Here is a 56,286-nt window from a genome sequence, read left to right as displayed (position 1 = left end):
GGACCGGACAAGGGCAGGGCGGCGACCAGGGCCAAGGCCAGGGCAACGGCGCCGGCCAGAACGGAAACGGCGGCCAGGGCGGAAACGGCGCCCAGGGCGGAAACGGTCCGGTGGCCGCCGACTTCGTGGACATCACCACCGTCCAGCCGAACGCGCGGAGCCCCCGTCCGTCGCGCGGCGCCTCCAAGGGCACCTTCACCACGCGGTGCGGCGTCAACGCCAACAAGCTGTACAACTCCGACAACATCATCGTCGCCCCCGGCGTGGACAACGGCGCGCACCATACGCACGACTACGTCGGCAACCAGGACAACGACGCGTTCACCACCAACGAGGAGTTCGCCGCCGCCGCGACCAGTTGCCGCAACCAGGGCGACAAGTCCACGTACTACTGGCCGGTGCTCCGACTGCAGGACGGCACCCAGGAGTTCGACGCCCAGCAGCCCGGCGGCGGCGCCGAGGGCAACACCGGCCGGATCCTGACCGCCTCGAAGGTCACCCTGGACTTCGTCGGCAGCCCGCGCGGCAAGGTCGTGGCCATGCCCAAGTTCCTGCGGATCATCACCGGCGACGCCAAGGCGTTCACCAACGGCACCGCGAACGCCAACGCGGCCTGGAGCTGTACCGGCTTCGAGGACCGGCAGCTGACGGACAAGTACCCGGTCTGCCCCGAGGGCAGCAGCCTGGTCCGCACGTCCAAGTTCCAGAGCTGCTGGGACGGTCGGAGCACGGACAGTGCCAACCACCGCACGCACGTGGCGTTCGCCGACCCGAGGACCGGTACCTGCCCGGCCGGGTTCAAGGCCATCCCGCAGCTGGTCCAGCGTCTCGTCTACGACGTGGACGCCCCCAGCCTCGACGACAACGGCAAGGCGAGCCCGTTCTACGCGGTGGACGGCTTCCCGGAGCAGATGCACAAGCCGATCACGGACCACGGCGACTTCATCAACGTCTTCGACGAGAGCCTGATGAACCGGATGGTGCAGTGCATCAACACCGGCCGCAAGTGCCAGTGATCTCTTCTCCCGGAACCTGAGACTCTCCACGCACACCTCGGCCGGCCCGCGCACGCACGCACAGCGCGGGCCGGCCTCGGGCGCCGCGCACGAGCAAGGGCTAACTCAGTTGCTCATCGGAGGAGCGCTGGTGGATGTCGGGCACGCCGTCGGCGTCCTCGTCGAGGTTCTCCTCCTCGTACAGGCGCCGGTAGACGCCGTTCCTGCGACGGAGGAGCACGGTGGCCAGCAGGGCGGCGGTGAGCGAGGCGATCAGGACGGCGGCCTTGACGTGTTCGCCGACGGCCATGCCGGGAAAGGCGAGTTCGCCGATCAGGAGGGCGACCGTGAAGCCGATTCCGGCCAGAGTCGCCAGGGCGATGACGTCGGCCCAGGCCAGGTCCGGGTTGAGCCGAGCGCGGGTGCCCACACCAGCGCCACCAGTGCGGCGGCCAGCAGGACGAGGCCGCCGACGGTCTCCGTGCGCAGGGCCCGGGCCACGGCCTGCCGTTCGGGCCAGGAGGGAAGACCGAGAAACGGGGCACGGGGCGGTGCGGCCAAGGCGGCGGACCTCCGGGTGTCGGGAAAAGGGCACACGGCCCCACGGACGCCGACCAGACTTCCCGGCACACCCCGCGCCTTGTTGACGCGTTCTTTACACCCTAACCGGAGCCAGCCGGTCGGCCTACCCCGCCTCGTCGCCCGCACGCCGACAGCCTGCGAGAACACTCTCGGTCGTGCGGCCGCTGACCGGGTGGTCGGCCCAGGTGAAGACCGCGACGTGGCGGACATGGTGGGGGGCGGGCGGACGTTGGGTGACACCTCGACCGGACGCCCGGTGACGGCCGTATCGACGCCTCCCCCCTCACCACCAGACCGCCTCAACTCCCAATACACGCAGCACTTCTGGACACGTGCTGAGCGCGCACCCTACTCAGGACGACTGCCGTTCGGGCGACTCGACTCAAGACTCTGGAGATACTCGATTCGCCTCCGCACTTGTTCGGGTGTCTCGTCCTGAGTCCGGGTTTCGCGCTCCTGGGCGATGCGAGGGTTGGGCGAAGGAGTGCGGCCCCGGCTGTCTGTCACCTCGAACCGACCGCCTTGCCCATCTCCGTCATGAGCGTCGTCGCTCCCGGTCGCCGAAAGGAGCGGCAGGAAAGCGATCCCAACTCCGACAACGACGCTGGAGAGTACGGCTCTTCGGCGCACGGCCACCTCGGTCCCCCTGCGGCTTGGGGGACAACAGCCTAGCGACGGCAAGCATCTCTTGGCGACGATAGTTACCAGCAGCGTTCGAGACGTCGGACGATGCCCGTGTCCTCCCAAGTGCGGGCCAGCGCCGCTCGTTTGACAGTCCCGAGCTTGGCCGACTCGTGGAACAGGGAGCCGTCCGAGAGGAGTCCCTCGGAGTGGGCGGCCTCGGCGAGGAGTCGCTCGGTGTGGCGGTGGACGACGAACTGGATCAGCTCGGGCTCGGTGGTCTGTTCCAGGGGCTTGGGCCGGCTGCCGGCGGGGTCTTGCATCGGGGTGCCGTGGGCGGCGGGCGGCCGATGCGGGCCGTGGCGGCGGTGATCAGGGGGTCTTGCCGGCTCCGTAGGCGCCGACGACGGCGATCCGCACGGCATCGCTCCTGGTGGGGTGGGGTTCGGTGCGGGCAGGGGAACGGCGGGAGGAGCGGGGGCCTTGGACAGCCGGTCCCAGCGGTGGTGGGCGGCCAGACGCCGCAGGTCCTGGTCGCCGACGGTGACGGCGCGGCCGGTCAGGGAGAGCAGCGGGGCATCGGAGACGTGGTCGCCGTAGGCGATGGAGGAGTCCAGGTCGATCCGGTGGGCGGCGGCCATCGGCCCACCCGCATGACCCGCCGGGGCGGGTTCGACCGGTCGCAGCCGCCCCGAATCCGCCCGGCATCGATTCGCCGACGGGTCGCCGGCCCTCTGAGCAGGCCACGCGTGACAATCCGGATCGGCTGGGCGTCGAAGGCATAGCGGTCTGGCTGGATGATCCGAGCCGGAAGCCGCTCGGCGGTGGCCGGCCGGCCGACCTCGTGGATGAACAGCGGGTGCTGGGCGGGGCATCACCGGGCAACCCGACGATCTTCGCCAAGGCGATCCGTCCGGGCGTTCTTTCCTGGCGCTGAGAATGCCGACGAAGGCTGCGCTCACGGTACCTACGTGTGCCCACGTGATTTTCGTCGGCGAGGTGTCGGTGTCGGTGTCGGTGACAGCGAACCCTGAGTGCGCGCCATCAAAGGACCTACTGGGCGGCCGGTGGCATCCGGACGACCGCGATCCCTCCGTCCAGATCCACCGTGGACCTGTGCGGCGGAGCCCCGTCGTCCTCGTTGTCCGGCATGACCAGTGCCGACTGCCGCTCCTTCAGCTCGTTCTGCTTGCCCGGCGAAAGGCTCGCGTGCAGTTGCTCGAACCCGGTCGCCGATATCTGGCCCTGACGTACTCCGTTCCGCCATGGAAGGACGCCGGCCCTGCCCGCACGCAACAGAAGCTGATCGACGAAGGCCAGCGCAGTCAGCAGGATGACCAGCCCGGGCAAGGTCATGAAGACGAGGAATGACATGTCCCCAGTATCCAGGCCGGGTTGATCCGCGCCCGGTGCTTCAGTCCCCGACCGCCTCGCTGACGGCGGCGCGGGCGGCGGCGTGCACAAGCCCGGCCGCCGTCGCCCGAAGGCTCACCCTCGCCCCAGCGCTGCGAACGGACCTGCGCGGCACGTATGCCGCCGGCGCCGAGCGCCCGGCGGCATGGACCCCGTGTCTGTGACACATCGCGAGCGTTAGGCCATTCGGTCAAGGCCGGTCCAGCAATGCGGCGGGGGGGAGAGAGACGGGCGTGGAGATCAGGGATGTGCATCACGCCTACCGTCGACGTGTGGTTCTGCGGGGCGTCGACCTGCGGCTTCGGGCCGGAACCCTGTGCGGGATCGTCGGGGAGAACGGCGCCGGCAAGTCCACGCTGCTGAGAATTCTGTCCGGCGAGCTGCGGCCCACACGTGGATCGGTCCGCCATGGGGGCCGGTTCGGCTACTGCCCACAGCACGTGGTCCTCAATGACGCGCTGACCGTCCGGCAGCACCTGACGTACTTCCGGACCGCCTACCGCCTCACCGACGTGCGCCATGCCGAAGAGATCATGGACGTGCTGGGCTTCACCGGATACGCCGATGAGCGGGCCGGGGTTCTCAGCGGTGGCACGCGGCAGAAGCTGAACGTGACGCTGGCGCTCATGCACGATCCGCAGGTCCTGTTGCTGGACGAGCCGTATCAGGGCTTCGACTGGGACACCTACCAGCGGTTCTGGGATCTGGCCGTGCGGCTGCGGGACGCGGGACGCTCGATCCTGGTCGTCTCCCACCTCGCGTACGACACCGAGCGCCTGGACGAACTGTGGCGCCTGGACAGCGGAATACTGCGCGCGGACAAGGCGGGGGCCGCCGCGTGAGGTTTCATCTGACCCGCCTCGCTGTCGCCACCCGGTTCACGCTGGTCGAACACGGGCGCAACCGGTTCGCGATGATTCTGGTGATCCTGTTCGTCCCGGTGTGGACCTCCCTGGCGTACCTGGCGATGCCCGACACCCCGGCCCGGATGCGGCTTCGCGCCACCGGGGAGGCATTGGCCCCGCACGGCAATGAACTGACCGCGATCAGCGGAGCGCTCAACGCCGTCACCCTGATCACCGGCTTCATGATGTTCGCCGCCAGCTTCTCCGGCGGCGGCTTCGACCGCCGCCTGGCGATGGCCGGCTACCCTCGCGCCCACCTCGTCCTGGCGAAGGTCGCCGCTCTGGCTCTGGTCTCGGCGGCGGTGGCCGCTTATGCCACCGCGGTCATCTGCCTGGCCTGGACCCCCCGCCAGCCACTCCTGCTCGCCGCCTCCCTGTGCTGCGCCGGACTCACCTACGGCGCTCTGGGAGTCGGCTTCGGGTCCCTGCTGCGCCGGGAAGTCGAGGGGATGTTCGCCATCGTGATGACCAGCATCATCGATCTCGCGCTGCAGAACCCCATCACGAGTTCCGGGGCCGACAACCCGGTCATGCGCTACCTGCCCTCGTACGGCGCCATGCAGGCCAGTACGGCGGCCGGATTCTCCACCAGCCCGGTCCCCGGGCATCTGGCTCTCCAACTCGCCTGGTTCGGCCTGGCCGCCCTCGTCGCCCTGCTGGGCTTCCGCAGGAGCACCCGCGACTGCCTGCCGACCGCCTCCACCACGCCTCCCGGGCCGGGAAGCGGCACGGCCGACATTCCCGCACCGCGCCACACCGCCGGCCCATCGGTCACGGCGTCCGACACGACAGCACACTGAGGTCCCCACTCCCGACATGCGCACCACCACGCACTCCCCTACGGCAGACCTCGACGCCGCTCATCCGGCACGCCCAGGGCGACCCATCCACCGCCCGCCCACCGGCGAAGACCCCTCTCTGCGGGCGGCGTACCGACTGTGCCGACGCACCGTACGACAGCACGACCCCGGCATCCACGCCCTCATCCAGCTGATGCCGACCGCGCTGCGCCCGGCCGGGTGGGCCCTGTGGGCGACGGCGACCGTCCTGGACGACCTGGCCGACCAGCAGGACGCGGAACCGGCCGACCGTGCGGCCCGCGTCGAAGCGTGGACCCGAGCCCTGCAACGCGACCTTGCGGCCGGCACGAGCGGGGCTCCGCTCCGGCACGCCCTGGTGGACACCGCCCTGCGATGGCGCCTGGACCTGTCCAGCCTGCAAGGCGCCATGAACAGCACGCGCGATGACACCCGCGGCCGCCATTTCGCCGACTGGGCCGCGTGGCGGTCCTGGTGCAGCGAGCAGATCGTGCCCTGGGTCGAGCAGGTACAGCACCTGTTCGAACGGGCCGGAGCGCCGATGACGCTCCGGCTGGACCGGCAGCAGGACTACCAGCGGTTCATCGACGGCGCCCGGCTCACCGACATCCTCACCGACCTCGGCGCCGACCTCGCCCAGGGCGACCTGCTGCTGCCGCAGGAGGCCCTGGACGCCTTCCCCGACGCCGAGGGCGACCTGCGGCAAGGGAGGTGGAGCCCGGCCACAGCGGCTCTGATCCGAGAGCTGACGGCTCTGGCCCGTCGATGGGTGACCAGGCCCGCGATGACCACAGGCATGCACCCGGGCGCCGCCACCGTACTCGACACGGCCGCCGGCCTGATGCGTGCCCAACTCGATGCCGTCGACGCGGCCGGCCACTCCCTGCTCCGGCGCGCCCCACGCCCCTCGCTCGCGGCCCGCATCCGCATCCTCGCCCCCGCCCGCGTCCGCGCGAAACTGGCCTGGAGCCTGACGCCGCTGACCGCGCCCGGACCCCGAGGCCCCGCGGTGACCGAGAGCAGTCCGAGCCCTGCCCCCGAAAGCGCCGCCCTTCGGCCCCCGCCACCGCACCCCGACGGCGTCCGGCCCCCGCGGATCGCGGCCGACCGGATGCCCGCCCACGTGGCGGTCATCATGGACGGCAACGGCCGCTGGGCCGAGCAGCGCGGCCTGCCCCGCCCGGAAGGCCACCGCGCCGGCACCGCCGCCGCCCGCGAGATGGTCTACGGCGCCCTGGAGATCGGCCTGCGCCACCTGACCCTCTACGCGTTCTCCACCGAGAACTGGAAACGCGACACCGAGGAGATCACCACGATCCTGGAAGCGATCCGACACGACCTGGACGAGGGACCCGTCCGCGACCTCGACGTACGCCAGCGCTGGTTGGGCCGGCCCGACAAACTGCCCGAGGATCTCGTCCAGGCCCTCCTGCGTGAGGAGCGCCGCACCCGCAACCGCACCGGTCTGACCCTCACCGTCTGCATCAACTACGGCGGCCGCGACGAGATCACACGCACAGCCGCGGCCCTCGCCCAGGCGGCCCACGCAGGCGACATCGACCCCCACCTCATCGGTGAAGCCGACTTCGCCCGCCACCTGCCCCACCCCGACATGCCGGACGTCGACCTGCTGTGGCGTACCGGCAACGAACAGCGCACCTCCAACTTCCTCCCCTGGTACATCACATATGCCGAGCTGCACTTCACCCCTGCCTACTGGCCCGACGCCGACCGACGCGACCTGTGGCAGGCCATCACCGAATACGGCCGACGCCAACGACGCCACGGCGGCGCCACGCCGTAGGTGTGCGCGGGTTCGGGGTTCCTGGACGTCAGGGGCGTACGCCGCGCGCCGGCAGGCGTCTGCGGATGGAAGAGGTCGTGGGCCGTGGGCGGGCGGTCACAGCGATCCACAGTTCGGCGATGTCATGTCAACCGGGGTTGGCGCGGCCCATCCCGTCAACCTACGTTGACAGGATGGGGAATCACGTGCTGCTCACCTGCGGGATGGCCGCTGGGTCTCCTTTCACCGTCGCGTATCTGCTGCAAGGCACCAGCCGTGTGGGCTACAGACCGTTCCGCCATCCCGTCAGTTCGCTTGTCTTGGCCGTGCCGGGTGGGCGCAGACCGTCAACTTCTTCCTGGCGGGCTTGCTGTCACTGGGCTTCGCCGTGGGCCTGTGGCAGGTTGGGCCTTCCCGCTGGGGTGCCCTGCTGATCGGCACATGGGCGGTCGGTCTGCTGGGCGCAGGTGCCTTCCGGACGGATCCGGTGAGCGGTTACCCTCCCGGCACGCCTGATCAGCTGCAGCGGCACACCCGCGCAGGGGCTCTGCATGACCTGCTGTCCCTCATCGGATTCCTCGCCCCTGCTGTGGCCTGCTTCGTATTCGCCCTGTCCAACTCCCTTTGGTGGGCCATCTACTCGATCGCCAGCGGTGTGCTCTTCGCGGCGACCATGGCACTGGCCAGTGCCGGGTTCGACCAGAGTCAACGCTGGGTCGACCTCGGCGGACTGGTCCAGCGCATCTCGCTCACCATCGGCTGGACCTGGCAGACGGTGCTCGCCGTGCGCATCCTGCACACCTGACGGTTGGCCAGTAACGCCTGGTCGAGGAGCGCCTCCTGCTCACGGCCTCATGGCGGCCTTACGACGTCGCCGCACCGCGGCACCGCATCGAGTGCTTCCAGGGGACGGTCAGCGCTCACCCGATCGCCGGCATGCAGGTGGCCACGGTCGAGGCCGATCCGCACACCGTGTTCAGGACGCCGTCATTGATACGGCTGTCGCCACAGGACCGGATCACCGGCCCCGACCGGTTCGGACTGGTGTCGCTGAGGATCTCCCCGGGCACTGCTCACCGCATGCTTCCGGCTGCCGCAGGGCGTGACGGCGACCGTCGTTCGAGGCGACCATGGCGCAGGCGCCCTGTTCTCGCTCTACCTCCGCTCGCCGGCCAGGCACGCGACCGAACTGGCACCTGATGTCGTCCAACAGGCCGGCGTCAACGTTCTGGAACTCCTGGACGCCACTCCGCCCAAGCCCGAGAGGCCCGCCTCCGGTGACGGCTCGGCGCTCCCTCGCTCGGCACAGTGGTTGCGGGCTCGTCAGTACATCGCGGAGCACCTCGCGGACCCGCAGCTCTCGCCCACCACGGTCGCCGACGCCCTCGGTGTGTCCATCCGGTATCTGCAGGTGCTCTTCCGTGCCGAGGGCACGTCACCTTTGTGACTGATACCCAGCCCGCCCTCATGAAGGCCCTGTTTCGGCCCGTCGCCGACGGAGTCGGGGCCAGGTGTCGCAGAAGGTCACTCGTCGTGGCACATGAGGTCACCTCGGGGGATGTGTCGGCCGGAATGCTGGTCACCAGGCCGCACGGTAGTGGCGCAGAGAACGGAGATTGTCCATGAGTAACGCGGAAGAACTGCCCAGCAACTGGGGCCGCTGGGGCGATGAGGACGACAAGGGTACGCTCAACCTCATCACCGACGAGGTCCGTGCTCGCGCCGCCGCTGAAGTGCGTACAGGTCACTGGGCGTCACTCGCCATGCCGATCGAGCCCGCGGCGATCATGAGCGGTCCTTTCGTCCCCTCCACCATCAAAGAGTCGCCGGTGCAGCAGCTGGTGGTTCATCAAGTCGGTGATCCGGGCGACACGAGCTGCGCACATGTTGATGTCCTCATCGTGACCAATCACCATCCGCGCTCCACGCACCTCGACTCGGTCTCCCACATCTCCAACAACGGCATGGTCTATCCGGGGAAGCCGGTTGCCGAGGCCATCACCCCGGCAGGGGTCCGGTTCGGCTCCAGCACAGGGTTCAGGGCGGGAATCGTCACCCGCGGAGTCCTGCTGGACCTGGCAGTCGACGGGCCGCTCCCCGCGGGCTACGCGGTGACGAGCGAGGACCTGGAGAGCGCCGAGAAGCGTCAAGGCGTTCACGTCGAGTCCGGCGACGCCCTTGTCGTGCGAATGGGCTGGGAGTTCGGCCCCAGCCTGGAGGTGTCGCAGCCGGGCATCACCGTCGACGCCATTCGCTGGATGCACAGGAGGGAGGTTTCGCTGTACGCGGGGGATGTGGGTGACGGGTATCCGTCGGTCGACCCCGTGCATCCCACTCCGTTGCACTCCATAGGCATCGGGCGCATGGGAATGCCGCTGGTCGACGCCCCGAACGTCGAAGAACTGGTCGTCCTGTGCAAGGAGTTGGACCGCTACAGCTTCATGCTGACCGCGGCGCCTCCGCGCGTGTCGAACGCGACCGGGCTGCCCGTGAACCCCATCGCGCTGTTCTGAGCGGCGAGACGTCGAACGTCTTGTCCCATGGAAGGGCCCCGTTCCCCCGAACTCCCCGCCCCACAGTCCCCGCTGATGAAGAAGATGGAGCACGGTCCGGCCAGCGGCATCGAATCCGTGCCATCCCTACTGGCCAGGACGCCCGGTCGGTCCGCCCGGCCGGGCGCGCGGCGACCGATCGATGTCGCCGAGGAAGTGCGCGGGCATCGGCCCGGGGTCGCCCTGACAGATGAACGCGCCCCAGTAGTACGGATCGGGCTTGCGGGCGCGCATCGCCAACCGGGCCGCGCGGAACGCGGATCCACGCGGTTCTCCACGCGTGAGCCGACCGTAGAAGTCCTCCATCAGTTCCTGCGTCTCCCGGTCAGGGACCTGCCACAGGCTCATCACCAGGGTCCGCGCGCCTGCGACTCCCACCGACCGGCGGAGTCCGTACACGCCCTGCCCGACGGAGACCAGGCCGCGACCGGTGTCACAGGCTGACAGCACGACGAGTTCGGTGCCTGACAGGTCCATGGTGGCGAGGTCGGCCGCGGTCAGTAGTCCGTCCTCCGCCCGGTCGGGCAGGTGGCCTCGGCGCAGCCAGGTGTTGGCGCCGGCAAGGGCAAGGCCGGAGTTGAGGAGGGGAGCGGGGAAGGTGCTGAATGCGCGTCGGTCGGTCTGCGGGGGATCGCTCTCTGTCGGCTGGTCGTCGTCGAGGAAGTAGCCGTGCGAGGCGATGTGGAGAACGACGGGCGACCGTTGCTGCTTGAGCGGCCCCTCTACGGCGTCGGCGCCGAGCCACGCCGTGACACCGAGCAGGTCGGCGATGTGCCGGCCCTCGGTGTGCGTTCCCGGCAGCCGGGCGAAGTGGAGGTCGGCGGCGCGTCGCGCGTCCTGGGCCTCTTCCGGTGCAGCGGGGTCGGTGATCGTGTCGAGGGCGAGATCGTAGTCGGGGTCGGCGATGACGACCGGGGGGCCGGGCGGCTCGGGGGTGGTGGCCCGGGGGACGGGGATCAGATCGCGACCGGTGGTGAGATAGGCGATCTCGTGTGCGTCGATGACGAGGCGGCCGTCGTCAAGGGGCAGAATCTCGAAGGGCAGCGTGTACAGCTGGGCGTCGGGAGCCATGAACAGCCGCGCCCGGTCGGCGATCCCCAGCGGGTCCAGAAGGGTCCTGCGCAGTTCGTGGGCGGCCGAGTCGGCGGCCCGTGCGCAGTCGTCCGGAGCGGTCTTCACCAAGTCGATGTCGCGTGCCCGGCCGTCGCGGGTGATGCCTCGCTTCAGCAGAGCGAGGTTCGTGTCGACGCTGTCGGCCGCCCCCAGGTCGATCAGGCGGACGTCGGAGTCGGGATCGGGCGTGACGACGAACGCGTAGTACCGGTCGGATCCCCACCGCGACCCGCCTTCGGCCAGAACAGCTGACGCGTCGAGCGTGGGAACGCGCAGGAACTCGACGAGCGCCGACTCCTCGGGAAGCCGTGAGCGGACGGCCTCCAGGGTGACCCGCGGCAGAACCTCGCCCAACCATCCGTCGCCGTGGAAGAGGATCCTGAGGTCGGACTCGAGGCTGTCACGCTTTCCCATGAGGGACCCGGCCCTGCCGGAGTACTCGGTGAGCTGCTCCAGCCACTCCTCACGACTCAGATCGCCTCGCTCGGGCCACCCCTCCATGAGGTGGGCGTGCAGATCCCGATGGGCCGTCTGAAGGTCCGGATACATACCGTGCCGCGCGTGGCGCAGGGAGCCGTCGATCACCTCCTCGACATCGGCCTTGGTCGGCATCTCGCCACGCTGGAGGGCTTGCTGGAACCTGTCGAGCTTCTCCAGCACGTCTCTCCGGTCGTGCTGCCTGCTGTGAATCTCCTCGCGCCTGCGTACGTAGTCGGCCTCGGCCACGATTCCCTTGCGCCGCCAGACGACCTCCAGCAGCTGCGACACCAGACCGGGCGGCTGGACGGGTTGCCGGCCGAGAATGTTGAGCAGTTCGACCGGCTGGGTGACGGATCGGGGCGAGATTCCGGTCACCTTGGCCTTCTGCTGGATGACACTGTCCTGGTAGCCCTCTGCCGTCAGCAGGACGTCGATCGCCTCGCGTTCGCGCCCCATCCCGGTGAGAGCCAGACCGAGTTCCCGCAACAGCTCGATGGACTGCGTGGTCCGCTCTTTTCCGTTGTTCTGGTGCAGCACCTCCAGCGCACGCCGGAAGAGTGCCTCCGCACTGTCCCACCTGCCCTTCGCGAGCTGGACCGTTCCCCGCTGGCTGACGTTGTCAACGGCCCGAGAGGGGTCGTTCGTCAGCTTCTCCCTCAGCCGCAGGCTGGTCCGGAGAAGTTCGTCGGCCGCGTCGTAACGCTGCTGCCAGATGAGGCACTGCGCGAGCCTGTCGCAGGCGTTCGCGTAGTGCTCGGTGTCGCGACCGGCATGTCGTCGGATGAGGTCCATCGCCCGGCGGAGCGTGTTCTCCGCGTCGTCGTACCGGCCGTCGTAGCTGTCGACCGAGGCTTGGCCATGGAGCAGCAACGCGTGGTCGAGGGAGTCCTCAAGGCCGGCCGTGCGGTGCCGTTCGATCGCGTCCTTGGCGTAGCGGCGGGCCAAGTACCGGTCCCCGGCGCCGAGGTGGAGCATGGCGAGATTATGTGTGGTGAGCGCGAGGTCCACGCCCGACTGATGGGCCATGACCACCTGGTAGTTGATCATCGCCTCCCCGAGCTGACCGGTGAGCTTCTGGCCGAGCGCCACCTTGGCCTGCGTGTCGATGGTGGTGGGGTGGTCGGAACCCAGGCGCCTTCGCTCGTTCTCGTAAGCCCTTCTGTACGAGTCGACGCTGTCGGGATACCGGCCCATCTGGTAGTATAGGTCGCCGAGTTGTTTGAGCCGCGACCCGTACTCGGGGCCGTCGGTGCCCTTCATACGGGCGACGATGTCGGCGGTCTCCCTGACCCGAGCTTCGGCGGTACCGAGCTCTCCCAGGTCGACATACATCTGGGCAAGGCCGTCGACCATGCCGATGTACCGCACGTCGTCGGTGCCGAAGAGGCGGCGCCGAAGATCGATGGCCTGTTGATAGAGCCGCTCCGCCTCGGCGTGCTGACCGAGTTCGGCGTTCATTCTGGCCAGATTGCCGAGGCACGTCGCGTAGGACGGGTGGTCGGTTCCGACCGTGCCGGCGAAGGCTTCCAGCGCCGCACGGTGCATCTTCTCGGAAGCTTCGAACTGCCCCTGCGCGCCTTTCGCCTGGGCAAGGTTGTCGAGAATGACCGCGTAGGTCTCGCTCGGTACGCTGTCGAACAACAACGTCAGCTGAAGAGCCTCGGCCAGGTATGGCTCGGCCTGCTGCCAGTCTCCGGTGGCGGCGTAGGCCATGGCGAGTTCGTTGAGACAGCGGCCGGTCTCGGGATGGAACCTGCCGCGCGAGCCGACGACGAGTGCCAGAATGAGGTCGGCGACGTGGATCGACTGCTCGTGGTGTGCGTTGGACCGGAGCACGTGGTAACTGCGCTGAAGGCGATTGATCTCCTTGTCGACCTCCGGTACCGACTGGCTCCACTGCCTGGCCAGTTCGGTGTCCATCGATGCGAGCAGGCTCTCCATGCACTCGACGCCCAGGTCGAGACACTCACGCAGCTGCCGACGTCCGCCGTCCAGGTCACCGGTGGTGATCAGGTGCGTTCCGACGTAGCACAGCGCCTGACAGCGCTGAAGGGCACCGTCGGCTTCGGCGATGACCGACGCCGGCTCCCGCCGACCCAGCGTGACGTCGAGGAGTGCCGACTCCCACGGGTCGTCCAAGGAGTTGCGCAGGGTTCGCGCGATCGTCTGGTCGTCGGGTGAGATACCCAATCGACGCACGCTGATGAGGAATAGCTGCGCCATCCCCAGGCTGACGCCGGTCTGGAGGATGCCCATCGCGATCTTGACCACGGCGGGGTAGTCACGTCGCACGAACGCCTCTACACACTGTTCGAACGGTTCGTAGTCCACGCTGGAGCAGCCTCCTGTTGTGCCCGGTTACGACGGCCGAGAGCATCAGTGTGAGCAGTCATCCCCATGCGACAGCGCTCCGCGTCCATGCCCGGACCGGGTGCGTGGGGCGCCGCCGGGATCGTCTGTGTCGTAGGGCACCCGCGTGGTGACCTCGACGGTCTTGACCGCCCAGTCCAGCGCGACGCTCGGTGCCAACTGGACATCGCGCTGCACCGCGAGCAGCCCGAGTCGGTCCAGGACTCCGGTGACGCCAGGCCTCATGCCACGGGTGGACGACGGGGGCGTATCCCGGAGCCGGGGCAACGCGAACGGGGCCGAGCTGAACGGCTCCTCCGCGACCAGCAGCACCAGCCAGTCAGTGCCGGAGGCACCCGGCTCGACCGGCCGGTCGGGAGGCAGGGACAGGGTGACGGCTGTTCCGTTGCCGGCCTCCGCCGTCCACTGCCCCGCCACGTACTCCCCGGGGAACAGATCGGCATGCATACGGTACCGGTCGGTCAGGTCGAGCAGGACACAGAACAGCTTGCGGTCCGTGGTGTTGCGGAGCCGGACGAAGGCCGACGGCGGTTCCCACGTCGTGCCCGTCCAGGTATAGGCGAAGTCGAGGTCTCGCACCGGTGGGGGCGTGCCGTCGCGCGGCGGGCGTGACCGACCCGGTAGTGCCGGGATCAGGTCGATCTTGATCGCCTCCTCCAGAGCCGGGGACGCGCTCTCCAGGTTGCGTACCTGCAGCCAGCGGGCGATGTGGTCCAGGTCGCGGACGGTCTGCTGGATGCCGCGGTGGTCGACGGGAACCGGGGACGCCAACGGCTTGTCGTCGAGGCTGGTGACCTGAATCATGCGGCTGTCGAGTGACTGGCGTACTCGTATCCCCAGCCGGGAAGCCGATTCGTCGGCGGCCGGGACGACGCGGATGTGCGGTGACGGCCCGCCGCCGGGACCGGCGGTCCGGACGGACTCGGTCAGGCGAAGGGCGACCTCCGGGTCCCCCTGGACCGTCACCGCGACGGGAGGGAGCGGTACGTCGGTCAGGACCATGTCGTACTGCTGGTCCTCGTCGGGTGCCCAGCCGATCGGGTCGACGACACTGCGTCGGGTGTGTACGTCGGCGACGTGAACCTCCCGAAGCGGCGCGCTGCGGTGCACCCCGAACCGTGAGTCGCCGACGACGCCGTGCACGGACCCCGCGTCGAGTTCCCACCGGCCCCGCAGGTACCGCATGGTGACCTGGGTCGTGCGGGGCCGCAGGGCCCCACCGAAGACCTCCTGGTCGGCGATGTCCCCGAGCGCTTCCAACTGGGGCGTCTGCCGCGGGAGGCGGCCCTCGACCCGGCACCGGGCGTGACTGAATACCTCGCGGTAGGTGGCTTCGCGCCCGAGTCCGGCCAGCGCGTGGCTGAGCGCCTCGGTGAACACACCGTGCCAACCATCGGGAAACGGCTGTTCGTTGGCCAGTCCCCATTCGTCGCACGCGGAGAATGCCACATGCCTGGGTAACTGTGCGCCGGGGACGGGGCCGGAGGGGTCCGTGGCGCGGGAGAGCAACTCGGGAAGCAGGTCCCGCAGTTCGGGCGGAGCCTCCAGCTCGGGTGCGGACCGCGGCGTCAGGTCGCGCGGCAGGCCGACGCGCATGGCGCTGCGGGAGTGGCACGCGTCCATGATCGTCACAAGGGTTGCGCCGCCGTCGACCACTTCATGGGCCAGAAGGGCGAGCTCCTTGTCGTACAGGTCCGGGACACCGGCGCGGCTGTCGTGGCACACGATCGTCTGGCACATGCCGGCGCTCTCGGCGTACCAGATCTCCTCCGGCAACGGTCCTGTCGAGCCGTGGCCGCTGTACCAGAACAGCGCGATGTCGCCGGCGCCGAGACCGCCGAGGTGGTTGCGGAACGCCTCGATGATCGCGGCCCTGGTGGCCTGCTCGTCGCAGCGCTTCTCGACGGCCAAGTCGGCCGGCGCGATCCGGTCGCGCAACAGTCGCTCGGCCAGTTCGATGTCGTTCACGCAGCCGCGCAGGTTCAGGTACGACAGCCTGTACGTGTCGATGCCGACCAGTAAGGCATGGACCTTGGGCATCGATGAAACTCCTGTCCGATACGGTACCGACGACTGGCCTCTCGGCCGTACGACGCCCGTTCGTTCGGTGTAGTGGCCTGCCTCGCCACTGACCGTTCCCGGAAGCCGGGCCGCACAGATTACATCCCCGGTGCACACCGTGACGATCCGGTCAGTTCTGTGCCGAGGGTCGCACGGAGCTGGGCAACAACGGCCTGATGAGCGACACAGTTCGTCTGAGATGAGGGTTGCGGGCGGAGATGACCCACCCTCACCGGCCGCTGAGCAGGGCGAAGCGCCAATCTCCCTCCCAGTGGCACCATGAACATGTGCAATCGCCTGTGCCACACGGATTCTGGTCCACATCGGACGTGGCCACCGAGGACGCCGGACGCTGGTCGGACGTCATTCGCGACATCCTCGTGGCATGTTCGAGCCGGCCGGCACAGGGCGAGGAGCCCTTCGTCGGCCGACTCGAACATGCCGCCCTGGACGGTATCGGGCTCTCCACGGTGGTGTCCGGGCCACAGCAGGTGGCGCGGACGAACCGGCTGATCGCCCGGGACCGCAAGGAGCTTCTCCTGGTCAACATCCAGACCGGAGGACAGTCCCTGGCCTGGCAGGACGGGCGGTCGGCCACGCTGCTGCCGGGGACCATGACCTTCCTGGACAGCACCCGCCCCTTCACGCTGGAGTTCTCCGGGGCCTTCTCCCAGGTCGTCGTCCAGATCCCGCGTACCCTGCTGCCCGGCCGATCGCTGGCCGGCGTGACGGCGCTGGAGCTGGACGATCACGGGCCCGGCCGGCTCGTCGCCGACTTCCTCCTCGGTCTTGGCCGACAGCAGCGAGACGACCCGGTGGTGGCCGCGGCGCTGCTGCCGCACGCGGTGGGCCTGTTGGAGTCCGTCCTCGACCTGACCACACGCGTCAGCGCGACGCAGACGTCCGCCGACGTCACCAGGCAGCGGATCCACCGATTCGTCCGGCAGAACATCCACGACCCCTCGCTGGACGCCACCGGCGTGGCGGCGGGCTGCGGCCTCTCACGGCGGACCCTGTACCGTGCGCTCGCAGTCGACGGGGAGACGCTCACCACGCTGATCCGGCGTCTGCGCGTGACACGTGCCCAGCGCCTCCTGCGCGACCGGCCCACGCTGCCCATGGCGGCGGTCGCCGCCCAGTCCGGCTTCGGCGATGCGGCTCAACTCCACCGGGCGTTCCGGGCGGTGGTGGACATGACTCCGGGTACATATCGGGCAGCGGCCACAGGCGGCGAGGCGTCCCCCACCGTGATCGGCAGGGGGGTGCGCTGAGGGCGGCGGCGGGATCGACCGGATCAAGATCACCGTCTGCCCGCTGGACGACGGCGTTCAAGTGCACTGCTCGGCTTCCGTGAACTACAGGAAGCCCTGACCTACCTCGATCGTTCCTGAGGGCCCGTCAGTTTGCTGGCGGGCCCCTTGTGGTGCGTCGAAGTACTCCTCGCCGAGTCCGCCTGGCCATGCCCTCAGGCTCGGGTCAGCGAGAACGGAAATCGCCAGGACGGCGGCGACGATGCCAAGAGCGACCAAGAGCGACAGTGTGACACCTCATCGGCATGACCTTGAAACAGTGCTGACGGACGCTCGTGGTGCACCTCCGGTCTCCACCGCAACTCACCCCCCACTGGGCCGGGTTCGACCGAATGACGCGCCACGGCCCTGCCCGGCCGTGGGCCGCGGGCGAGGAGGATTGAATGGCTTCAGAGGCATCTCGTCGCGACTTCCTGAGATCGGTAGGGATCGCGGGTGGCGCCGGAATGCTGTACTCGGCGATGGGGACCCTGGGTCTCGCACCGGTCCCGGACGCGAGGGCCGAGGAGTACCGTGCGCCCCGGAGCGGCGACTTCGCGCTCACCGGACGCAGTAGAAAGAAGGTCGTCATACTCGGCGGCGGCATAGCCGGCCTGGCGACGGCGTACGAGCTGGGCAAAGCGGGCTACGACTGCCGGATCCTGGAGGCGAAGGACCGTCCGGGCGGCCGCAACTGGACGGTCCGCGGCGGCACCACACTGACCGACCTGGACGGGCGCACCCAGACGGGCTCGTTCTCCGAAGGCCAGTACATGAACGCGGGCCCGGCCCGACTGCCGCAGTCCCACGTCACACTCGAGTACTGCCGCGAACTCGGCGTCCCCCTCCAGGTGTTCACCAACCAGAACGCCAACGCGTACATCTACCAGGAGAACAGCGCCGCCCTCGCGGGCAGGGCGATCCGCTGGCGCACGGCGAAGGCCGATGTCTACGGCTATGTCTCGGAGTTGCTCGCCAAGGCCACCGACCAAGGTGCCCTGGACACGCGGCTCACCGGCGCCGACAAGGAGCGGCTCATCGCCTTCCTGCAGAACTTCGGCGCCATCAAGGGCAAGGCCGACGGATTCGCCTACACCGGCAGCGACCGGCGCGGCTACTCGGTCGAGCCGGGTGCGGCCTTCGAGGAGGGCACGGTGCTCGGCCCGGTGCCTTCCCTGTCGGATGTCGTCGCGAGCGGCGTCGGGCAGCGGTTCTCCTTCGAGTTCGGCTACGACCAGGCCATGCTGATGTTCCAACCGGTGGGCGGGATGGACGCGATCCCGTACGCGCTGGCGAGGGCCGTCGGCCGGCACCGGATCACCTACGGCGCCAGGGCGACGGAGGTCAGGGACCTCCCGGACGGCGCCGAGGTCACATACAAGGACGCCGAGGGCCGCACCCGCACCCAGCGGGCCGACTTCGTCGTGGCGGCGGTCCCGCCCATGGTCATGGCCCGGATCAAGCACAACCTGGGGGCCGGGATCACCGCGGCGCTGAAGTACCCCGTCGCGAATCCCGTCGGCAAGGTCGGGCTCGAGTACCGCAGCCGCTGGTGGGAGACCGACGAGCACATCTACGGCGGCATCACGCCGACCGACATGGACCTGTCCACCATCTGGTACCCCTCGTACGGCTACCAGGGCCGCCGTGGCACGCTCATCGGCTACTACAACTTCGGCGCCAACGCCGTCGCCTACAGCGACCTGCCGCACGCCCAGCGGGTGGAGCGCGCGGTGAGCCAGGGCGTGAAGATCCACGGAGAGAAGTACCGCACCGAGCTCGACCACTCCTTCAGTGTGGCCTGGCACCGCACGCCCCATATCGAGGGCGGCTGGGTGAGCTGGCCGTCGCAGAGCGGCCCGGAGTACGCGCTGCTGAACAAGCCCGCGGGACATGTCTACTTCGCCGGCGACTGGCTCAGCCACGTCATCGCCTGGCAGCACGGCGCGTTCACCTCGGCCCGCAAGGTCGTCACCGACATTCACAAGAGGGTGATGGCCGGATGAAGCGGCCTTCGAAGGTTCTCACCGCCACGGTTCTGACCGGCGCGTTTCTCGCGGGTGGTACCGCGCTGGCCGACGCCCAGGGCTGGTGGCGGCCCGGCCCGAAGGAAGTACGGGTCATGCTCCCCGAAGGCCAGTCCAACCCCGCCATCGCGGGCGGCGTGGCGACCGGCGGGGAAGTGGCCCTGTACCAGAGCAGTGGGCTCGGGCCGTCCCCGCTCAACCCCGGCGCTCCGGCGGGCACGCCCGAGCACTACACCGATCCCTCCCTCACCGAGGGGGCCGAGGGTGTCACGGTCACCGAGGCGCAGGCGCTCGTCGTACTGCGCAACATCAAGGCCAACCTGGAGGCCGCGGGTGTGGCACCGGCCGATGTCATCACGATGAAGTGCTACCTGATGAAGCCGCCGGGCGCCGGCGTCGCCGACTACGCGGGCTGGAACCGCGCGTACCGGCAGTACTTCGCCAACGTCGACCTCAAGTCGCTGGAGGTCGTGCCGGTGCCCATGGGTACCTCGGCCCCCAAGCCGCCACTGCTCGCCAACAAGTCCCGTCCGGCGCGGGCGACCATGGAGGTCGCCTCCCTGGCCGTGCCGGGGTGGCTGGTCGAGGTCGAGGTGACGGCGGCCTACCGGAAGCGCTGATCCGAGCGATTCAGGCAGGCAACACCTGCGGGGCGGGGTCCGCGAGAGCGGGCCCCGCCCCGCATGCCGGCGATCGGTTCCTCGGGTGTGCCGGACTTGACGAGGAAGCCGACCTGCTTCGCCCGCAGGGCGCCTGTCGTCCGTGCGCCCGGGGCGGCGCCAAGGTCGGCCGGCCAGTCACGCGAGCGATGGCCACCGGTCGGCGGCCCACTCCAGCCATCCCGACCACCCGGGAGGCGGGCCTCCTCCCTCATGTCCATCGAGTTCCGCGGCGTCGGGCTCCTCGAACAGCGTCCTCCAGTGCAGGAGGTCCGTCTCGCTCATCACGAAGGTCTGATCGGGGGTGGTCGCCCGGCGATGGGCGATCCGAGCGCGTTGGGTCTCATGGTCCACCGGCACGTACACGAGTTGGCAGGACGCGCCCACGGACACCACCAGCCAGCGGATCGCGGACCTCTCGTCACGAGACCAGCAGCCGAAGTCCAGGACGACGTTCGTGCCCAGTTTCAGCGTCTCCAGAGCCAGCCAGAGCAGCCGTCCTTCCAGCACAGCACGTTTCCCGGCCGGCTGCGGATCGCCGAACAGCGGGAGCATCCACTCATCCGGGGTCAGCCGCAGCGCGTTGTGCTCCTCGGCCAACTGTCGGGCTCTCGTGGTCTTTCCGGCCCCGGGCAGGCCAACCGTCAGGAACAACGCCGTCACGCCCAGATGTTGTCACGAAGGGCTTCCCCCGTGCCGCCGGTCGCGCTCGGTGACGCCTGCATGCGATGGGCCGCGAGGAGCCGGCGCAAGGCGTCGACACTCCGCGCCTCTTCGAGCAGCGTGTCGCGGGAACCCAAGTGGTGGGCGACCAGTCCGTGTGTGACACCGGCCTCGGCGGCGATGGCACGATAGATCAGTTTCCGCAGTCCGCCTCGGGCCACCACCCGGACCGCGGCCTCCAGGAGGGGCCCGCGCACTCCATCACGGCCGACCTGGACGCTGGGCCGATCATCGAGCAGGATGTCGTCCGCGTCGGTCATCGCCACACCGCTCGCGAGCTGGTCGCGATCGGCCGGGACGTCGAACGGGTCGTGCTGGCCCGGGCGGTGCGGCTGCACGCGGAGGACGGCGTCGTCCTCACCGGCTCCCGTACCGTCGTCTTCGCCTGACGAACCCACCGAGAGGCTCCTACGACATGACCACCGCGACGCTGCTCGACGGGAAGGCCGCGGCAGCCGAGACCAAGCGTGAACTCGCCGAGCGGGTAGAAGTGCTGAAGAGCCGGGGCATCACTCCCGGCCTGGGCACCATCCTCGTCGGCGACGACCCCGCCAGCCACTCCTACGTCCGCGGCAAGCACCGCGACTGCGCCCAGGTCGGCATCGCGTCGATCCGGAGGGAGCTGCCCGGCACGGCGACCCAGGCCGATGTCGAGGCCGCCGTACTGGAGCTCAACGCCGACCCGGCCTGCACCGGCTTCATCGTCCAGCTGCCGCTGCCGGCCCACATCGACACCCACGCCGTGCTGGAGCTCATCGACCCGGCCAAGGACGCCGACGGTCTCCATCCCACCAGTCTGGGCCGTCTCGTGCTGGGCATGCCGGGGCCGCTGCCCTGCACCCCGCGCGCCATCATCGATCTGCTCAGGCGCAACGGCGTGGCCATCACCGGACAGCAGTTCTGCGTCATCGGCTGCGGGCTCACCGTGGGCCGCCCGCTCGGCCTGATGCTCACCCGCAGCACCGAGCACGCCACGGTGACCCTGTGCCACGAGGCCACCCAGGACATCGCCGCCCACGCTCGCGCCGCCGACGTGGTCGTGGCCGCGGCCGGCGTGGCCCATCTGGTCAGGCCCGACTGGATCAAGCCGGGCGCCACCGTCCTGTCCGTGGGCATCACCCGGACCGTCGAGGGCATCCTCGGGGACGTCCACCCGGACGTCGACCAGGTCGCCGGCTCCCTCGCGCCGCCGGTCGGCGGAGTGGGGCCGATGACCCGCGCCATGCTGCTGACCAACGTCGTGGAGGCGGCGGAGCGCGGCTGACGTCGGCATGGCGGCCCGCGGCGACGAGGCGCCCGAAAACAGCACGACAAGACAGCCGGACGAGACAGCAGGATGACGACTCCGGCCGCGAGACAAGCGGCCGGAGCGCCCGGTCACCGTGGTGGGGCGGTTGGTCGACCGGGCGGACCGGCTCGTCGTGGGCGCTCGCTCTGTGACCGACCGTCGACGACCAGGTCGTAGGAGTGCTCGACCGCATCATGAATCAGCCGCTTCGTGATGCCCCGCCCGGGCCCCAGCGAGATCCAGTGTCGCTTGTCGAGGTAGCGGCCCGGGGTGATCGAGGCGTAGCCGCGCTCCAGTGCCCGCGCGTGCTCGGGTTCGCACTTGACCGTGATGATCTGTTCGTCCGGGTCGTCGGTGACGATCAGGAACACCTTGCCCGCGACCTTGTACACGTCGAGCCCGGGAGTGAACGGGCGGCCGTGGCTGACATCGGGCAGGGCCAGGGCGGCCCGGCGGGCGGTGTCCTGGAGCCGGTCACCGGCCGCGCTCACCGGGCCGCCCGGGTGCCGCCGTAGGTGTACGGGTCGACGGGCCGCTCGGCCTTGGGCAGGCGGGCGACGACGAGCCGGTAGGAGTCGGTGACGAGTTCCCTGACGAGCTCCTTGTCGACGCCTGACCCACCCTCCAGGGTGATCCAGTGCTTCTTGTTCATGTGGTAGCCGGGGGTGATGTGGCTGTACTGCTCCCGCAGGGCATGGGCCTCGCCGGGGTCCGCCTTGAGGATCACGACGGGGCGCCCGGGGACCTCGGTCATCAGCATGAACACCTTGCCGCGCACCTTGAAGACCTCCCAGTCCGGGCCGAAGGGATGCTCCAGCAGGGCTCCGGGAAGTTCCTCCGCGCACTCGGCTGCGAACGTCTGCAGGGTCGGTCCGTTCATGAGTTCTTCCTTCCTCGGGGGGGGCGGGCAGGCGTCGGGCAAGGACGCGTACGGCGCCCCCCATTCTTTTCAGCAAGGCGCACAGGACAGGCGGTAAAATGCGGACACGTGATGGTCGACAAGCGACACTCCAGACGGCAGGCCACGGTTCCGCTGTACGGTTTCCAGCCCCCGGTCGGCACTCCGTACGGCCTTGAGGTCAGCACCGTCGAGGACTTCTTCGCCGAGCACGACGACTGGCCGTGGAATCCGCCCCGTCCGGGCCGCGCCACCTTCCACTACCTGATCCTCGTCACCGAGGGAAAGCTGCTCCACGACGTCGACCACGTCACGCGGACCGTCACCTGCGGCCAGTGGCTGTGGGTGCGTCCCGGACACGCGCAGTGCTGGCACCCGCCGGGCGACGCCCGCGGCTTGTTCATCCTGTTCGAGCCGGAGGTGCTGACGTCCGACGCCGCCCGCCTGCTGGCCCCGCTCACCGCGCACGACGCTCCTGCCGTTCTCGGCCCGCACCCCGACGACGGCGTCTGGCTGCAACAGACGGCGCTCCAACTCCTGGACGAACACCGCGCGCTGGGGCGCCGCCCCCTCGACATCCACCACGCCCTGCGGCGCAGCCTGCTCGAATCGCTGCTGCTGCGCCTCGTCAACTCCCCGGACGTCCCCTCCGACAGCGCGTCGGCGGGCGGCACGGGACGCGGGGACACGTACGCACGGTTCGTGGACGCCCTGGAGCTGCACTTCCGGGAGCTGCACCGGGCCGCGGACTACGCCGGACTGCTCGGCTGTTCGGTCCGCACCCTCAGCCGCGCGGCCCGGGACGTCACTGGCAAGGGGGTGCGTGAGGTCATCGACGAGCGACGGCTGCTCGAAGCCAGGCGCCTGCTGGGAAGCGCCGGTTGGGACGCCCGGGCCGTGGCCGCCCATCTCGGGTTCACCGATCCCGCGAACTTCGGCCGCTTCTTCCGTGGCCACACCGGTCTCACCCCGGCCGCCTTCACCGCCCGCGCAACCAGGACCGGCATGTGAGGCGGGCGCGGCACGATCCGGCATCCCCCTGGCCGTGCGTCACCTCGGATCCCGGTCAGGACGCGATCGCGCCTGTCGCGGCGGCCGGTGTCGAGCCGGCCGAACATCGCGGCCATGTCCTTGACCAACGGGTTGAAGCGGCCGGCGACGGCTCCTGCCGCGCGGATGACGACGGAGGGGACGCCCACACCTTGATCTTCTTTCGGCCCGGCCGGCCATCAGGTCGGCCATCTCGCGCACGCCGACCGGGCGGTCCCAGCCGATGTCGACGCGCTCGGCGTCGGCGGCCTCGGCATCGACGGCGGCCGCCAGGTACGCCGCGAGCTCGGATTGCCTACTCGTGCACCGTGATGGCCTGCAGCGGGCAGACCTCGGCGGCCTCGTGCAACTCCTCCGCGCTTGCCTCGTCCACGTCGGCCACGTAGACGTCGGTCGCCCGCGACCGCAGGGACAGGCGTCCCTCGTCGTCCAGCGCGAACAGGTCGGGGGCCGCGTACACGCACTGGCCGTGGTCCTGGCACCTCTTGAGGTCGACTTCGACCTGCATGACGGCTCCTGCCTCTCGGAGGGGGTCAGTGAAAGCGGACGGGGAGGTGGGTGATGGTGCGCAGGAACTCGGTGTGCGCGTAGGCGGGCTCGCCGGCCGGCTCGACACCGGAGAACCGGTTGACGATCGAGCTGAAGACGATGTCGGCCTCGGCGCGGGCCAGGACCTGGCCGGCGCAGCCGTGCATGCCGGAGCCGAAGGCCAGGTGCTGGCCGGCGGCTAGCGGGCGGGTGTGGTCGAAGGTGTCGGGGTCGGCGAACACCTCGGGGTCGCGGTTGGCGGAGGCGATGAGCAGGGCCAGCGGTTCTCCGGCCGGCACGGTGGTGTCGCCGACGACCGTGTCCTGCGTGGTCAGGCGCACCACCATGGACTCGGGCGTGTCGATCCGCAGGATCTCGTTGATGATGCCCGGCCGTGCCTCCGGCTCGTCCCGGTAGGCGGCGAACAGGTCGGGCCGGCGTGTCATCAGCCGGATGCCGTGGTTGATCAGGTGTTTGACGTCGAGGTGGCCCACGGCGAAGAACAGGAAGACGGTGTAGACGACCTCTTCCTCGGTCATCCTGCCCTCGTCCTGCGCGGCGATGAAGGCGTCGATCAGCCCCTCGCCGGGGTGGGCCCGCTTGTCGGCCACCAGCCGGCGGATGTGCTCGGCGAACCAGGCGAACGCCTCCGTGGTGGCGCGGGCCTCCTCGTCGTCGCCACCGGGGCCGAGGCTCAGCCCGATCTCGTAGGTCTTGCGTTGGACGGCGTCCATCTCGGTCGGCTCGATGCCGAAGATGTGACAGGTCGTCTCGAAGGTGCACTTCAGGGAGAGACCGCCGGCCGCGTCCAGGGTGCCGTCGCCCTTCTCGACCTCGTCGAGCACGGCCTCCACGCAGCCGCGCATCACCTTGGACCACTCCTCGACGGCCTTGGGCGTGAACCAGCGGTTGGTGATCCGCCGCAGCCGCGTGTGGTCGGGGGCGTCCTTGCCGAGCAGGGTGTGGTGGATCGGGGCGGCCGGCCCGAAGTCGAGCTGCTGCACGCTGAGGGTGGGGTTGCGGATCAGCCGGGCGACGTCCTGGTAGCGGGAGACGACGTACAGGCCGACCGGGTGCCGGTAGACGGGGTGCTCCCGGCGCAGCCGCGCGTAGTACGGGTACGGGTCCGCACGGAAGCCGGGGTCGCGGAAGGGCAGCAGGTCCTCGGGGACGGACGGGGGTCCGGCGGTGGTGACGGTCATGTCGTGGCACTCCTCGGGAGTGGAAGAGGGAGGACGACAGTGGTCCTGCACCACCGAGAATTATCCACTCGGATAATTTCGTCAACACTTCGCGCCGACGTAATCGACTCTTCGCGCCCCGGAAACGGATGAGTCCCCGACGCCGTGCGACGGGGACTCGTTCCTGACATGCCGTTACGGCGGGGACCACCACATGGGCGACTACTCCGCGCTGCCACGCTCCCGGCTCAGCAGTGACCGCAGCTCCTTCAGCGCGGCCTCGGTGACGTCCGGCTCGTCGAGGACCAACTGGTGCAGGACGAGACCCTCCAGAGCGGCGAAGACGAGCCGGGTCAGGGCCGGGCTGGTGCCCTCGGGCAGGCTGCGGGACAGCTCCCGCTCCGTGGCCTGGAAGTACTCGTCGTACAGCGCGCGGATCTGCGGCAGCAGTTCGGGCCTGCGCCGGGACTCGAGCATCAGCTCGTACTGGAACGTCTGCATGGCCGGCTCGCGGGTGACCATGTCCGCCAGTCCCGCCGCGAAGTCCGCGATGTCGCCCGTGCCGGGTTCCAGGGAGCTGGTACTCGCGCTGGTGCGCACGGCATGTTCGAGGGCCGCCTCGATCAGCGCGTCCCGCGAACCGAAGTGGTGCACCACGAGCCCGTGCGTGACACCCGCCTCCTCCGCGACGGCGCGATAGGTGAGCTTGCGCAGCCCTCCTCGGGCCACCACGCGCACGGCGGCGTTGAGCAGGGCCTCGCGGCCGGTCCCGTAGTCCACGCGCTTGCGGGGCCCGGCGGGGGGCTTCTGGGAGGAATCGCTCATGAACGCGACCCTACCCGCAGGTCGGGAACGGCAGACCGCCCCAGGGCGTCAGCGCCTGGGCGGGCGGATGCCGCGGAACTCCCAGTCGCCGCCGAGCGCGGTGGACAGCACCTCCTCCGACTCGGTGGGCTGGGCGCCGACGTCGGTGCGGACGGGGGTGGGCCCGGTGACGATGTGGTTGGTGAGCCGGCCGAGGCCCTCGACCTCCACCTCCACGACGTCACCCGGCTGTACGGGGCGGGAGTTGGCGGGGGTGCCGGACAGCAGGACGTCGCCCGGGTAGAGGGTGATGGTGCGGGCGATGTCGGCGACGAGATAGTGCATGTCCCACTTCATCTCGTCGGTCGAACCGTCCTGGACCACCTTTCCATTGACGTAGGTGCGCAGGCTCTTGCCGTTGAAGTTCCAGTCGGTGACCAGGCCGGGGCCGAGCGGGCACAGCGTGTCGGAGCCCTTGACCCGGAGCATGGAGCCGGCGTCGGTGTCGCGGAAGTCGTGCAGGCCGTAGTCGTTGGCGATGGTGTAGCCGGCGATGTACTCGCCCGCTTCGGCCGGGGAGATGTTGCGGGCGGTCCTGCCGATGACGATGGCGACCTCGCCCTCGTAGTTGAGCCACTTGCAGCCCTCGGGGCGGACGACGGCGCCCCGGTGGGAGTTGAGGGCCGAGGTCGGCTTGTGGAAGTAGGTGGGCGTGCCGGGGAGGTCGATGCGGAACTCGTCGACACGGCTGCGGTGGTTGAGATGGACCGCGATCACCTTGGAGGGGACGACCGGGGGCAGGTGCTGCGCTTCCCCGGTCTTGACGCGGCGGCCGTCGCCGGCGACGAGTTCGTCCCCGTCGACGGTGACCTGGACGGCGGCGCCGTCCAGGAGGATGCGGCGGTACTCAGGCATGGGCGGTCTCCGGGGAGGTCGTGGTCGGGCTGCCGGTCCAGCCGCCCTCGGGGCGGTCGAACCACAGGTGCACCTGGCCGGTGCCGATCGAGTTCTCGTACGCGCCGTACTGACGGGCCCTGGCGACGCAGCGCCGCTCCCCCAGGGCGCCGGCCATCATCAGGTAGTGGAAGAACTTCGCCTCGGGCTTGTGCTTCCAGAACGCGTCCATGGTGTCGAGGACCTGGTCGTGACGGCCCTGCTGGAACCAGGCGATGCGTTCGACGTCCGCCGCGCGGGCCTCGGGCGTGAAGATGTGCACCGGGTCGCTGGCCTCGTGGTCGCGCAGTTCGCGCAGCGGCCAGAAGGTGTGCGAGAGGGCGCCGGAGGCGATCAGCAGCACGCGCCTTCCCGGGGTGGCGGCGATGCCGTCCGCCAGGGCGCGGCCGAGCCGCAGGTGGTCCTCCATGTCGCCGGTCTGGCAGACCCCGATGGTCATCCACCGCTTGTCGGGCAGTCCCTCGCCGAGGAACTTCCACAGGTTGAGGGTGGCGTAGTAGATCGGCAGGTACTCGTCGTCGATCGCGGTGATCCAGGTGCCGTGCTTGTCGGCGAACTTCTCGATGTTCTGGGCCAGTTCGGGATCTCCGGGGAAGTCGTACGGCATCCGGCACATGCCGCGCGGCAGTTCCTCGGAGGTGAACAGTCCGGCGCGGCGCGCCTGCGCGGTGACGACGAACTCGACGGTGGTCGCCCAGTGCGAGTCGAGGACCACGACGGTGTCGTATTCGTTGGCGGCATCGCGTTCGAAGACGTCCCTGCGGAGTTGCTGGAGGCCCGTGACGAGGGTGATCTCCTTGCCTTCGTTGAGCTCCAGCCGGTCGGCCTCGGGCAGCACGATGGTGGGGACGTGGGCGAGGAGGCCCGCCCCGACGATCTCACCCATGGTTGGTCCATCCGTTCGGTGCGGTCACGGTGTTCCTCAGGTCGCAGTAGAAGTCGAAGCTCCAGGTGCCGCCCTCGCGGCCCACGCCGGAGAGGCGGGAGCCGCCGAAGGGCGCCCGAAGGTCCCGTACGAAGAAGCAGTTGACCCAGACTGTGCCCGCGACCAGGCGTGCGGTGACGCGTTCGGCGCGTTCGGGGTCGCCGGTGGCGAGGGTGGCGGCGAGCCCGAAGCGGGTGTCGTTGGCGAGCCGGACGGCCTCCTCCTCGTCGGTGAAGGTCTGCAGCGTCAGGACCGGCCCGAAGACCTCCTCCTGGACGATCTCGGAGTCCTGGGCGACATCGGTGAGCAGGGTCGGCGCGTAGTACTGGCCGTCCTTGCGGTGGCCGCCGATGACGGCACGGGCCCCGGCCGCCACGGCCCGCCGCACGAACCCGTCGATCTTCTCCAGCTGGCGGGGGTGGATGGTGGGCCCGATGTCGGTGGCCTCGGCTCGCGGATCGCCCTGCTTCAGTGCGCTCGCCTTCTCGGCGAACCGGCGTGTGAACTCCTCGGCGACCGTCTCCTCGACCAGCAGCCGGGTGCCCGCCAGGCACACCTGCCCGGCGTTGTCGTACTGCTCCACGGCGAGGTCGACGGCCAGGTCCAGGTCGGCGTCGGCGAACACCAACAGCGGTGATTTGCCGCCCAGTTCGAGGCTCAGGGGGGTGAGGTTCGCGGCGGCCGACTCCGCGATGCGCTGGGCCGTGGGCACCGAGCCGGTGAAGCTGATCCGGCGCACGTCGGGGTGGGAGGTGAGCGCGTCGCCGATTTCGGCGCCGTAGCCCTGGACGACGTTGAGGACACCTGCCGGGAGCCCGGCCTCGGCGGCGATGTCGGCCAGCAGGGAGGCGGTCAGCGGCGACCACTCGGCGGGCTTGAGGACGACCGTGTTGCCCGCGGCCAGCGCCGGCGCCACCTTCCAGGTGGCCAGCATGAGCGGGGCGTTCCACGGGGTGATCAGGACGCAGGGGCCGGCCGGGTCCCAGCTGACGTGGTTGGTGTGACCGCGCGTCTCGAAGTCCTCGTGCTCCAGCTTCAGCAGCCAGTCCGCGAAGAAGCGGAAGTTGTGCGCGACGCGCGGCATGACACCGCGCCGGTGCGAGCGCAGCAGCGCCCCGTTGTCGGTGGTCTCCACGATCGCCAGTTCTTCGAGCCGCTTCTCGACCCCGTCGGCGATGGCGTGCAGGATGCGGGCGCGTTCCGTGCGGGAGGTGGCGGCCCAGGCGGGGAACGCGGCCTGCGCGGCGGCCACGGCGGCGGCCGCCTCTCCGGCCGTGCCCCGGGAGATCTCGCCGATCGTGCCGCCGTCGATGGGTGAGACGTCCGGGAAGGTCTGTGGCGAGGCGACGCGTTCGCCGCCGATCCAGTGCCGGGTGTCGACGGCGACCCCGGCCACGGTGAGGGTGTGTGCGCTCATGCTGTATTCCTCCGGCATGCTGTGTTCCTCCGGTCTCGCGAGGGGGCGGGGTCTACTCGGCGCGGGAGGCGCCAGAGGTGCCGGATTCCAGCAGTCGGCCGCCGTCCCAGACGACGCCGACCTGGCGGTAGTAGGCGGCGATCGGCTCGCGGATCTCCAGGCGGGCCAGTTCCTCGGTGGGTGCCTCGAACAGCTCCAGTTCGGCGTCGCCGCGCCAGGCCGGTCCCGCCTCGAAGGACGCGGCGCCCGACTCGACCAGCTCGTCGAGAGCGAGGCCCTTGCCCTTCTCGATGGAGGGCAGCCAGCGGTGGTGGGCCATCGGGTGGGCGTTGACGAAGCCGTTCGTCTCCGACGGCTCGCGCAGGGTGACCACGGTGTGGGCCAGGCGCCGGTCGGCGGCGGCGAGCGTGGCCCCGAAACGGGCCCCCGCCTCGATGCGCGGCGCGGGGCCGTACGGGTGCGGGCGGGTCTGGTGGATCGAGCCGAGCTTCTTCGGGTAGCCCTGGTGCAGGCCGCGCGCGATGGCGAAGTCCTTGTCGACCCAGATGTAGACGCAGCGCGAGTAGGTCTGCCCCCGGTACCTGCAGCGGACGACCGCGAACGCCTCCTTGTACTGGGAGAGCACGGGATCGAGCAGCTCCGCGCCGGATGCCGAGCAGGACTGCCAGTCCGCCCAGATCAGCGCCACCGCGCCCGGGTCCTCGTCGGCGAGCTGAAGTGGCTCGGGAAGCAGTTCACGCACGCGTGCCGGGTCGGTGCGGTACTCGACGGTGAGCAGGTCCCCGGAGTACCGCCAGGGCGGTGAGGGAATCAGCGACGAGGCTCCGCTCGCCGTCTTGGGGGAGAGGAATCCACGGACGGTGGTCATGATCAGCGAGGTCCTTAGGCGGTGGGAGCGGGCTGCTTGAGCAGTTCGGCGCGGTAACGGGAGGCGGCGGCCGCCGCGGCCTGCCCGCCCAGGGCGACGACACCCGTCAGCCGACCACCGGCGTGGTAGCCGACGACGACGTCACCGTCGAGGTCGCCCTCCAGTACGCGTACGTCCTCCTTGCCGAGCACCGGTGCCCCGAAGGACTGCAGGCGGAAGTCGTGCTGGTCGCTCCAGAAGGTGGGCAGCGGCGCGAACGGGGACAGGGCGTGGCCGGTGCCGGTCAGCCGGGCGACGAGGGTCTTCGCGGCGTGCTTGGCGGTGTCCGTGGGGATGCACCAGTGCTCCACCCGGCGCGGTACGCCGTCGTAGCGGGCGTTGGGGAAACGGGCCACGTCACCGACGACCACCACGTCGGGCCGGCCGCCGACGCGCAGGTGCTCGTCGGTGAGCACGCCGTCGCTCAGATCGAGGCCGTTGCCGTCCAGCCACTCGGTGTTGGCGGCCGAGCCGACCGACTCGACCACCACGTCGGCGGGCAGGACGGTGCCGTCGCCGAGGGCGACGCCGGTGACATGGTCGTCGCCGGTGAAGCCGGTCACGCCGGTGCCGAGGGCGAAGCGCACGCCGCGTTCTTCGTGGCGCGTCAACAGGGCCTCGGCGAGGAGCTCGCCCAGCGCGCCGATCATGGGCAGGGGCAGTGGGTCGACCACGGTCACCTCGCGGGCGCCCAGAGCGACGGCGGTGGCGGCGACCTCGCAGCCGATGAAGCCGCCTCCGACGACGACCACCCGGGTTCCGGGCCTGGTCAGGGCCTGCCGCAGGCCCTGCGCGTCGTCAATCGTGCGGACCGTGTGCCGGCCCGCGAGGGGGCCGGGGCAGCGCAGGCGCCGGGGCCGCATTCCGGTGGCGACGACCAGACCGTCGTACGAGAGCGCCTCACCGTCGTCGAACTCGACGATGTGCTCCGCGAGCCGCGCGGCGACGACCTTGGTGCCCAGCCGCCACTGCGCGTCGGCCACGCTCGCCCGCGGGCGGAAGGCGAGGGAGTCGAAGGCGGCCTCGCCGGCCAGGACCTCCTTCGACAGGGGCGGCCGGTTGTAGGGCATGTGCGGCTCGGCGCCGACGAGGGTGATGGCTCCGGTCCAGCCGGCGGCCCGCAGTTGCTCGGCCGCGCGCAGGCCGGCCATGGAGGCGCCGGCCACGACGATGCGTGCGCTCCTCGACGTCATGGTCAGGCCTCGATGCGGATGGCCTGGAGCGGACAGACGTCGGCGGCTTCCTCGACCTCTTCGCGCAGCGCGTCGTCGGGGTCGGAGACGTAGGCCAGGTGGCCGCCGTCGTCCAGGGAGAAGACATCGGGGGCGGCGAAGACGCACTGGCCGTGGTCCTGGCACTTGTTCATGTCGACGACGACCTTCATGGCCGGTCCTCCTGGAGTTCGTTTGGCTTCAAACAACATAAGAAGCCGCCCGCCCCTGGTCAATACCTATCCATGCGGATACTTTTTCTCCACTTCCCTCTTGCGGAGCGCTCGCGGCGCCCATACCGTTTGGCACCAAACAAATAGGCTCCGTGCCCTCACGAGCACCGGCCCTCCGACTTCCTCCGACTCCTTCGTCACCCACACCCAAGCGCCCGAGGAGACATCGGTGAGCGCAGCTCCAACCCCCAGCCTCCGTCAGCACATGCAGCGGCTAGCCGCCGAGGGCATCGACGTGGTGCGCGTGACCTATCCCGACCTCATCGGCACCGACCGCGCACGCGACGTCCTGCTGGACCACCTGCCGTCGGCCTGCGAGCACGGCCTGGCCTTCTGCCGGGCCGTCTACCACACCAGCCCCCAGGGCGACGTGATCCCCGTCGCCGGCGGTCTCGACGCCGGGCTGCCCGACATCACCGTCCGACCCGACCTGGACAGCCTGGTCCCCCTGCCCTGGGAACCCGGGGTCGCCTCCTGCCTCGCCGAGGTCACCGATCCGGCCACCGGCCTGACCGTGGCCGAGTCACCCCGCGATCTGCTGCGCGCCGTCCTCGACCGGTGCGCCGGACACGGACTGCGTCCGGTGGTCGGCCCCGAACTCGAGTACTTCCTCTGCGAGGAGGACCCGGCCTCCCCCAGCGGCTGGAAGCGCTACTCCGGCACCACCGGCGTCGTCTACACGGCCGGTCTGCGCGCCGACGGCGACAACCACCTGCTGCGCACACTGCGCCTGCTGCGGGACATGAACATCGGCGTGACCAGCGGCAACCACGAGTTCGACGGCGGCCAGTTCGAGATCAACCTCACCCACTCCGACGCCCGGTCCGCCGCGGACCGCGCCTTCCGCTTCAAGTCCGCGATCAAGGAGCTGGCCCGGAAGGAGGGGAAACTCGCCACCTTCATGGCCAAGCCGTTCAACGACGCCGGCGGCTCCGGCTTCCACCTCCACCTGTCCTGCGACACCGACGAGGGCCGCAACGCCTTCGACGATCCCGCCGGGCCGTACGGGCTGTCCGCCACCGCCCGGCACGCCGTCGCCGGCGTCCTCGCCCACGCCCCGGCCCTGACCGCGCTGGCCAACCCGGCCGTGAACTCCTACAAGCGTTTCGGCCCGGACACCCTCGCCCCCTGGCTCATCGACTGGGGCCTGGACAACCGCAGCGCCATGGTCCGCATCCCGCCCGAGCGCGGCTCCGGCGCCCGGTTCGAACTGCGCCTCGGCGACGCCGGCGCCAACCCCTATCTGCTGATCGCGGGCACCATCGCCGCCGCGCTGCTCGGGGTGCTGGCCGGTGCCGAACCCCCCGCCCCGCTGGAGGGGTACGGCTACGACACCGCCAGGGCGTCCGTGCTGCCCATGAGCCTGCCGGCCGCGCTGGACGCCCTGGAGGCGGACACGGAACTGACCGACGTCCTCGGCAAGGACTTCACCGCCTCGTTCCTCTCCTACAAGCGCGACGAGACCGAACGCTTCCAACGGCACGTCACCGACTGGGAGTTCACCGAATACGCCTACCACCTGTGACACACCGGGAGCCACCGATGACCACTGTTGTGCCGGCCGCCGCCGAACCGATGCCGCTCGCCGACGTCGACCTCGCCGATCTCGACAACTTCACCGACGGGATCACCCCCTGGCGCATGTTCCACACCCTGCGCCACCAGGACCCGGTGCACTGGCAGCCCGAGGAGGCCCCCAACTCCGGTTTCTGGGCCGTGACCCGGCACGCGGACATCGCGCGCGTCGACCGCGACGTGGAGACCTTCACCTCGACGCGATTCGTCAACCTCGAAGAGGTCGACGACGACCAGATCAAGACGCGCGCCTCCATCCTCGAACTGGACGGCGTCCGCCACCGCGCGCTGCGCAGCCTGCTCCAGCGCCAGTTCGGCGCGAGCGTCATCAACAGCTACGCCGACTTCCTGCGCGGGCTGACCGCCACCACGCTGGACGCGGCCCTGGCCAAGGGGACCTTCGACTTCGTCAAGGAGGTCTCCGCCGACTTCCCCATCAACGTCCTCGCCCGCCTCCTCGACGTGCCCCCGGAGGACAACCAGCAGCTCATCGACTGGGGCAACCGCATCATCGGCAACACCGACCCCGACTACGCCGACGTCCTGCTGGACAGCGCGGAGAGCGAGCAGTACCGGCACCTGCCCTTCCGCTCCCCCGCCTCGCTGGAGGTCTTCGAGTACGGCCGTGAGCTGGCCCGGCAGCGGCGCGGTGGCGACGGCACGGACCTGGTGTCGAAGCTGGTGAACACCGTCCCGAGGGACGGTGTGCCGCTCTCGCCGCAGGACTTCGACAACTACTTCCTGCTCCTGGTCGTGGCCGGCAACGAGACCACCCGCCACACCATCACCCATTCCATGCTGGCCCTCCTCCAGCACCCCGACCAGCTGGCCCGCCTCCAGGACGACCCGTCCCTGATCCCGGCGGCGGTGGAGGAGTTCCTGCGCTGGGCCTCCCCCGTCTACCACTTCCGCCGCACCGCGACCCGCGACGTCGAACTCGGCGGCAAGCACATCAGGCAGGGCGACAAGGTCGTCATGTGGTACGCCTCCGGCAACCGCGACGAGGCGGCCTTCGGCAACCCCTACGACTTCGACGTCACCCGCGCCGACAACGACCACGTCACCTTCGGCAAGGGCAGCCCCCACCTGTGCCTGGGCAACCTGCTCGCCCGCACCGAGATCCGCATCATGTTCGAGGAGCTCATCCCGAGGATCGCGGACATCCGTCTGACCGGCGAAGTCCCGCGTGTCCGCTCCAACTTCGTCAACGGCATCAAGAAGCTGCCGGTCGAGGTCATCCCAGCCTGACCGCATGTCTTGGCGGTCCGGTGGCCGCGGCCGCCGAGACGCCCCGCTCACGCCTGCTGCCCAGACACACTCCTCCCGAGGATCGCGACGATGACCACTCCCCGCATGCAACTCGTCCTGAGCGAGAACTGGACCATGACCGGCGGCCGCGCGGATCTGCCGACCGTCATCCGCTGGGCCCGCGAGGCCGAGGACGCCGGATTCGACTCCGTCATGGTCAGCGAGCACATCGTGCTCGGTCCCGACGCGGGCGCGGGCGGCGTGATGGGCAACCCCCGCGACTACGCCCTGCCCGGCAACCAGGACCCCCGCACGCCGTGGCCCAACTCGCTGATGCTGCTCAGCGCGATCGCCGCTGTCACCGATCGCGTGGGGCTCGCCGCGTCGGCGGTCATCGCTCCCCTGCGGCACCCCCTGCTCCTGGCCCGTGAGCTCGGCACCCTCGACCTTCTCTCCGAGGGCCGGCTGACCGTGCTGCCCAACGTCAGCTGGAGCCGGGACGAGTACGCGGCACTCGGCGTCCCGTTCTCCCGGCGCGGCCAGCTCCTCGACGAACACCTGGAGATCTGGGCCAAGTTGTGGGGCCCCTCCCCGGTGTCTCACGACAGCGAGCACTACACCTTCCAGGACGTCTACTTCGAGCCCAAGGCACACCGCCCGGACGGCCCCCGACTGTGCTTCGGTGGCGCGGGCATGCACGACGCGATGGTCCGCAGGATCGTCCGGTACGGCCACGCCTTCAACCCGCTGGGCAAGGTCACGCCCGAGGACATGCAGACCCTGAAGACCGCGATGGCCGCCGCGGGCCGCGACTTCACCGACCTGGAGATGATCGGCAGCACCCGCGCCGTGTTCCCCGACGACACCTCCTGCGCCGACCTCGCACAGGCCCTCGAACCCATCCCCGAGCAACTGGCCCAGGGCTTCACCACCTTCTGCGTCAAGCCCTCGCAGTTCACCGACGACCCGAACGGCGTGGGCGCGTTCTGCCGCGAGGTGATGCGCCGGGTGGAGTCCCTGACGGCTTGAGGGTGTCGGCCGAGGCCGATGTCCTGTGCCGGTTTTCGTCGGCGCCCCGCTGTTGGAAGGCCACGAGGAAAGGGCAGTCTCCAGGCGGCAGCGACGGGGGCACCGCTGGGGCGTGTGCCACCAGCGTCCCTGAAGTCCGACGGCGCTGTGCTACTCGGCGTCAGCCGCTGTCAGGTGATCGCCCATCCCGGCTTCGATCGCCGGAATCGCGGAGCCACTGGGCGAACAGTGCCGCCGCGTCAGCGGTCACATCGATGCGGCTGATGTGCGCGTAGTCCGGAGCGGGCATGGCGGCGGTTCCCGTCACGAAGACGTCGGGCGCCACCTCGATCTCGAAGTCCCGCTGGTCGCTGCGCCCGGTGTACGTGGCCACCGTGCGCCGGGTCCGGATCCTGCTCGCGGCCGGGCTGAACACCGACCTGATCCGGGAGGTGCTGCCCTGCATGACCGACGACGGAGCCATCCTGGCGCCGACCTGCGAGGAAATGGCCCAGGACCTCACTCATGAACGCGAGCGCCTGAGCCGCTCCATCGAACAGCTCCAAGCCGCCCACGCCATGCTCAGTTCGATCATCCACGCAGGCGAAGCGCTCACCACCGGGGGCGGACGCAGCGGATAGGGACGCGAGTTCCGCACACGAGGGCATCCGAGCGCGTGATCGTCACGCCCCAGGCGCATCACCGCTGAGCCCAGCCGACGCCGACCCCTTCCAGCGGCGCCGCAGCACGCGGCGGGCGCTCGCTACAACTGCGGGAGCACCTCACCGGCGATGAGCTCCAGATGGTCGAGGTCATCGAAGTCGATCAGCCGCAGATGGATACGGCTCGTGCCGATCGCGGCGAACTCGCCGAGCCGCTCCACGAGTTGGGCCGGGGATCCGACCACCGCGTCCTCGGGCGGCAGCGCGCTCTTGGCGCGGAGAGGGGCGGCCCGCCGTTGTGCCTCGGCGTCCGTGCGGCCGATGGCGGCGACGACGCCGGCCGAGAGCACCAGTGGCGGCCGGCCGGCGTCGGCCCGTCCGGTCCGGTCGCACGCTTCGGCGACCCGCCGGTACGCCCGGGCGGTCTCCGCCACCGACTTGAAGGGCATGTTGAACTCGTCGGCGTACCGGGCCGCCAGCTCTGGAGTGCGCTTGGGCCCACGGCCCCCCACGATGATCGGCGGCCCCGGCACCTGTACGGGCTTCGGCAGGGCGGGCGCGTCGACGAGCCGGTAGTGGTCGCCGCGGTGGCTGAAGCTCTCGCCGACCGGCGTCCGCCACAGGCCGGTGATCACCGCCAACTGCTCCTCCAGCCGGTCGAAGCGCTCCGGGGCGGGCGGGAACGGGATGCCGTACGAGACGTGTTCGCGTTCGTACCACCCCGCGCCGAGGCCCAGCTCGACCCGTCCCCCGCTCATCCGGTCGACCTGCGCCACCATGACGGCGAGCGGTCCCGGCAGCCGGAAGGTGGCCGAGGTGACCAGGGTGCCCAGCCGGATCGTGGAGGTCTCCCGGGCGAGCGCGGCGAGGGTCAGCCAGGCGTCGGTGGGGCCGGGCAGGCCGGGATCGGCGCCCATCGCCTGGTAGTGGTCGGCCCGGAAGAAGCCCTCGAATCCGCCGGCCTCGACGAGTTGTGCGAAGCGCCGCTGGTCCTCGTAGTCGGCGCCGCGGTGCGGCTCGGTGAAGACGCAGATCCGCAGGCTCATCGCCCCTCCGTTTCGACCGTCGTGGAGATGTCCCGTTCCATCAGCAGCTCGTGCAAGTCGGCGCTGCACCGGGCCACTTCGTCCAGGTGCGCGGTGCGGCCCAGCGTCCTCGGCCGGGGTATGGCGATGTCGACGATCCTGCGGATCCGGCCCGGGCGCGGGGTGAGCACCACCACCCGGTCGGCGAGCAGCACGGCCTCGTCTATCGAGTGCGTGACGAAGACGACGGTGGACGAGTTCTCCAGGTGGATGCGCTGCAACTCCACCGCGAGGTCCGCGCGGGTCAGCGCGTCGAGTGCGGAGAACGGCTCGTCCATGAGCAGCACCCGCGGCTCGCCCATCAGCGACCGGCACAGCGCGACACGCTGCTGCATGCCGCCGGAGAGCTCGTGCGGCCGGTGCTTCTCGAAGCCGGTCAGTCCGGCCGTCTCCAGCAGCCGGTACGCCCGCTCGCGGTGCTTCGCCTTGTTCCAGCCGAAGATCTCCACGGGCAGCAGGACGTTGTCGAGGACGGACCGCCAGGGCAGCAGTGCCGGCCGCTGGAACAGCATGGCGACATCCCGCCGGGCTCCGGTGACCCGCTCACCGCCGACCGTGATCTCGCCCTCGGTGACCGGCAGGAGACCGGCGATCAGCCGGAGCAGCGTGGACTTGCCGCACCCGGACCGGCCCACCACCGCCACGAACTCGCCGTCGGCGATGTGCAGGCCGATGTCCTGGAGCGCCACCGTCGAACCGGACCGGCCGGTGAAGCTCCGGGACACACCGGTGAGTCTGATCATCCGGCGGTCTCCCCATCCCCTGGCGATCGGCATGCCGGCCGGGTCCTGACGCCCGATCAGGCTACCCGCAGCAGACCGATCGGCGGTACCTGCCGTCCTGTCGGCTCACGCCCCCACGCCCCACACCTGGCCCACGACTGCCCGTGGCTCGTACGCTGTTGCCCGCACCAAGTGGCATGCCCTCGGCAGATCCGTGCCGCCGTTCCGTCTCGTCCGTCTCGACGCCCCTCCGCCGGCGCGTTCGGCGGTCGGAAAGGACAACACTGTGCGCATGATCAGCTTCGCCCGTACGGTCGCCACGGTGGCCCTGACCACAGCGCTGGCGCTGGTGGCGGGGTGCGGCGGCTCGGATTCCGACGCGGATGCCGGTGGGGACGGCAAGGCACTGAAGAAGGTGACCTACCTGACCTCCTTCGGCAGCTTCGGCCGGGACGCGTACGCCTGGGTCGCCAAGGACAAGGGGTTCTTCGAAGAGGCCGGCTTCGACGTGAGGATCAGGCCGGGCCAGGGCACCGGCGGGGTGATTCCGGCCGTCGTCAGTGGTCAGGCGCAGTTCGGCCCCATCGACCTGACCGGCGGTCTGCTCCACATGGGCAACGGTCAGGCGAAGGACTTCGTCGCGGTGGCCGCCATCCAGCAGCGCACCATGGCCGCGATCGCCACCACCGAGGGCAACGGCATCGCCACACCGAAGGACCTGGAGGGCAAACGGCTCGCCGACACGCCCGGCTCCGTCGTGCGCAACCTCTTCCCGACGTACGCCCGGCTGGCGGGCGTGGACGCCTCCAAGGTGACCTGGGTCAACGGCGAGGCACAGACCTTGATGGGCACGCTGGCCGGCGGCTCGGTGGACGGTATCGGCCAGTTCGTGGTGGGCAGGCCGACCGTCGAGGCGGTGACGAAGAAGAAGGCCGTACTGCTGCCGTACAGCGACGTGATACCCGACCTGTACGGAAACGTACTGATCACGACGACGAAGCTCGCCGAGCAGGATCCGGAGATGGTGCGGCGGTTCACCGCCGCGCTGCTCAAGGGCTTGGAGTACAGCCTCGCCCACTCGAAGGAGGCCGCCGAGATCCTGAAGCGGAACGTGGATGCCACGAATCCGGCCGCCGCGGCGGCCGAGTTGGACTTGATGGCCGCGTACGTCACGCCGAAGGACGGTTCCGGCACGGCGATCGGAACGCTGGACTCCGGGCGGGTGGCGAGGAGCATCGGGATTCTGGAGGACGCGGGCGCGCTGCCGAAGGGAATGACCCCTGAGCGGATCATCGACTTCGACCTGGTGCCGAAGGCCTGACCGGGCCACGCCGCGGAGTGAGCCGCCCTGGAGAAGGATGGGATGACCGAACTCTCGAGGCCGCAGCGGTCCCCCACGGCGGGCCCGGAGCCGGGGCCCGTGCCACGAGTCGGCTCACGTCGCAGGACGGGCGTCGGTGTCGTGCTGCTGCCCGCGGCCGGGCTGCTGGTCGCGCTCGGCATGTGGTGGCTGCTCACGTCGGTGCTGGAGCTGATCCACCCGGCCCTCCTGCCTCCGCCGGGTGCCGTGCTCTCGGCGTTCACCGCGACCCCGGTCCGGTTCCTGGAGCACACCGGCGACACCACGCTGGAGACGGTTGTCGGGTTCGTCCTCTCCAGCGTCTGCGGAGTTCTGATCGGACTGTCGCTGGCCGCCTCGCGGGTGCTGGAGCGCATGTTCACGCCGCTGCTGGTCGCCGTCAACGCGGTTCCGAAGATCGCGCTGGGGCCGCTGCTGGTGGGTGCGCTCGGATGGGGGCAGAAGCCGGTCCTGACCATGGTCTTCCTGCTCTGCTTCTTCCCGATCGTGCTGTCCACCGCGACCGGTCTCACCTCGACTCCGGCGGACCTGGCCGAGTTGGTGCGCTCGCTGGACGCCTCGCGCTGGCAGGCGTTCCGGAAGGTACGGTTGCCCGCCGCGCTGCCGCAGATCTTCGTCGGGTTGAAGGTGGCCATGCCTCTCGCCGCGATCGGCGCGGTGATCGGCGAGTTCCAGGCCGGTGAGGCCGGGCTGGGCTATCTGATCGTGCAGGCCGGTGGGGTGGGCGACACCGCCACCGCCTGGGCCGCGATCATCCTGATCGGGTTGATGAGCATCCTTCTCTACTTCGCTCTGGTGTTGCTGGAACGGTTCGCACTGCCCTGGGTCAAGGACACCACCTCACCCGCATGACGTGTGTCCCGTCTCGTTCCTCAGCGAGGTGCCATGCGGATGGCGCCGTCGAGACGGATGACCTCGCCGTTGAGCATGGGGTTCTCGGCGATGTGCCGTACCAGGGCGGCGAACTCGGCCGGGTCGCCGAGGCGCGCGGGGTGGGGCACCTGCCGGGCCAGCCAGTCGCGGGCGCCCTGAGGCAGTCCCGCCATGAGCGGTGTGTCGAACAGACCGGGTGCGATCGAGACCACGCGGATGAGGTGCCGGGCGAGTTCTCGGGCGGCGGGGAGGGTGAGGGCGGCCACCCCGCCCTTGGACGCGGCGTAGGCGGCCTGGCCGATCTGACCGTCGTAGGCGGCCACCGAGGAGGTGGCGACGAGGACGCCGCGCTCGCCGTCCACGGGCTCGGACTCGGCGATGCGCTGGGCGGCGAGCCGGAAGACGTTGAAGGTGCCGACGAGGTTGACGCCGACCACCCGGGCGAAGGCCTCCAGGTCGAGTGGTCCGCCGCGGGAGAGCATGCGGCCGGGCGTCGCGACGCCCGCGCAGCTGACCGCGACGCGCAGCGGGCCGGGTTCGCCCGCCGCGTCCACCGCGGCCCGCACGGTGTCGGGGTCGGTGACGTCGCAGGGGACGAAGCGCACGCGGGGCCCGGCACCGGCGAGTTCCTCGGCGACGGCGGCCCCCGGTGAGGACGGCAGGTCGGCGATGACCACATGGGCGCCGGCCTGCAGCAGCGCGGTGACGGTGGCTCGGCCGAGACCGCTGGCGCCGCCGGTGACCAGGGCGGCTGATCCGGTGAGGTTCATGCCTGGGGCTCCTCGATCGCGCCGCGCAGGACGTGGTGGGAGGGTTCGGCGCCGGCGCGGACGAGGTGGCGGCTGATGACGAGGCGCTGGATCTGGTTGGTGCCCTCGAAGATCTGCATGACCTTGGCCTCGCGCATATAGCGCTCGACGGGGAAGTCCCGGGTGTAGCCCGCGCCGCCGAAGACCTGGACGGCGTCGGTGGTGACCCGCATCGCCGCCTCGGTGGCGACGAGTTTGGCGATGCTGGCCTGACGGGCGTACGGCAGTCCGGCGTCCTTGCGCCGGGCCGCCGCCAGCACGGTGGCCCGGGCGGAGTCGACGGCGGCCTCCATGTCGGCCAGCAGGAACGCCACTCCCTGGTGACCGGCGATCGGCTGTCCGAAGGTCTCGCGCTGTTTCGCGTACGCGAGCGCGTCGTCGAGGGCGCCCTGGGCCAGGCCGACGGCGACGGCCGCGATGCCGAGCCGGCCCGCGTCCAGCCCGGCGAGGGCGATCGGCAGGCCCTGTCCCTCCTCGCCGATACGCCGGCCCTCGGGGACCCGGACGTCGTCGAACCGCACGGTCGCCGTAGCCGATCCGGTCAGCCCCATCTTGCGCTCGGGCGGGTCGGCCGCGAGCCCGGGAGCCTCGGCGGGGACGAGGAAACAGGAGACGCCGCGGTTGCGGTCGACGGAGGTGCGGGCCCTGGAGCGGGCGAACGTCCCGGTGCGGCTCACCGCCTGCTGGCAGGACCTCTTCCTCGACCAGACCCTGCACCAGTACGAGTCGCTGCGTACCCGTGGGGTCGACGTCTCGCTCTCCGTCGGCCCGTGGGCCCACAACGAACTGGGCCAGAAGGGCATGGGGCGTCTGCTCCGCGGCAATCTCGAATGGCTGGAGACCCACCTGGCCGAGGAGGGGCCCGCTCGCCCACGGTCCGCACCTCCCGTCGAGGTGTACGTCACCGGGCAGGGCGTCTGTCGACAGCTGGCCGACTGGCCACCGGCGGCGGCCGAGACCGTCCGCCACCTCCGGTCGGGCGGCAGGCTGGCGGCCGACGAGCCGAGCGGCGGCGCGCCGTCCACGTTCGTCTACGACCCGGCGCACCCCACGCCGACTCTCGGCGGCCCGCTGCTCACCCCCGACGCCGGAGTCAAGGACAACGCCTCCCTGGAGAGCCGCCCCGATGTGCTCACCTTCACCACCGAGCCGCTGAGCGCACCGCTGGAGATCATGGGAACGCCCGTGGTCGAAGTGGCGCACACCAGGAGCAACCCGCACGCGGATGTCTTCGTACGGCTCTGCGACGTCGGCCTCAAAGGCGTCTCACGCAATGTCGCCGAAGGGCTCATCCGCGTGGATCCCACCTCGCCCCTCGACCAGGTGCAGACCGTGCGCGTACGGCTGGACGCCTGCGCACACGAGGTGAAGGCCGGACATCGGATACGTCTGCTGATCGCCGGCGGTTGTCATCCGCGGTACGCACGCAACGAGGGCACCGGTGAACCGCCCGGCACCGGAAGCGAGTTGCGGCCGTGCACGCACACCGTCCACCACGACACCGGCGCGGTGTCCCGCGTGATCCTGCCGACGCCGTCCGGGTGAGGGCCGGGCGCCCGCTTCGCCGCCTCCGGGTCACTCGCCGCCGCGCGCCGGCCGACCTGGCCGTGGACGGCAAGGTCGGCCCGCAGGCCTGGCCCCACCTGCGTCGGCTCCACTGCTGACGTCGATCCGGACCGATACCGGGCTTCAGGCCGCGACGAGTTCCCGCTCGCGGTCCGCAGTCTCGACCTTGGGGTTCTTGTTCGGCAGCGAGAGCCGGACGACCTTGTGCCACGCGGAGAAGACCTGCTTGGGCAGCGGCCCGGTGACGTACTCCAGCTCGTACTTCTCGAACAGCGCGCGCACCTTCACGGCGACCTCGGCGTACCGGTTGCTCGGCAGGTCGGGGAACAGGTGGTGTTCGATCTGGTGCGACAGGTTGCCGGTCATGAAGTGCATGGCCTTGCTGCCGCTGATGTTCGCCGAGCCCATCATCTGGCGCAGATACCACTGGCCGCGCGTCTCGCCCTTGATGGACCGGCGCTCGAAGACCTGGACGCCCTCGGGGAAGTGCCCGCACATGATCACGGAGTGGGACCAGATGTTGCGGACCAGGTTCGCGGTGAACGTGGCGGCGAGCGTGGGGAGGAACGACGGGCCCGACAGCAGCGGGTGGATCACGTAGTCCTTGAGCACCTGCTTGCGGATCTTGCGGCCCACCGCCTTGGCCCGCGCGCGGAACTCCGGGTTCTTGCGGCGGCGCTTGTGCAGGTTCTTGCCGAGCTCCAGGTCGTACGCGGCGATGCCGTACTCGAAGAAGCAGGCGTTGAGGAAGTTCCACAGCGGCTGGCCGAGGTGGAACGGGTGCCACTTCTGGTCCTCGTCGACGCGCATGATGCCGTAGCCGAGGTCGTTGTCCTTGCCGATCACGTTGGTGTACGTGTGGTGCAGCTCGTTGTGCGAGTGCTTCCACTGGTCGGCCGGCGAGACGTGGTCCCACTCCCAGGTGGTGGAGTGGATCTTCGGATCCCGCATCCAGTCCCACTGGCCGTGCAGGATGTTGTGGCCGATCTCCATGTTGTCCATGATCTTCGCCACGGACAGACCGGCGGTGCCGATCAGCCACGCGGGCGGGAAGATCGAGAACAGCAGCACGCCCCTGCTGACGAGTTCGAGGGTGCGCTGCGCGGAGATGACCTTCCGGATGTAGGCGGCGTCCTTCTCACCGCGACTGGCGATCACCTCGTCGCGGATCGCGTCCAGCTCGCGGCCGAGCTCCTCGATCTGCTCCGCGGTCAGGTGGGCGGTGGGGTCGATGGCGGTCAAAGTGCTCCTACCGTTGGATGTCGCAGGGGCCCGCCGCGGCGGACACACAGGTCTGGATGAGGACGCCCGGCTCGGCCTCGGTGATCTCACCGGTGCGCAGGTCGCGGACGGCGCCCGCCTTGAGCGGTGTGACGCAGCCGAAGCAGATGCCCATGCGGCACCCGGAGGGCATGAGGACGCCGGCCTCCTCGCCGACGTCCAGCAACGGCGTGGCGCCGTCCGCGTCGACGGTCTTGCCGGTGGTGCTGAACGTGACCTCGCCGCCGTCACCGGCGGCGACGATGGTGGGGCGGAAGCGTTCGGTGTGCAGGCGCTCGGGGACGCCGTGCTCGGCCCAGTGCTTCTCGGCCGCGTCGAGCAGACCCGCGGGCCCGCAGGCCCAGGTCTCGCGTTCGGCCCAGTCGGGCACGAGCTCCTTGAGACGGGCGATGTCGAGCAGGCCGTCCGTGTCGGTGTGCACCTCGGTGAGCCGCAGCTTCTTCCCCGCGACCAGGTCGTGCAGATCGTTGCGGAAGATCACGTCCTGCGGCTGTGGCGCGGAGTGGACCATGACGACGTCGTCGAACTCGGTGTCGCGCAGCATGCCCATCACGGGCGTGATGCCGCTGCCGGCCGTCAGGTAGAGCACCTTGGCGGGCTTGGCCGGCGGCAGCACGAAGTCACCGGTCGCCTGGTCGAGCTGGATCAGCGTGCCCGGTTTCGCTCTGCGGACCAGGTGGTTGCTGACCTTGCCGTCCGGGATCGCCTTCACGGTGATCGTGAAGCGGCCGTCCCGGCGGTCCGTCGGCGAGGTGAGCGAGTAGGCACGCCACAGGCGCACCCCGTCGACGTCGACCCCGATCCGCACGTACTGGCCGGCCGTGTGGCCGCGCCAGCCCCGTCCCGGCCTGATCACGAGGGTCGCGGCGTCACCCGTCTCGGGGTGCACGGCCTCGATGCGCCCGCGCAGGTCGGCGCCCGCGCGCAGCGGGCTGACCAGGTCGAGGTAATCCGACGGCAGAAGCGGCGTCGTGACCATCTCCAGCAGTTTCCACGCCCTGCTGCGGAGGGCTGCACTCGTCATGCCTCCAGCTTGATGCGCCCCAAGGCGTAAAATCCTGACCGCAGGATGTGAATCTGGTCGACCGAACTGTTCTCAGGGAACAAAACATGAGCCATGCAATCCGCAGGGCCAGCGAATTGGCCCTGGACGAGACGACGGTCACCGCACTGCGCGCCGCGCTGAGGACCACCGCCGACGAAGTCGTCCAGGCGATCATCGACGAGGTCCCCTCCTACGCCAACGCCCTGTCCGGCAGCATGGGCGGCACCATCCGCCGAGCCGTCCGCACCGCGCTGGGACACTACCTGGACCTGGCGAGCGGGAACGCCACGGGCGGCGACGCCGGTGACGCGGCCTACGAGCTGGGCCGCGGCGAGGTCCGGGACGGCCGTTCGATGGACGCCCTGCTCAGTGCCTACCGAGTCGGCGCCCGTGTGGCCTGGCGATGCCTGGCCGCGGGTGCCGTACCCGCGGGTCTGCCCGCCGCCGAGGTCGCCAAGTTCGCCGAGCTGACCTTCGCCTACATCGACGAGCTCTCCGCCGCGAGCGCCGCCGGCCACGCCGACGAACTGGCCGCCCGGGGCCGGGTTCATGAACGCCATCTGGAACAACTGGCCCGCGACCTCCTCGCCGGCGCGAGCCCGGACGTGCTGCTGGCCTCCGCTCAACGGGCCAGGTGGCAGCCCCCGGTGTCGCTGACCGCGGTCCTGCTGCCCGCCGCCCAGGCCCGGCCCGCCTACCGGGCGCTCGACTCGACCACCCTCGTCCTGGACGATCTGCCGGACGCCACCGGTGTGCTGCTCGTCCCCGATGCCGACCGGTCCCATCTGCTGCGGCAGTTGACCGATCGTACGGCCGTGGTCGGCCCGGCCCGGCCATGGACGCGCGCGTCCGCCTCCTACGCCCGGGCCGCCCGCGCGCGCTCCCTCTCCCTCGACATCCGCGACACCGAGGACCACCTGCCCGAGCTGGTGCTGAGCGCCGACGCGGACGCGCTCGCCGACCTGCGTGCCCGAGCCCTCGCACCGTTGCGGACCTTGCCCGACGCGACCGCGCTGCGGTTGGAGGAGACGTTGCGGGCGTGGCTGCTGCACCAGGGCAGGCGGGACGAGGTGGCGGCGACGCTGTTCGTCCATCCCCAGACCGTCCGGTACCGGATGTCCCAGCTGCGGGAGCTGTTTCCCGATCTCGGGTCGCCGCACCGGGTCCTCGAACTGACGCTGGCGGTCGGTCTCCAGGCCGGCTGACACGTTCTGCGGCCCTCCACGGACGCGCGGCGGACATGCAGCCGGGCGACCGGCGGGCCGGCCCGGCACACCGCGCGAGGGATGATGGGGAGGGAATGACGGAACGTGAGGTCAGGAGCTTCCATGGCGAAGCGGGTCCACCGCCCCCGTGAGGACGCGGAGTTCGATTTCATCCTCGGGATGAGCCGGGTTCCGGTCCTCGCGTACTTCACCGGGACATGGCCCAAGGCGATCGAGCCCTGCCGGGTGATGGACCTCGTCGTGAGTGACATCGCCGACGACTACACGGGCCGCCTGACGGCCGTCCGCACCGACATCACCCGTTGCCCGGCCGCAACCGAGCGGTACGGGATCACCGGAGCCCCGTCCTTCGTGCTGCTGAAGGAGGGAGAGGCGGTGGCACACGGCACGGGACCCATGACCACCGCCGAGGTACGGGAGTTCCTGGACGGCCACCTCTGAGCGGCCGCCGCGGCGCCCCCCCTACATGTTGATCATGTGGCCGGCGAGGCCGTGGACGGCTTCCTTGACCGCTTCGCCGAGGGTGGGGTGGGCGTGGACGTTGCGGGCGACCTCGTGGACCGTGAGGTCCCACTGCTGGGCCAGGGTCAGTTCGGGGAGGAGTTCGGTGACGTCGGGGCCGATGAGGTGACCACCGAGGAGTTCGCCGTACTTGGCGTCGCTGATCAGCTTCACGAACCCGCTCGCGTCCCCCAGGCCGTGGGCCTTGGCGTTCGCGGTGAAGGGGAACTTGGCGACCTGGACGTCGTAGCCCTTCTCCCTGGCCTGTGCCTCGGTGTAGCCGAAGCTGGCGATCTGGGGCTGGCAGAAGGTGGAGCGCGGGATCATCACGTAGTCCAGCTCCATGGTCTCCGCGTCCGCGATCGTCTCGGCCGCGACCACGCCCATCGCCTCGGCGGCGTGCGCCAGCATCAGCTTCGCGGTGACGTCGCCGATGGCGTAGATGTGCGGAACCGAGGTGCGGCAGCGGCCGTCGACGTCGATCGCGCCCCGCTCGGTGACCTTCACACCGGTGTTCTCCAGGCCGTAGCCGGTGACGTTCGGCGCGAAACCGATCGCCTGGAGGACCTTGTCCGCCTCCAGGACCTGCTGCGCACCGTCCTTGCCGGTGACCGTGACACGGACCTGCGCGCCCGACTCGTCGATCGACTCGACGCGGGTCGAGGTCAGCACCTGGATCCCCAACTTCCGGTACTGCTTGGCCAGTTCGGCGGAGACCTCGACGTCCTCCAGCGGGGCGATCCGGTCCAGGAACTCCACGATCGTGACCTGCACACCGTAGTTGTGCAGGACATACGCGAACTCGACGCCGATCGCGCCGGCGCCCGCGATGACGATCGACTGCGGGAGGTCCTCGGTGAGGATCTGCTCCTCGAACGTCACCACGCGCGATGTACGGCGGGTGCCGGGCAGCAGCTTGGGGCTCGCCCCGGCGGCGATGACGCAGTGATCGAAGCCGATGGTGCGGGTGTTGCCGTCGTAGTCGGCCACCTGGAGCGTGTGCGGGTCGAGGAAGGTGCCGCGACCGCTGATTTCCGTGATCTTGTTCTTCTTCATCAGGTAGTGGACGCCCTTGACCCGGCCGTCCGCGACCTTCCGGCTGCGGCGGAAGGCCTCCCCGTAGTCGAAGGAGACCTCACCCTCGACCTTGATGCCGAAGGTCTTCGCCTCGCGCGTGAAGATGTGCGCGAGCTCGGCGTTGCGCAGCAGGGCCTTGGTGGGGATACAGCCCACGTTCAGGCAGACGCCGCCCCAGTACTTCTCCTCGACCACCGCGACGCGCTTGCCCAATTGGGCGGCACGGATGGCGGCCACATATCCGCCGGGTCCCGCGCCGAGTACGACGACGTCGAAGTGCTCACCCTGCTCGTCCATGGACGGCTTCCTTTCCACTGGGGCGGCCGGCCCGCGAGGGGCGGACGCACTCCCGATCGAACACTCTGTTCACCAAAAGGCCGGCGACCGTACGGTCCACCACCTCGGCAGCGGCTTCCCGGACGTCGGCTTCAGCGTCGCGGCGCGGTGATCTATGCCCGCTCAGTCATCATCGACGGCGGGCCGACGCCCCGTCGACTTCGTGTACTCCGGCCTCGGCGGCCCCGAGACACAGAGTGTCGAGGCCGAAGGCGGCGACCGGGCCGTGCGCACCGGGCTTGAGAACGGCATCCGGCTGTGCCGCGTGGGCGGCGCCCCACGCCAGGAGGGATCCCGTCATCTCGTACGGATCGGGTCCGGTGAGGGCCGCCGTGGCCAGGGGCCGGCCCTGACTGTCGCGGGCGACCGCGATGACCAGGGATCGGCCGTCGGGGTCCGGCTCGCGCCGCGATCCCGGGAGCCGCTCGGACCACCGCTCCAGGGCGGCCCGCACCTTCGCCGAGCGCAACAAGGGTGCCTGGATCGTGGCGGCGATCTGCACCGGGCGCGTCCACCGTCCGAACCACCCGAGGCCCACCTCGACACTCTCCAACTGGGGGAAGGCCTCCGGCAGTCCGAGATGCTCCGTGCCCGGGACGGTCATGGCCGCACGTTTCACGTCGCCGTAATGGAAGGTACGCACCCGTTTGCCGACGCGTTCGTCGACCACACGGGCGGTGGCCCAGGGACGCGGGCTGCGGTAGGCGAACCCGTCCTCGGCCGCCGCAGCGACCAGCGTCCGACGTGTGCCTGGCGTGGTCAGGGTGTACGCGTCGCGCAGGGAACTGCGGTAGCGCAGTTCGTCCCCGTGTCCGGAACGCGTGATGAAGTAGCCGGTCTCCACGTGGCGCGCCCGCTCGCCCGCCCGCGTCAGGGCAAGTGCGCCGGCGAGGTTGCCCGGCACGTAGTCGTAGCCGAACGCGGGCACGAGGCTCGCTCCCCGGGCGGTGGCGACGGAGTCCAGTTCAAGGAGGACACGGCGGGCGAAGGCCCCCTCCCCCGTGGAGTCGAGGTAGTGCGCCCCCGCCCGCGCGGCAGCCGTGACCGCCGCCGTACCGAGCCGCATGAACGGCCCGATCGTGGAGACGACGACATCGCCGGAGTCCAGGAGGCGCGTGAGGTCGGCCGTCGAGGTGACGTCGACCTCGGCCACCGGTAGATCCGCCTCGAAGCGGTCGGCCAGGGTCAGCATCCTGGTCCGGCTCCGCCCGACCAAGGTCGGCTTCTCCCCTCGTGCGAGCAGTTCCCGGAGGACACGCTGCCCGGTGTATCCCGTCGCACCCAGCAACACGACCCTGCGCTTTTCCACGGCTCCGCCTGCCTTCCGGAGGGCATCGTCACGACAACCATCGACTGACCGTGAGTCATTCACTGACCTCGGGTCATTGAATATACGATGGTGCGCGTGCGAGGGCCAAACCGACGTCAGATGTATGCGGAGCAGACCCGGGCGGACCTGGTGACGGCCGCGCGCCGGCTGTTCGTGAAGAACGGGTTCGCGGACACGTCGGTCGAGGCCATCACCGGGGCGGCGGGGGTGAGCAAGGGCACCTTCTACAGCCACTTCCCGGACAAGAAGGCGATGTTCGCCGAGCTCTACACCGAACTGCTTCAGCAGGTCGGCGCCCTGGGCGACGCGACGTCCGAGGCAATCCGCGCGACCGGGCCGGACCGACCCGCCATGACCGCGGTGGCCGACCTCACGCACGCCTTCCTGCGGCGGACCATCGACGACCCCCTGCACCGGGAGTTGTTCTCCCAGGCACCCTCGGTCCTCGGAAAGCAGTACCGGCACATGAACGACACCGTCGCCCAGCCCCCGATCGAAGGGCTGCTGACCGTTCTGGCCGAACGCGGTGAACTGCAACCGGACGTTCCCGTCGCCACGGTCGCCCGGCTGCTGCTGGCCGGCCTGTGCGAGGGCAACCAGATCATCGCCGCCGCGACAGACCGGGAGGACGCCCTGAACAGGACCCTCCGTGCGATCACCCTGCTGATGTCGGGCCTGGCGGCCGACAGCAGCAGTGCCCGCAGCTGATCCGCCCTCCCCGAGACCTCACCCGAGGAACCCGCGCTGAACGGCCCTTCCGCCGGCCAGGAAAGGCCGCAGGTGCGCCAGCATCGCCGCCGGCTGCTCCTCCGGGATGAAATGGCCGCACTCCGGGATCTCGGCACCGGTGACGTTGTCCGCGTACTCGCGCCAGATTTCCAGCGTCGGCAGGCGGGAGGGCAGCCCCACGGAACCCCACAGCGCCAGGACCGGCATCGTGAGACGACGACCCTCCGCGGCGTCGACGTCGTCGAGGGCGACGTCCTGCTCCATGGCGCGGTAGTCGTCGAAACTCGCGCGCAGGGCACCCGGACGGGAGAACGCCCGGACGTAGGCGTCGACCGCTTCGGGTGTCAGTCCGTGGCGGTTGCAGGTCCAGCGCTCGAAGAAGTACTCGAGATACCCGCGGACGTCGCGTCCCACGAGGCGCTCCGGCAGGTCGGGCTGCATCTGGAACAGCCAGTGCCAGTACCCGGAGGCGAGGGAGGCGTCCAGGCGACGGAACATCTCCCGGGTGGGCACGATGTCGAGTACGGCCAACCGCTCCACCTGCTCGGGGCGATCCAGCGCCCAGCGGTGGGCCACACGGGCGCCGCGGTCGTGCCCCACGACCGCGGCCTTCTCGAAGCCGAGCGCTTCGACGAGACCGGCGATGTCGGCGGCCATCCGCCGCTTGTCGTAACCGGTCGTGGGCTTGTCACTCAGGCCGTAGCCGCGCAGGTCGGGCGCCACGACAGTGTGGTCGGCCGCCAGATCCGCCAGCACCGGCCGCCAGCAGTCGGAGGTCTGCGGCCAGCCGTGGAGCAGCACGAGCAGGGGGCCCGATCCCGCCCGGACGTAGTGCAGGCGGACCCCGTCCACCTGCGCCACTCCGGTCGTCGCTGTCGACTGTCCCATCGATGCGCCTCCCCGGCACGACATGACTAACCGTCTTAGACGGTTAAGCTAACGTGCAGAATGGAGGCGTGGCAACGGACGACATGTGGATCTGGGACGGCGGGCGGGTCTGCCTGGACTTCACCAACACCCTCCGCCACCGGTGGCGGACCTCGCCACAGGAGACTCTCCGGGACCCGGCCGACCTGGCTCTCTGGCTTCAGCGGGCCGGCCTGCTCACCCCGGACGTCCCGGACCCCGGCGCTGCCGCCGTCCTGCCATCGGGCCGACGACTGCGCGAGACGGTCGACCGGGCCGTACTCGCGGTCGCCGCCAACCGGCTGCCCCTGTCCGGGGACATCACCCTCCTCAACCGATCAGCGGCGCGGGCTCCTCGGCCCGCCCTGCAGATCGCCGTCACGGACGGGCGCCTGGAGCCCGCCGGCACCACGAGCATCGCCACCGATGCCTCGGCCGCTCTGGCACTGATCGCCCAGGACGCCGTCGACCTGCTCCTGTCCGCCGAGATCCGGCGGGTACGCGTCTGCGGCGCGGACGAATGCGCCCTGCGCTTCCTGGACCGCTCCCCCGCCCGCAACCGCCGCTGGTGCTCCATGTCCCGCTGCGGCAACCGCACGAAGGTCCGCCTCCACCAGGCCCGGGCCAGACGAAGTGAGCACACTGACTGAGCCCCAAAAGCTCCCCGCAGCACCGCGCTCGGTTCACTCGGCGGGCCTGAGACGAAAGGCCGGGCCGGGGATGCTCTCGATGTCCACCGGCTCTACGGCGTGGCCCCGGTCGCAGCGGATCCGGGCGTCGACGTGCGCGCCGCACCCACGGTGCCGGGACACCATGGCCGGGCCCTCCGGGTCGGCACGGTAGCGGTCGCCCCACTGCAGGAGCCCCATCACGGCCGGGATCAGATCCATCCCCTTGGGGGTGATCACGTACTTCGGCCGGCTCCGTGCACCCGGCTCCTTGTAGGTCTCGACGGCCAGGATCCCTTCCTCCACAAGCATCCGGAGTCTCGCCGCGAGGAGATTGCGAGGACAGCCGAGGACGCGTTCGAACTCGCCGAAACGGGACGAGCCGTAATAGACCTCGCGCAGGATCAGGATCGTCCACTTCTCCCCCACGACCTCGAGGGTCCGGGCGATCGAGCAGTTCGACGCGTCCCGGTCGAGACGGAGGTCCACGCCGGCGTCCTGCAGAGCTTCGGCCGTTGCATCCATGGGGTGATTCCAACCTCATCTGAGTTTACTTTCCTATACTCAGAGTGTAGCGTCACGGGCAACGAATCAACCCTCGGAAAGGCAACCGGCATGAAGGCGTTCGTCGTCGAGAAGTACGGCAAGGACGGCGTCCGCGCCGCAGAAGTAGCCGAGCCCACCGTCGGAGACCGCGACGTCCTGGTCAGAGTGGGCGCCGCCAGCGTCAACCCGCTGGACAAGATGGTCCGCAACGGGGAGTTCAAGCAGCTCCTGAAGTACAAGCGCCCGTTCGTGCTCGGTCACGACGTGGCCGGCGTCGTGACGCGGGTCGGTTCCGCCGTACGCGGCTTCGAGGTCGGCGACGAGGTCTACGCCCGCCCGCGCGACCTGCGGATCGGCGGCTTCGCGGAGTACATCGCGATCGACGCGGACGATGTCGCCCCCAAGCCGGCCTCACTCTCCCTGGAGGAGGCGGCCGCGGTGCCGCTGGTGGCCCTGACCGCCTGGCAGATCCTCGTCGAGCGCGCGCACGTGCAGCCGGGGCAGAAGGTGCTCGTCCACGCCGGAGCCGGCGGCCTCGGGTCGACGGTCATTCAGCTCGCCAAGCACCTCGGCGCCACGGTGGCGACGACCGCGAACACCAGGTCCGAGGAGTTGGTCAGGAGCCTCGGCGCCGACGTCGTCGTCGACTACACCAAGGAAGACTTCTCCCAGGTGCTCTCGGGCTACGACCTGGTGCTGGACTCCCTGGGCGGGGCGAACCTCGAGAAGTCACTGACCGTACTGAAGCCCGGCGGCCTGGCCATCAGTGTCGTCGGCCCGCCCGACGCCGGTTTCGCCGAGCAGCTCGGCGCCCCCTCCGTCCTGGGCCTGGTCATGAACACCCTCAGCCGCAAGATCCGCAAGCAGGCCAAGGCGCTGGGCGTGCGCTACCAGTTCCTCTTCATGCAGGCCAACGGCTCCCAGCTGCGCGAGCTCGGCGCACTCTACGACAGCGGGAAGCTCCGCCCGGTCATCGACAGCACCTTCCCCTTCGACCAGACGCTCGAAGCGACGGCATACGTCGAGCAGGGCCGCACCAAGGCCGGCAAGGTCGTGGTCTCCATCGCGCCCGACACCGACTGAGACGCGGCCGACAACGGCCCCTCCGTTCCGACTCGCCCGCGGCACAGCGCGGCGCGCGGCTGTGGACGCCCGCGCAAGCTGTGCCCTGCCGCCCCAGATCCCGGGAGCGATCTGCAGGTCTGGACGAGGCGGACTCCAGGGGGCGAGGCCGCCCTCGCGGATCAGGCACGGCTCGTCACCTCGTCACCCCGTCCCCGCGGACCTGGCTGTCGTGGCCATCACGTGCCCCAACTCGCCGTCGACGCCCCGGACTCCAGGTCGACCTCATCACCGCGACACGGCGGCTCGCCCCGCGCCGTCCGGTTTCGATCTCGCTCTCACCATCGGCGTTCCCTCCAGCAGCCGCCTGTCCATTTCCGACCTCGTCCTACTGAGTTTATTTTTCTATACTCAGCGAGTAGCGTCAGGCCCACCACGTAGACCCGGCTGCCGCGGCACCCCGCACGGCACCCACCCGAGAAGGAGCACGACCATGGGAGTAAGCCCAGAGGCCCACCAGTTCGCGGAGTTCCTCGCGAGCGTGAGCGCGAAGTCGTCGACACCCGGCCTCGACCTGGCCGTCATCCGCGACATCGTCGACTCCAACCACAAGGCGTCGACCGAGCCGGAAGGCGTCACGTACGCCGAGGTGGACGCGGGCGGCGTCCCCGCCCTCTGGGCCATCCCCGAGGGCGCCGACCCCGACCGCGCGCTGCTGCACTTCCACTTCGGCGGGTCCGTCACGGCCTCCATGCACTCCGACCGCAAGGCCGCGGGCCACATCGCGAAGGCGGCCGGCGCCCGCTCGCTGGTCGTGGACTTCCGCCTGGCCCCCGAACACCCCTATCCGGCGCAGCTCGACGACGCCGAGGCCGCCTACCGGTGGCTGCTCTCCCAGGGGTACGAGCCCCGGAACATCGGCAGCACGGGCCACTCGATCGGCGGCACGCTCGCCGTGATGCTGCCGCTGCGCCTGATCGCCAAGGGCGAGGCCACGCCCGGTGCGATCGTCAGCGTCTCTCCCTGGACCGACCTCACGCTCCGGAACCCTGCGGTGGACGCCAACGAGACGAACGACAAGATGCTCAGCCGGGGCACGCTGGAACTCTTCCGAGGAGCCTGGCTGCAGGACCCCGCCGTGGACTTCACCGACCCGCGGATCAGCCTCGTGCACGCCGACCTGACCGGCCTGCCGCCCACGCTCGTCCACTACGGCGAGTACGAGACCCTCGCCGACGACGGCGCCGAACTCGGCCGACGCCTCGCGGACTTCAAGGTCACCACCGAGACCCACGCGATGCCCGAAGGGCAGCACTCGTTCGTCCTGGGCGCCGGCCGCGTACCCGAGGTGGACCAGGCCATCGGGCAGATGGGCCAGTGGCTGCGCAAACACCTCGGCGCGTGAGCGGGAGCGGCGCGTGAGCGGAAGCGGCGCCTGACATCAGGCCTGCCCGCCAGGCCGCCGCACCACCTCGATACCGGTGACCGGTCCGCCGGTCCGCCGGTCCGCCGGTCCGCGGCACCCTGCTCGACCATGCCGGGCGCACCATGCGGTACTTGTGTCCGACACCGTTCCGCACGGAGCAACACGACCGTCCCTTGATGCCACAAAGGAGTGCGCGCGATGGGAACGTACGAGGATGTCTTCCGCGCCAGCACCGAAGACCCGGAGAGCTTCTGGCTGAAGGCGGCCGAGGCCATCGACTGGGATGTCCCTCCGCGACGCGCCCTGGACTCCTCGGGCGCACCGTTCCACCGCTGGTTTCCCGACGGTCGGCTGAACGTCTGCTTCAACGCGCTCGACCGGCACGTCGAAGCCGGCCGCGGCGAACAGCCCGCGCTCGTCTACGACTCACCCGTCACCGACACCCGGCGCACCTACACCTACGCGCAGTTGAGGGACGAGGTGGCGGCCTTCGCCGGAGCGCTCGCGGGGCTCGGCGTGGGCCACGGCGACCGGGTGGTGATCTATATGCCGATGGTCCCCGAAGCGGCTGTCGCGATGCTGGCCTGCGCACGGATCGGCGCGGTCCACTCGGTCGTCTTCGGCGGGTTCGCCCCGCGCGAACTCGCCCTGCGCATCGACGACGCGGCCCCCAAGGTCGTGGTCTCCGCCTCCTGCGGCATCGAGGGCAAGCGGGTCATCGCCTACAAGCCCCTGCTCGACCGGGCGATCGAACTCGCCGTCCACAAACCGCAGAAGAGCGTGATCCTGCAACGCCCGCAGGAAACAGCCGGGTTGGGGCCCGACGATCTCGACTGGGCGGATCTGGTCGCCGCCGCGTCCCCGGCCGACTGCGTTCCCGTGCCCGCCACCGATCCCCTCTACATCCTCTACACGTCCGGAACGACCGGAAAACCCAAGGGAGTCGTGCGGGACTGCGGCGGTTACGCGGTTGCCCTGCACTGGTCGATGGGCGCCGTCTACGACGTGGGCCCGGGCGAGACCATGTTCACCGGCTCCGACGTCGGCTGGGTCGTCGGGCACTCCTACATCGTCTACGCGCCCCTGTTGGCCGGAGCCACGACCGTCCTGTACGAGGGCAAGCCGGTCGGCACTCCGGACGCGGGCCAGTTCTGGCGCGTGGCCGCCGAGCACCGGGTCAAGACCCTGTTCACGGCGCCCACCGCCTTCCGGGCCATCCGCAAGGAGGACCCGCGGGGAACGCTCACCGCGGATCACGACCTGAGCGGCCTGCGCCACCTGTTCCTCGCCGGTGAGCGCCTCGACCCCGAGACCTATCACTGGGCGAGCGACCTGCTGGGCATCCCGGTGATCGACCACTGGTGGCAGACCGAGACCGGCTGGCCCATCGTCGCCAACCCGGTGGGCATCGAGACCGCTCCCCTCAAGCCCGGCTCCCCCACCCTCCCGCTGCCCGGA

At 70.1% G+C, this 56,286-nt stretch carries 52 protein-coding genes and 3 pseudogenes (1 of these 55 only partly in view); 27 read left to right on the top strand and 28 right to left on the bottom strand.

Going from position 1 to position 56,286, the window contains the following annotated elements; genetic code table 11:
- On the top strand, positions 1–1,016 hold the 3' portion of the coding sequence (locus K4B79_RS29245) for a DUF1996 domain-containing protein (RefSeq protein WP_232029992.1). The gene continues 496 nt to the left of window position 1, outside the view; the window shows 1,016 of its 1,512 coding nt (coding positions 497–1,512); its start codon lies beyond the left edge, outside the window; its stop codon occupies positions 1,014–1,016.
- Positions 1,017–1,116: 100 nt separating this feature from the next.
- Here the strand turns inward: K4B79_RS29245 and K4B79_RS29240 are convergent.
- The 3 genes and pseudogenes from K4B79_RS29240 to K4B79_RS29230 all read right to left on the bottom strand — a co-directional run.
- Positions 1,117–1,419, bottom strand: a pseudogene (locus tag K4B79_RS29240) (Na+/H+ antiporter NhaA); the annotation flags it as partial.
- Positions 1,420–2,278: 859 nt separating this feature from the next.
- Positions 2,279–2,839 carry a hypothetical protein gene (locus tag K4B79_RS29235; RefSeq protein WP_232029990.1) on the bottom strand — a complete coding sequence of 187 codons (561 nt, stop codon included), beginning with the start codon at positions 2,837–2,839 and terminating at the stop codon, positions 2,279–2,281.
- 412 nt (positions 2,840–3,251) lie between these two features.
- Complete coding sequence (locus tag K4B79_RS29230; RefSeq protein ID WP_232029989.1) at positions 3,252–3,572, bottom strand: DUF6191 domain-containing protein; 321 nt, start codon at positions 3,570–3,572, stop codon at positions 3,252–3,254.
- Positions 3,573–3,844: 272 nt separating this feature from the next.
- Here K4B79_RS29230 and K4B79_RS29225 point away from each other — a divergent pair, with 272 nt between their 5' ends.
- From K4B79_RS29225 to K4B79_RS29200, 6 genes are all read left to right on the top strand, one after another.
- Positions 3,845–4,453: an ABC transporter ATP-binding protein gene (locus K4B79_RS29225; protein ID WP_232029987.1), complete on the top strand. Its 609-nt coding sequence runs from the start codon at positions 3,845–3,847 to the stop codon at positions 4,451–4,453.
- On the top strand, positions 4,450–5,316 hold the full coding sequence (locus K4B79_RS29220) for an ABC transporter permease (protein ID WP_232029985.1): 867 nt from the start codon (positions 4,450–4,452) through the stop codon (positions 5,314–5,316). The genes K4B79_RS29225 and K4B79_RS29220 overlap by 4 nt, the downstream gene beginning before the upstream one ends.
- A gap of 16 nt (positions 5,317–5,332) precedes the next feature.
- Entirely contained in the window at positions 5,333–7,138 is a 1,806-nt protein-coding gene (gene uppS, locus K4B79_RS29215; RefSeq protein WP_232029983.1) for a polyprenyl diphosphate synthase, read from the top strand.
- Positions 7,139–7,334: 196 nt separating this feature from the next.
- Positions 7,335–7,922 (top strand): DUF998 domain-containing protein, encoded by a 588-nt coding sequence (locus K4B79_RS29210; RefSeq protein ID WP_269464120.1) that lies wholly within the window; start codon positions 7,335–7,337, stop codon positions 7,920–7,922.
- 297 nt (positions 7,923–8,219) lie between these two features.
- Positions 8,220–8,564, top strand: a complete 345-nt coding sequence (locus tag K4B79_RS29205) for a hypothetical protein (RefSeq protein WP_232029979.1) — start codon at positions 8,220–8,222, stop codon at positions 8,562–8,564.
- A 175-nt stretch (positions 8,565–8,739) separates the two neighbouring features.
- Positions 8,740–9,630, top strand: coding sequence for a cyclase family protein (locus tag K4B79_RS29200; protein ID WP_232029977.1), 891 nt, complete (start codon positions 8,740–8,742; stop codon positions 9,628–9,630).
- Positions 9,631–9,756: 126 nt separating this feature from the next.
- Here the strand turns inward: K4B79_RS29200 and K4B79_RS29195 are convergent, their stop codons facing one another.
- Complete coding sequence (locus tag K4B79_RS29195; RefSeq protein WP_232029975.1) at positions 9,757–13,593, bottom strand: CHAT domain-containing tetratricopeptide repeat protein; 3,837 nt, start codon at positions 13,591–13,593, stop codon at positions 9,757–9,759.
- 45 nt (positions 13,594–13,638) lie between these two features.
- Positions 13,639–15,672 (bottom strand): caspase family protein, encoded by a 2,034-nt coding sequence (locus K4B79_RS29190; protein WP_232029973.1) that lies wholly within the window; start codon positions 15,670–15,672, stop codon positions 13,639–13,641.
- Positions 15,673–16,022: 350 nt separating this feature from the next.
- Here K4B79_RS29190 and K4B79_RS29185 point away from each other — a divergent pair, with 350 nt between their 5' ends.
- The 3 genes from K4B79_RS29185 to K4B79_RS29175 all read left to right on the top strand — a co-directional run bounded on the left by K4B79_RS29185 (position 16,023) and on the right by K4B79_RS29175 (position 19,629).
- Complete coding sequence (locus tag K4B79_RS29185; protein ID WP_232029971.1) at positions 16,023–16,964, top strand: AraC-like ligand-binding domain-containing protein; 942 nt, start codon at positions 16,023–16,025, stop codon at positions 16,962–16,964.
- Between the two features lie 422 nt (positions 16,965–17,386).
- A complete protein-coding gene (locus K4B79_RS29180; RefSeq protein ID WP_232029969.1) occupies positions 17,387–18,988 on the top strand; it encodes a flavin monoamine oxidase family protein in 1,602 nt (533 codons plus the stop codon).
- Positions 18,985–19,629: a Rid family hydrolase gene (locus K4B79_RS29175; protein WP_232029967.1), complete on the top strand. Its 645-nt coding sequence runs from the start codon at positions 18,985–18,987 to the stop codon at positions 19,627–19,629. Before K4B79_RS29180 ends, K4B79_RS29175 begins: the two co-directional genes overlap by 4 nt.
- A gap of 177 nt (positions 19,630–19,806) precedes the next feature.
- Here K4B79_RS29175 and K4B79_RS29170 read toward each other — a convergent pair whose 3' ends face one another.
- On the bottom strand, positions 19,807–20,331 hold the full coding sequence (locus tag K4B79_RS29170; RefSeq protein WP_232029964.1) for an AAA family ATPase: 525 nt from the start codon (positions 20,329–20,331) through the stop codon (positions 19,807–19,809).
- A complete protein-coding gene (locus K4B79_RS29165; RefSeq protein WP_374208527.1) occupies positions 20,328–20,651 on the bottom strand; it encodes a TetR family transcriptional regulator in 324 nt (107 codons plus the stop codon). The genes K4B79_RS29170 and K4B79_RS29165 overlap by 4 nt, the downstream gene beginning before the upstream one ends.
- Between K4B79_RS29165 and purU the strand changes: the two are divergent.
- Together purU and K4B79_RS29155 are read left to right on the top strand one after the other, a co-directional pair.
- Positions 20,583–20,780, top strand: a pseudogene (gene purU, locus K4B79_RS29160) (formyltetrahydrofolate deformylase); the annotation flags it as partial. The gene K4B79_RS29165 and the pseudogene purU sit on opposite strands and share 69 nt — an antisense overlap.
- 26 nt (positions 20,781–20,806) lie before the next feature.
- Positions 20,807–21,655 carry a bifunctional methylenetetrahydrofolate dehydrogenase/methenyltetrahydrofolate cyclohydrolase gene (locus K4B79_RS29155; protein WP_232029963.1) on the top strand — a complete coding sequence of 283 codons (849 nt, stop codon included), beginning with the start codon at positions 20,807–20,809 and terminating at the stop codon, positions 21,653–21,655.
- A 113-nt stretch (positions 21,656–21,768) separates the two neighbouring features.
- Here K4B79_RS29155 and K4B79_RS29150 read toward each other — a convergent pair whose 3' ends face one another.
- Together K4B79_RS29150 and K4B79_RS29145 are read right to left on the bottom strand one after the other, a co-directional pair.
- Positions 21,769–22,170 (bottom strand): MmcQ/YjbR family DNA-binding protein, encoded by a 402-nt coding sequence (locus tag K4B79_RS29150; protein ID WP_232029961.1) that lies wholly within the window; start codon positions 22,168–22,170, stop codon positions 21,769–21,771.
- Complete coding sequence (locus K4B79_RS29145) at positions 22,167–22,559, bottom strand: MmcQ/YjbR family DNA-binding protein (RefSeq protein ID WP_232029960.1); 393 nt, start codon at positions 22,557–22,559, stop codon at positions 22,167–22,169. The genes K4B79_RS29150 and K4B79_RS29145 overlap by 4 nt, the downstream gene beginning before the upstream one ends.
- Before the next feature lie 108 nt (positions 22,560–22,667).
- Between K4B79_RS29145 and K4B79_RS29140 the strand changes: the two genes are divergently transcribed.
- Positions 22,668–23,588, top strand: coding sequence for a helix-turn-helix domain-containing protein (locus K4B79_RS29140; RefSeq protein WP_374208522.1), 921 nt, complete (start codon positions 22,668–22,670; stop codon positions 23,586–23,588).
- 334 nt (positions 23,589–23,922) lie between these two features.
- On the opposite strand, the gene K4B79_RS29135 is transcribed toward K4B79_RS29140, so the two are convergent.
- The 9 genes from K4B79_RS29135 to K4B79_RS29095 all read right to left on the bottom strand — a co-directional run bounded on the left by K4B79_RS29135 (position 23,923) and on the right by K4B79_RS29095 (position 31,727).
- Positions 23,923–24,135, bottom strand: coding sequence for a ferredoxin (locus K4B79_RS29135; RefSeq protein ID WP_232029956.1), 213 nt, complete (start codon positions 24,133–24,135; stop codon positions 23,923–23,925).
- Between the two features lie 25 nt (positions 24,136–24,160).
- Positions 24,161–25,357, bottom strand: a complete 1,197-nt coding sequence (locus K4B79_RS29130) for a cytochrome P450 (RefSeq protein ID WP_232029954.1) — start codon at positions 25,355–25,357, stop codon at positions 24,161–24,163.
- Between the two features lie 201 nt (positions 25,358–25,558).
- Entirely contained in the window at positions 25,559–26,161 is a 603-nt protein-coding gene (locus K4B79_RS29125; protein WP_232029952.1) for a TetR/AcrR family transcriptional regulator, read from the bottom strand.
- Between the two features lie 48 nt (positions 26,162–26,209).
- Entirely contained in the window at positions 26,210–27,055 is an 846-nt protein-coding gene (locus K4B79_RS29120) for a fumarylacetoacetate hydrolase family protein (protein ID WP_232029950.1), read from the bottom strand.
- Positions 27,048–27,980, bottom strand: coding sequence for a 3,4-dihydroxyphenylacetate 2,3-dioxygenase (locus K4B79_RS29115; protein WP_232029947.1), 933 nt, complete (start codon positions 27,978–27,980; stop codon positions 27,048–27,050). Before K4B79_RS29115 ends, K4B79_RS29120 begins: the two co-directional genes overlap by 8 nt.
- The gene (locus K4B79_RS29110; RefSeq protein ID WP_232029946.1) at positions 27,973–29,436 is read right to left on the bottom strand and encodes an aldehyde dehydrogenase; all 1,464 of its coding nucleotides are present in this window, start codon (positions 29,434–29,436) and stop codon (positions 27,973–27,975) included. Before K4B79_RS29110 ends, K4B79_RS29115 begins: the two co-directional genes overlap by 8 nt.
- A gap of 52 nt (positions 29,437–29,488) precedes the next feature.
- On the bottom strand, positions 29,489–30,304 hold the full coding sequence (locus tag K4B79_RS29105) for an acetoacetate decarboxylase family protein (protein WP_232029944.1): 816 nt from the start codon (positions 30,302–30,304) through the stop codon (positions 29,489–29,491).
- 14 nt (positions 30,305–30,318) lie between these two features.
- Positions 30,319–31,536 (bottom strand): NAD(P)/FAD-dependent oxidoreductase, encoded by a 1,218-nt coding sequence (locus K4B79_RS29100; RefSeq protein ID WP_232029942.1) that lies wholly within the window; start codon positions 31,534–31,536, stop codon positions 30,319–30,321.
- A gap of 2 nt (positions 31,537–31,538) precedes the next feature.
- Positions 31,539–31,727, bottom strand: coding sequence for a ferredoxin (locus tag K4B79_RS29095; protein WP_232029940.1), 189 nt, complete (start codon positions 31,725–31,727; stop codon positions 31,539–31,541).
- A 265-nt stretch (positions 31,728–31,992) separates the two neighbouring features.
- Here K4B79_RS29095 and K4B79_RS29090 point away from each other — a divergent pair, with 265 nt between their 5' ends.
- The 4 genes from K4B79_RS29090 (at position 31,993) to K4B79_RS29075 (ending at position 36,259) form a co-directional block, all read left to right on the top strand.
- Positions 31,993–33,312, top strand: coding sequence for a glutamine synthetase family protein (locus tag K4B79_RS29090; RefSeq protein ID WP_269464115.1), 1,320 nt, complete (start codon positions 31,993–31,995; stop codon positions 33,310–33,312).
- Between the two features lie 17 nt (positions 33,313–33,329).
- Positions 33,330–34,610 (top strand): cytochrome P450, encoded by a 1,281-nt coding sequence (locus tag K4B79_RS29085; protein WP_232029936.1) that lies wholly within the window; start codon positions 33,330–33,332, stop codon positions 34,608–34,610.
- Between the two features lie 90 nt (positions 34,611–34,700).
- On the top strand, positions 34,701–35,639 hold the full coding sequence (locus tag K4B79_RS29080) for a TIGR03619 family F420-dependent LLM class oxidoreductase (protein WP_232029934.1): 939 nt from the start codon (positions 34,701–34,703) through the stop codon (positions 35,637–35,639).
- 287 nt (positions 35,640–35,926) lie between these two features.
- On the top strand, positions 35,927–36,259 hold the full coding sequence (locus K4B79_RS29075) for a hypothetical protein (protein ID WP_232029932.1): 333 nt from the start codon (positions 35,927–35,929) through the stop codon (positions 36,257–36,259).
- A gap of 122 nt (positions 36,260–36,381) precedes the next feature.
- Here the strand turns inward: K4B79_RS29075 and K4B79_RS29070 are convergent, their stop codons facing one another.
- Both K4B79_RS29070 and K4B79_RS29065 read right to left on the bottom strand, forming a co-directional pair.
- Entirely contained in the window at positions 36,382–37,326 is a 945-nt protein-coding gene (locus K4B79_RS29070; protein WP_232029931.1) for an LLM class F420-dependent oxidoreductase, read from the bottom strand.
- A complete protein-coding gene (locus K4B79_RS29065; RefSeq protein WP_232029929.1) occupies positions 37,323–38,108 on the bottom strand; it encodes an ABC transporter ATP-binding protein in 786 nt (261 codons plus the stop codon). The genes K4B79_RS29070 and K4B79_RS29065 overlap by 4 nt, the downstream gene beginning before the upstream one ends.
- A gap of 271 nt (positions 38,109–38,379) precedes the next feature.
- On the opposite strand from K4B79_RS29065, the gene K4B79_RS29060 reads away from it, so the two are divergent.
- Both K4B79_RS29060 and K4B79_RS29055 read left to right on the top strand, forming a co-directional pair.
- The gene (locus tag K4B79_RS29060; RefSeq protein ID WP_232029917.1) at positions 38,380–39,408 is read left to right on the top strand and encodes an ABC transporter substrate-binding protein; all 1,029 of its coding nucleotides are present in this window, start codon (positions 38,380–38,382) and stop codon (positions 39,406–39,408) included.
- A 42-nt stretch (positions 39,409–39,450) separates the two neighbouring features.
- Positions 39,451–40,299 (top strand): ABC transporter permease, encoded by an 849-nt coding sequence (locus K4B79_RS29055; protein WP_232029916.1) that lies wholly within the window; start codon positions 39,451–39,453, stop codon positions 40,297–40,299.
- Between the two features lie 20 nt (positions 40,300–40,319).
- Here K4B79_RS29055 and K4B79_RS29050 read toward each other — a convergent pair whose 3' ends face one another.
- Together K4B79_RS29050 and K4B79_RS29045 are read right to left on the bottom strand one after the other, a co-directional pair.
- A complete protein-coding gene (locus K4B79_RS29050; protein WP_232029915.1) occupies positions 40,320–41,090 on the bottom strand; it encodes an SDR family NAD(P)-dependent oxidoreductase in 771 nt (256 codons plus the stop codon).
- Positions 41,087–41,773 (bottom strand): annotated as a pseudogene (locus K4B79_RS29045) (acyl-CoA dehydrogenase family protein); the annotation flags it as partial. The gene K4B79_RS29050 and the pseudogene K4B79_RS29045, both read right to left, overlap by 4 nt.
- Here K4B79_RS29045 and K4B79_RS29040 point away from each other — a divergent pair.
- Positions 41,766–42,674 (top strand): CocE/NonD family hydrolase, encoded by a 909-nt coding sequence (locus tag K4B79_RS29040; RefSeq protein ID WP_232030519.1) that lies wholly within the window; start codon positions 41,766–41,768, stop codon positions 42,672–42,674. The pseudogene K4B79_RS29045 and the gene K4B79_RS29040 overlap by 8 nt on opposite strands.
- 144 nt (positions 42,675–42,818) lie before the next feature.
- On the opposite strand, the gene K4B79_RS29035 is transcribed toward K4B79_RS29040, so the two are convergent.
- Together K4B79_RS29035 and K4B79_RS29030 are read right to left on the bottom strand one after the other, a co-directional pair.
- Positions 42,819–43,937 (bottom strand): fatty acid desaturase family protein, encoded by a 1,119-nt coding sequence (locus tag K4B79_RS29035; RefSeq protein ID WP_232029914.1) that lies wholly within the window; start codon positions 43,935–43,937, stop codon positions 42,819–42,821.
- Positions 43,938–43,944: 7 nt separating this feature from the next.
- A complete protein-coding gene (locus K4B79_RS29030) occupies positions 43,945–45,000 on the bottom strand; it encodes a ferredoxin reductase (protein ID WP_232029913.1) in 1,056 nt (351 codons plus the stop codon).
- 86 nt (positions 45,001–45,086) lie between these two features.
- Here K4B79_RS29030 and K4B79_RS29025 point away from each other — a divergent pair, with 86 nt between their 5' ends.
- A complete protein-coding gene (locus K4B79_RS29025) occupies positions 45,087–46,226 on the top strand; it encodes a helix-turn-helix domain-containing protein (RefSeq protein WP_232029912.1) in 1,140 nt (379 codons plus the stop codon).
- A 123-nt stretch (positions 46,227–46,349) separates the two neighbouring features.
- A complete protein-coding gene (locus K4B79_RS29020; protein WP_232029911.1) occupies positions 46,350–46,688 on the top strand; it encodes a thioredoxin family protein in 339 nt (112 codons plus the stop codon).
- A 21-nt stretch (positions 46,689–46,709) separates the two neighbouring features.
- Here the strand turns inward: K4B79_RS29020 and lpdA are convergent, their stop codons facing one another.
- Both lpdA and K4B79_RS29010 read right to left on the bottom strand, forming a co-directional pair.
- Positions 46,710–48,122, bottom strand: coding sequence for a dihydrolipoyl dehydrogenase (gene lpdA / locus K4B79_RS29015; protein WP_232029910.1), 1,413 nt, complete (start codon positions 48,120–48,122; stop codon positions 46,710–46,712).
- Between the two features lie 169 nt (positions 48,123–48,291).
- The gene (locus tag K4B79_RS29010) at positions 48,292–49,452 is read right to left on the bottom strand and encodes a saccharopine dehydrogenase NADP-binding domain-containing protein (RefSeq protein WP_232030518.1); all 1,161 of its coding nucleotides are present in this window, start codon (positions 49,450–49,452) and stop codon (positions 48,292–48,294) included.
- A 114-nt stretch (positions 49,453–49,566) separates the two neighbouring features.
- Between K4B79_RS29010 and K4B79_RS29005 the strand changes: the two genes are divergently transcribed.
- Positions 49,567–50,199 (top strand): TetR/AcrR family transcriptional regulator, encoded by a 633-nt coding sequence (locus tag K4B79_RS29005; RefSeq protein WP_232029909.1) that lies wholly within the window; start codon positions 49,567–49,569, stop codon positions 50,197–50,199.
- A gap of 18 nt (positions 50,200–50,217) precedes the next feature.
- Here K4B79_RS29005 and K4B79_RS29000 read toward each other — a convergent pair whose 3' ends face one another.
- The gene (locus K4B79_RS29000) at positions 50,218–51,108 is read right to left on the bottom strand and encodes an alpha/beta fold hydrolase (RefSeq protein WP_232029908.1); all 891 of its coding nucleotides are present in this window, start codon (positions 51,106–51,108) and stop codon (positions 50,218–50,220) included.
- A gap of 68 nt (positions 51,109–51,176) precedes the next feature.
- Between K4B79_RS29000 and K4B79_RS28995 the strand changes: the two genes are divergently transcribed.
- On the top strand, positions 51,177–51,776 hold the full coding sequence (locus tag K4B79_RS28995) for a CGNR zinc finger domain-containing protein (protein WP_232029907.1): 600 nt from the start codon (positions 51,177–51,179) through the stop codon (positions 51,774–51,776).
- A gap of 33 nt (positions 51,777–51,809) precedes the next feature.
- Here K4B79_RS28995 and K4B79_RS28990 read toward each other — a convergent pair whose 3' ends face one another.
- Positions 51,810–52,283, bottom strand: a complete 474-nt coding sequence (locus K4B79_RS28990; RefSeq protein WP_232029906.1) for a winged helix-turn-helix transcriptional regulator — start codon at positions 52,281–52,283, stop codon at positions 51,810–51,812.
- Positions 52,284–52,409: 126 nt separating this feature from the next.
- Here K4B79_RS28990 and K4B79_RS28985 point away from each other — a divergent pair, with 126 nt between their 5' ends.
- From K4B79_RS28985 to K4B79_RS28975, 3 genes are all read left to right on the top strand, one after another.
- The gene (locus tag K4B79_RS28985; protein WP_232029905.1) at positions 52,410–53,423 is read left to right on the top strand and encodes an NADP-dependent oxidoreductase; all 1,014 of its coding nucleotides are present in this window, start codon (positions 52,410–52,412) and stop codon (positions 53,421–53,423) included.
- Positions 53,424–53,895: 472 nt separating this feature from the next.
- Entirely contained in the window at positions 53,896–54,807 is a 912-nt protein-coding gene (locus K4B79_RS28980) for an alpha/beta hydrolase (RefSeq protein WP_232029904.1), read from the top strand.
- A gap of 219 nt (positions 54,808–55,026) precedes the next feature.
- Positions 55,027–56,286: AMP-binding protein (locus K4B79_RS28975; protein WP_232029903.1), on the top strand; the 1,260-nt coding region annotated here is incomplete at its 3' end.

The organism is Streptomyces lincolnensis (assembly GCF_021173675.1).
Lineage (GTDB): Bacteria > Actinomycetota > Actinomycetes > Streptomycetales > Streptomycetaceae > Streptomyces > Streptomyces lincolnensis_B.
Note: the sequence above shows the minus strand (reverse complement) of the source record. Positions and strands in the feature narration are given on the sequence as shown.

Bases quoted from the DNA above. Each gene is read 5' to 3' on its own strand.
- K4B79_RS29060 (WP_232029917.1), top strand. From the start codon at position 38,380: ATGATCAGCTTCGCCCGTACGGTCGCCACGGTGGCCCTGACCACAGCG.
- K4B79_RS29200 (WP_232029977.1), top strand. From the start codon at position 8,740: ATGAGTAACGCGGAAGAACTGCCCAGCAACTGGGGCCGCTGGGGCGAT.
- K4B79_RS29145 (WP_232029960.1), bottom strand. From the start codon at position 22,559: ATGAACGGACCGACCCTGCAGACGTTCGCAGCCGAGTGCGCGGAGGAA.
- K4B79_RS29235 (WP_232029990.1), bottom strand. From the start codon at position 2,839: ATGGCCGCCGCCCACCGGATCGACCTGGACTCCTCCATCGCCTACGGC.
- K4B79_RS29175 (WP_232029967.1), top strand. From the start codon at position 18,985: ATGAAGCGGCCTTCGAAGGTTCTCACCGCCACGGTTCTGACCGGCGCG.
- K4B79_RS29165 (WP_374208527.1), bottom strand. From the start codon at position 20,651: ATGACCGACGCGGACGACATCCTGCTCGATGATCGGCCCAGCGTCCAG.
- K4B79_RS29110 (WP_232029946.1), bottom strand. From the start codon at position 29,436: ATGAGCGCACACACCCTCACCGTGGCCGGGGTCGCCGTCGACACCCGG.
- lpdA (WP_232029910.1), bottom strand. From the start codon at position 48,122: ATGGACGAGCAGGGTGAGCACTTCGACGTCGTCGTACTCGGCGCGGGA.
- K4B79_RS29230 (WP_232029989.1), bottom strand. From the start codon at position 3,572: ATGTCATTCCTCGTCTTCATGACCTTGCCCGGGCTGGTCATCCTGCTG.
- K4B79_RS29095 (WP_232029940.1), bottom strand. From the start codon at position 31,727: ATGAAGGTCGTCGTCGACATGAACAAGTGCCAGGACCACGGCCAGTGC.
- K4B79_RS29135 (WP_232029956.1), bottom strand. From the start codon at position 24,135: ATGCAGGTCGAAGTCGACCTCAAGAGGTGCCAGGACCACGGCCAGTGC.
- K4B79_RS29065 (WP_232029929.1), bottom strand. From the start codon at position 38,108: ATGATCAGACTCACCGGTGTGTCCCGGAGCTTCACCGGCCGGTCCGGT.
- K4B79_RS28980 (WP_232029904.1), top strand. From the start codon at position 53,896: ATGGGAGTAAGCCCAGAGGCCCACCAGTTCGCGGAGTTCCTCGCGAGC.
- K4B79_RS29020 (WP_232029911.1), top strand. From the start codon at position 46,350: ATGGCGAAGCGGGTCCACCGCCCCCGTGAGGACGCGGAGTTCGATTTC.
- K4B79_RS29050 (WP_232029915.1), bottom strand. From the start codon at position 41,090: ATGAACCTCACCGGATCAGCCGCCCTGGTCACCGGCGGCGCCAGCGGT.
- K4B79_RS29085 (WP_232029936.1), top strand. From the start codon at position 33,330: ATGACCACTGTTGTGCCGGCCGCCGCCGAACCGATGCCGCTCGCCGAC.
- K4B79_RS29025 (WP_232029912.1), top strand. From the start codon at position 45,087: ATGAGCCATGCAATCCGCAGGGCCAGCGAATTGGCCCTGGACGAGACG.
- K4B79_RS29070 (WP_232029931.1), bottom strand. From the start codon at position 37,326: ATGAGCCTGCGGATCTGCGTCTTCACCGAGCCGCACCGCGGCGCCGAC.
- K4B79_RS28985 (WP_232029905.1), top strand. From the start codon at position 52,410: ATGAAGGCGTTCGTCGTCGAGAAGTACGGCAAGGACGGCGTCCGCGCC.
- K4B79_RS29115 (WP_232029947.1), bottom strand. From the start codon at position 27,980: ATGGGTGAGATCGTCGGGGCGGGCCTCCTCGCCCACGTCCCCACCATC.
- K4B79_RS29105 (WP_232029944.1), bottom strand. From the start codon at position 30,304: ATGACCACCGTCCGTGGATTCCTCTCCCCCAAGACGGCGAGCGGAGCC.
- uppS (WP_232029983.1), top strand. From the start codon at position 5,333: ATGCGCACCACCACGCACTCCCCTACGGCAGACCTCGACGCCGCTCAT.
- K4B79_RS29180 (WP_232029969.1), top strand. From the start codon at position 17,387: ATGGCTTCAGAGGCATCTCGTCGCGACTTCCTGAGATCGGTAGGGATC.
- K4B79_RS29000 (WP_232029908.1), bottom strand. From the start codon at position 51,108: ATGGGACAGTCGACAGCGACGACCGGAGTGGCGCAGGTGGACGGGGTC.
- K4B79_RS29120 (WP_232029950.1), bottom strand. From the start codon at position 27,055: ATGCCTGAGTACCGCCGCATCCTCCTGGACGGCGCCGCCGTCCAGGTC.
- K4B79_RS29055 (WP_232029916.1), top strand. From the start codon at position 39,451: ATGACCGAACTCTCGAGGCCGCAGCGGTCCCCCACGGCGGGCCCGGAG.
- K4B79_RS29075 (WP_232029932.1), top strand. From the start codon at position 35,927: ATGGCGGCGGTTCCCGTCACGAAGACGTCGGGCGCCACCTCGATCTCG.
- K4B79_RS29100 (WP_232029942.1), bottom strand. From the start codon at position 31,536: ATGACGTCGAGGAGCGCACGCATCGTCGTGGCCGGCGCCTCCATGGCC.
- K4B79_RS29090 (WP_269464115.1), top strand. From the start codon at position 31,993: ATGCAGCGGCTAGCCGCCGAGGGCATCGACGTGGTGCGCGTGACCTAT.
- K4B79_RS29030 (WP_232029913.1), bottom strand. From the start codon at position 45,000: ATGACGAGTGCAGCCCTCCGCAGCAGGGCGTGGAAACTGCTGGAGATG.
- K4B79_RS29190 (WP_232029973.1), bottom strand. From the start codon at position 15,672: ATGCCCAAGGTCCATGCCTTACTGGTCGGCATCGACACGTACAGGCTG.
- K4B79_RS29155 (WP_232029963.1), top strand. From the start codon at position 20,807: ATGACCACCGCGACGCTGCTCGACGGGAAGGCCGCGGCAGCCGAGACC.
- K4B79_RS29080 (WP_232029934.1), top strand. From the start codon at position 34,701: ATGACCACTCCCCGCATGCAACTCGTCCTGAGCGAGAACTGGACCATG.
- K4B79_RS29125 (WP_232029952.1), bottom strand. From the start codon at position 26,161: ATGAGCGATTCCTCCCAGAAGCCCCCCGCCGGGCCCCGCAAGCGCGTG.
- K4B79_RS29130 (WP_232029954.1), bottom strand. From the start codon at position 25,357: ATGACCGTCACCACCGCCGGACCCCCGTCCGTCCCCGAGGACCTGCTG.